Origin of the sequence: Allostigmatella hybrida (assembly GCF_020103775.1) — a bacterium.
Lineage (GTDB): Bacteria > Myxococcota > Myxococcia > Myxococcales > Myxococcaceae > Hyalangium > Hyalangium aurantiaca.
The window spans coordinates 459,925-516,529 of the sequence record NZ_JAHXBH010000001.1; the positions used below are offsets into that span (position 1 = coordinate 459,925).

Consider the following 56,605-nt stretch of genomic DNA (forward strand, 5'->3'; position numbering starts at 1 on the left):
GAGGCCCGTGCCGGGCACAGCGGGTGGGCGCACAGGCGCCCAAGCGTAGGTCTCAGGCGCCTCTTGAGTCTCAGGCCCCTCTGGAGAGGTGGCGCACCCAGCTACGACTCCGGCAACGGCAACGGCTTGGCGGAGTGCGCTGTAAGTTCGGAGGTTCATTCCGCGTCCTTTTCCAGCGCTCCGCCTCGGCCTCATGGACCCAGCGGCTCACCGGCACGTGGCCTCGCGGCACAGCGCCCGTTGCCGCTCCAGAACCGCGCGGGTAGACGGCCCGCCCGAGCTCCTTTGCGGCAACGGGACGCGGGGACTACTGCACCGGGTTGACCCGGAGGAGCGACTTGGCGGGCACGGAGGCGGTGCCCGTGGTGCCCGAGGCGTTCTTGAACGTCACCGTGAGCGGGGCATCGGTGGGGTTCCACACGAGCGCCGAGTACACGGTGCCCTTCTTGTAGACGGTGGCCGCCGCCTTGCCCGTGGCCCAGAGGTCCGAGGTGCGCTGGCCGAGGCTGGCCATGTTGTGGATGAACCAGTACGTGTTGAAGACCTCGTTCTGCTGCAGGGCGGAGGCGTTCCACTTGCCGATGGCCCCGGCGGCGTTGCTCAGCGACTGGATGGGCCACACGACGTGTTGCCACTCCTTCTCGGGCCCGCCGTTGTCCGTCACGAAGCCGTTGTAGAGCGCGGCGGCTTTGGTGGGGTTGAAGCCGTAGCTGGTCAGGTACTCGGCGGTGGGCAGCCAGTGGATGCCGTAGATGTGGACCGGCGCGCCGCTGAAGAAGGTGCCGTAGAAGTTGGACGAGCCGTACACCTGGCCCACGGTCTTGTGCGTCCACTGGGGCACCCAGTTGTCCCCGTCATAGTTGAACCAGTACTGCTCCACGGCCTTCAGCTCCGTGGTGAAGCCGTAGATGCCCGCGTCGCGGTAGGCGGTGTTCCCGGTGAGCACGCCCCACAGGTACTGGCCCACCCAGCCGAACAGCGACTCGCCGGCCGCCTCCTGGTTGTTGCCGTTGTTGTTGTCCGCGTAGCCACCGGCCCAGGAGTGGCCCTCGTACGGATCGAAGCTGCGGAAGAACGGGTACAGCGTGTCGGTGCGCGAGGGGTTCGCGTAGTCGCGGATCAGGTGCTCCACCATGGCGCCGTACTGGGTGCGGAAGCTCGGGTCATACGTGGCGAGCACCGCCGAGGCGAAGACGTAGTAGCCGTAGGTGAAGTGGTGGTCGGTGATGCCGGTGTTGGCGCCGAACTCGCTGACCCGGTAGTACGTCGTGCCCCAGTCCGGGTTGTAATAGAAGAAGTAGTCCGGCTCGCCGTCCGTGTACGTGTACCAGTTGGTGAGGATGGTGCGGATGCGCGAGAGGAACAGGTCCCGGTAGGCGGTGTTGCCGGTCTTGTCCGCGGCGAGCACGCCCATGGCGAGCGGGTGCAGCTGCTTGCCCTGCCAGTACGCATCGGCGGCCATCGGGGTGCTGGCGGTCTGCCGCTCCAGGATTTGCAGGTACTGGCTCATCAGCGTCCGCGAGTACTCGGGGTTGGTGGGCTCCGGGAACTGGGGGACGATGCCGTGGAACCGGTTCACCGTGGTGAAGGCGTTGCCCTCGCGGAGCTTCAGCGTGCCGCGCACGGACGGGTAGGTGAGCGCGGTGAGCGCCGCCGTGGTGCTCTTCCACTGGTGGGGCAGCAGCGCCGTCAGCGTGACATTGGAGAACCCGGTGCGCTTGAGCTGCGTCGTCAGATTGAAGGTGGTGGTGAGCTGCGCGGAGGCCTCGTCGTAGGCGTAGCTGACCTGGGTGCCCGTCACGAAGGCGTACGCGTGCTGGTAGAAGTAGTTCAGGTCGGTGGGGGACGGCAGGGCCGCCACCGCGAGGAAGTTCTGGCCGCTGCCCAGGCGGATCTTCAGCTTGGAGCCCACCTTCTGGAACACGGTGCCTGCCGGGGCGAAGACGCCGTAGTAGCGCGTCTGGGCCGTGCCTCCGCCGTCGGTGTTGGAGATCCGCACGCCGATCCGGTCGGTGGTCACCGAGGTGCCATCCGCGGTGAGGATCGCCGTGTTGCTGTCATTGAAGATCTGGGAGATGACGGAGGAGTAGATCTCCACCGAGTTGGGATCGCTGAACTGGGTATAGAGGTAGGGCGAGCCCTTGACGAACGTCACCTTGAACTTGTCGGTGGCGTCATCGCTGAGTACGGCGTCCACGGACCAGTCGCCGTAGCCCGTCACCCGGTTGGCCATCTTGGATGTGTCGATGCTGGTGGAGCGCAGGTAGAAGTCCGGGTTGCCATCGGCGTTCACGGCCGAGCGGTCGCCGTTGATCCACCCCGCGCCGGGATTCAGGACGCCGAGCCCTTGGCTGAAGAACTTGGACTTCAGGGGCAGGGTGACGAGGTAATCGCCCTGCGGCTTGATGAACAGGGACTGCCACCAGTCATTGGACGGCAGGGGCGTCGTCACGTTGCTGGTGCGGTAGCCCGGGTAGCGGGGCTGCGGCATCTTGTAGTCGTTCGTCAGGTAGCTGCCCTGGCCCACGGCCACCTTGGACGGAACGGGCAGCGGCGCAATCGTGTGGGTGGGCTGGGGCTGGCCCGCCACATAGTCGTAGACCTCGAACTCGTAGAGGGAGTAGCCGAAGCTCGTGGCCCGGGCGTAGCCCTGCATCCGGACATAGCGGCCGGTGGTGTACAGGGGGATGGTCTGCGTGCCGCCCGCGCCCCGGAGCTCGCGGTAGACGGTGGTCCACTGCGTGCCGTTGGGGGAGACCTGCAAGTCGAACACGCGCCCCGCAGCCGTCTCCCACTTGAGCACCACGCGGCCAATCGTCCGGGAGCTGCCCAGGTCCACGGTGAGCCACTCGCTGTCCGTGGCGTTGGAGCCCCAGCGCGTCGCCGGATTGCCGTCCACGGCGTTCGCGGGCACCGCGGTGCCCGCAGGCGGGTTGGGCTCATAGGAGGAAGCGGTGGTGGTCCGGTTCAGCGCCACGTTGGGGCCGTACTGCACCGGGGGCGTGTTCACCCCGCCCGTGCCGTACACCTCGAACTCCAGGATGGAATAGCCATACGCGGCGAGCGCCCGCTGCGTGCCGTACATGCGCACGTACCGGCCGCTGCCGGAGACGGTCAAGTCATCGATGCCGCCGTCGCCGGCCGCCGTGGAATAGAGGTCCGTCCAGGTCAGCTCATCGCTCGAAATCTGGACCTTGTAGGCCTTGGCGTAGGCGCCCTCCCACTGAATCTTGACGCGGCTGACCTGTGCGGCGGCACCCAGGTCCACGTAGAGCCACTGCGGATCCACGCCCCACGCGCTGGACCACCGGGAGCCGGTGCTGCCGTCCACGGCCTGCTCCGCCGTGTTGCCGCCCTCCATCGAGGAGGCATAGACGCTGCGGTTCAGCGCGAGCTGGAGCGTGGGGCCCGTGCCCCCGCCGCCCACGGTGCCGTACACCTCGAGCTCCAGGATGGAGTAGCCGTAGTTCGTCAGCGCGCGCTGCGTCCCATGCACACGCACGTACCGGCCGCTGCCGGAGACGGTCAGGTCATCGACGCCGCCGTCACCGGCCGCCGTGGAATAGAGGTCCGTCCAGGTGTTGCCGTCCGCGGAGACCTGGACCTTGTAGGCCTTGGCATAAGCCGCCTCCCACTGAATCTTGACCCGGTCGATGGCGGCCGTGGCACCCAGGTCCACGGAGAGCCACTGCGGGTCCACGCCCCAGACGCTGGCCCACCGGGGCCCGGTATTGCCGTCCACGGCGAGGTCCGCCGTGTTGCCCCCCTCCACGGAGGACGCGGTGGCGGGACGTTTCAGGGACAGCAGGCTGGAGGCCGCATGGGCCTCCCAACCGGCGAACAAGGGCAGGAGCGCCAGCAGCAAGCCGGCGGACGCGAGTCTCATGGGAACCCTCTGGAGCGCAATCGGGGGAAAGCACTCTAAAGGGCTTAAACAGAAAACATCAAACAGGGCTGTTTAGTATGGAATTCTCGAAACGTTTCAATTGCGAACGGGCTCGTTGCTCACCACCGAGTCCTCCAGGGAGACGTGGGCTTCGGCGTCCTTCGCCTTCGCGAGCCGCTCATCCAGCTCGGTGCTCAGGTGCTCGTAGGCCTCCTTGCCGATGGCGCCCTTCTGGTAGGCCTTGAGCAGCGAGTCCTTCTCGATGATGAGCACGCGCCGCACGGCCTCCTGGTGCTCCTCCTCGTGGAAGCGGTTCGTCTGCTGCTTGAGGTTGGCCAGCTCCTCCTGGGCCGCGCGGGCCTTCTGCTCGTAGTCCTTCTCCAACTGGTCCAGCACATCGGCGGGGATGTCACGGGAGCGGCGCATGGACTCCAGCGCGCCCATGGCGGCGTGGACGGAGCTGAGGCGGCCCCGGGCCAGCTCGTACTTCTCCTGGTACACGTCCCGCTGGCCGGTAACGCCCAGGCGCCGCAGCAGCGGCGGCATGGTGAGCCCCTGGACGATGATGGAGAGCACCACCACGCCGAAGGTCATGTTCACCAGCAGCTCCCGGTGGGCGAAGCCCTCGGGCAGGCTCAGCACCAGCACCATGGAGATGGCCCCCCGCAGGCCGCTCCAGGTGAGCACCGTGCTCCAGCTCCACGGCACGCGCTCGGAGGAGAAGCGCAACAGGCCGGACACGCCGTACACCACGAGCGCGCGGCCGAGCAGCACGGCCAGATACGCGAGGAGGATGGGCACCCACGAGTCCAGCAGCGACTGGAGCTGCACCTCCATGCCGATGAGCAGGAACACAACGGAGTTGAGCGCGAAGGCCAGGTACTCCCAGAAGCTCTCCACCGCGACACGCGTGGTGGCGCTCATGCCGGTGTTGGCGGCCCAGTTGCCACACAGCATGCCGGCCACCACGGTGGCGATGACGCCCGAGAAGTGGAAGTTCTCGGCCACCACGAACGAGCCATAGGCGGCGATGACGGTGAGGGTGATCTCCACCATCGCGTCCTCGATGCGCTGGATGACCTGGGACACGGCGAACCCGATGAGCCCGCCGATGAGCCCGCCCACGCCGGCCACCTTGATGAAGTCCAGCACGGCGCCGCTCGTGGTGAACTCGCCCCCGAGCGCCACGGCGACGATGAGGTTGAAGAGCACGACGGCCGTGCCGTCATTGAGCAGGCTCTCGCCCTCCACGAGGACGGCCAGGCGCTTGGGGACACCCAGCATCTTGAAGAGGCTCACCACGGCGATGGGGTCCGTGGAGACGATGACCGAGGCGAACACCAGGGCGTGGATGAAGGCGAAGCCCTGGACGAGCTGGAGCCCGCCCACGGCGGGTGACAGCAGGAGCGCGGTGACGGCCACGGCCGCGACGACGCCGGGGATGGCCAGGGCGTGGATGGCAAGCTTGTTCTTCCAGAACTTCCGGAAGTCCACGTGGAAGGCCGCCTCGAAGATGAGGCCCGGGAGGATGACGGCGAAGAGCAGCCCCTTGGTCAGGTGGGGTGGCTCGAAGGCATGCGCGGTGCCCAGCACGAGCCCGGCCACCACCAGGGCCACCGTGTAGGGGAACTTGAAATAGCGCGCCACGATGGCCACGGCCGTCGCCACGGCGAAGAGCAGTACGAACGCCAACTCGAATTGCATCGGCTTCCCAGACGATTGGGGAACAAAAGGTCAGTCTCTATGCCATCCCGGAGGGGCCTCGGGCAACCCGTCAAATGGAGAAGGGCTCAGCGGAGCGCCAACTCATGAAACTCGATGCCATCGAGCCCGAGGTGCTGGACGGCTTCCCTGAAGCGCTCGGAGCCCACCAGCACGGTGGCGAAGTTGAGCAGGCGAAAGAGATCCTCGTGAGGGGGGAGAGAAGAGGCGTCGAGCAGGAGGCTCTTGGGGAGTTCGAAGCCATCCCGGCCGCAGCGTGCGCACGGCGGCGGGCGCTGGGGAAGACAGTCCTCGTGCAGCTTGGCCAGGGGGGACAGCTGAAGTTCGAGCAACTCGGGCGGGTTCTTTTTTTGGGCGAACCGCAGCTCGGGCGGGCAGCCTTTCAGGCTGCGGACACCATGCGCCAGCAGTTGCTCCGCCGCTTCCCGCCGGGCCAGGAGCGTCCAGGGGTTCTGAAAGAAGAACGCCCCGAAGTTGCCTCGGGCCGTGCCCACCAGCGGCCCGAAGCGGGTGCCTGGCGGAATGGGAACTCCCGGCGGCAGCCATGGCCGGACAGCCTCACGCAACCGCTCGAACTCTTCGAGGGGCTCCGCGCGGGGTTTTTCGAGGGCGGCTCGAAGGGGATGATCCGAGAGATCCACGCAAGGATAGGCGGTTCCGGCACTGGCCCAGATGGCGCCACACACAGGGCATTCGGAGCCAGGTAATCCCCAGCGGGACGAGGCGGCGAGGTCACCCGTGGAGAGGGCTGCCTTGTCCGCTTTGAGTCGATAGAAGCGCATCTGTCCTTCTGCTGGGCTCATCAGCGATAGGGAACCATCTGGGAGCCTGTCAGATCGTACTGAACGATGAGCTTGATGGCATGACGCCAGATCTCCTCGTGGGTCGCGGTATCACGCTCTTCCATCCATCGTCTCCACTCCTCGTTCCACCGTCCCCCGCGCGGACCTCCACCATGGATCTTGCGATGGACATCACGGGGGATGAGCAGCGTGTAATCATGAATTTTGATTCGGTGCCGTGAGAACCAGGCAGCCAGATCTGGAGCTTGGGGAAAGATGTGGTGTCGCTCCACGCTCTCCGGAGGGTGTGAGCGTTGCCGGGGGAGGAGCGGGGCGGGGTGGTTGTTCCAGCGGATGACGAAGACGGGGGCCGCATCGGCGCGCGGGTATCTCCACCCTCTGCGAGGCCACCCTGATCCTCTGAAGAGCCGGTTCCAGCGAGCGGGCTCCACTTCAAGAGAAGTGGCTTCGCCGGCAACAACGAGATCCTGGCAGCGAAAAAGCGCGCAAGCCTCTGGGGCGCAGAACAGCTCCAGGGTGGTAGTGCCCTGACACACCTCGTCGGATGAGGCCGCTGAGTCCTTGGCCGGCTCGCACCGTGAAGGGGCAGTGGATGCACAGGACGCCAGGAGTACGCTCAGGCTGGCCGTTCGAATCCATGCAATGAGGCTCATAGGGGGCCTCCTCTATGGAGAGTCGACTACATCGGCCCGTTCCCGGCGATGGACTGACGGGAACGGAAGGGGGCCCGCCCGGAGGAAACGGCTCCTGGCAGGCCCCGGCGCAACGGCGGCTTCAGCGCAAGCCGCCCCAGTTGTAGTTCGCGTTGCCGCCACCGGTGAGCACGTTCCCGTGGCTGTACGTGTCCTTGATGGCCTTGTAGTTGCTCGACACGTTCCAGTCGTTCGGGTTCGTGGTGCCCAGGTTGTAGAGCAGCGAGTCGCCCCACACGGACCAGATGACCCACGGGCGGGCGTCGATCTCCGAGACGGTGCCGTAGCGGCTGTCGCCCCAGCGCACCGGCAGCTTGTCGTTCTCCCCGAGCATGCGCGGCTTGTTGTAGCCCTTCAGGTCGTCATAGAACTTCGCGGGGAAGTACGGGTTGCCGTGGTAGATGTCCACGGCCACCACGTCCACGCGGTCATTGCCGGGGTAGTAGTTCCACGGATCGCCGCCGTAGGTGCCGTCCCACTCGTACGGGCACCAGACGAAGATCAGGTTCTTCAGCCCGCGCGTCTTCACCAGGTAGTCATGCGCGATGTTCCAGAGCTGCTTGTACTGGGCGGGATCCTGGTTGGCCCACCAGAACGGTGACGCGGAGCCCTTCTTGTTCATCTCGTGGAACGGGCGGAAGAGCACCGGGACGCCCTGCTGCTGCAGGTAGGCGAGCTTGTCGGCCGCGAAGGACAAGTCCCGCAGCAGCGCCTGGTACTCGGAGGTGTTCGCCTGCCAGTTGATGACCCGGCCCATCCAGTTGTAGTCCATCCAGCCCTGGCGGAAGGTGTTCTCCCAGCTCTTCGTGCCCGCGCCCGGGTAGGACTGGTGGAAGCTGAAGCCGACGATGCCCTCGCCGTAGATGAACCGGTCGCGCGCGAAGCCGACGGCGTAGTCCACGTAGGGCGCGCTGTAGGTCGAGCCGTAGTTGCCAGGGCCGAAATCGAGCTCCACGAAGCCCGGCCGCTTCCCGGTGATGTCACCGACCTTGACCCAGTACTCCCCCGCGTAGCTCTCCTTCTGAGCCTCGCAGTGCTGGCCCATGATGGTCTGCTTCTTGATGCCATTGCGGCTGTTGTTCTCCAGGTCGGCCAGCAGGTTGTAGACCTTCTGGGACTGGGCCGTGGGCGCCGCGGTGCTCAGCGTCTTGGAGACCTGCGCCAGGGCAGGACTGGCCCCGAGGGAGAAGGCCATCGCCGTGGTGAAGGTGGCGATGCGCAGCAATGAGCGGCGGGACCACGCCGTTCGCGGCGCGGGAGCGGAACTGGTGGAGGGAAAGGGCATACCGTGTCTCCTGAAACAGAGAGCGGCGAACCCTAGTGTGCGGTGAATTCAATAAAAAGCTGTAAATGCTGATTTTAGATAATTTGGCTGAATCGCTGCCTTGTCGAAATCTTGTGAAAACGCGTGTGGACCCATACCATCCGTGCTGGTCCTGCTCGCTCACCTCACCCAGGAGTCTCATCCCATGCGCATCACCTCTTTCGTGGCCGTCCTCGTCGCGGGTCTCACGTTCGCCGGAACGGGTTGCGGCAGCACCCAGCCTGCGCCCACCGAGGAGCAGGCCGCAGCGGAGCAGGTCAGCACCGATGGGACCCACTCCGAGCAGGCCATCTGCAAGCTGATGTGGACGTGTGATTGGAGCGGGTACTACAGCACCCAGGCGCAGTGTACGGCCGCTTGCGGTGGCAACACGTGCTACCGCGACTACGCGTGCAACGGCACCTGCGTTTGCCCGTGATGCCCGCGGAAGGCTAGACGGGGTCCGTGAGGACCTGCGGCAGGTGGACGAGGCGTCCCGTTTCCAAGAGGATGTCCTCGTCCTGGCCGCGCCTTCCCGGACTGAGCCTTGTTTGAACTGACCGGAGTTTCCAAGCGCTTCGGCGCCATGCAGGCCTTGCACCCGGTGGACCTGACGCTGGCTTCAGGGCGCACCACCGTGCTGATTGGCCCCAGCGGGTGCGGCAAGTCCACCCTGCTCCGGTTGATGAACGGCTTGCTCCGTCCCGACACGGGACAGGTCCTCTTCGAGGGCCAGCCGCTGCCCCACGCCGAGGACGCGCTGTTGGCGGTGCGCCGGCGCCTGGGGTACGCGCTCCAGGGCGGCGGGCTCTTTCCCCACCTCACCGCAGAGCGCAACGTCACCCTCGTGGCCCAGCACCTGCGGTGGCCCGCGCGGCGGGTGCGGGAGCGGCTGGAGCTGCTCGTGGAGCTGACGCGCTTTCCGGCGGAGGCGCTGGGGCGCTACCCCTTGCAGCTCTCGGGCGGACAGCGCCAGCGCGTCGGCCTCATGCGGGCCCTGATGCTGGAGCCCGAGGGGCTCCTGCTGGATGAGCCGCTGGGCGCGTTGGATCCAATGGTCCGCGCCGAGCTGCAAGCGGACCTGAAGGCCATCTTCGAAAGGCTGGGAAAGACGGTGGTGCTCGTCACGCATGACCTGGGAGAGGCGGCGTTCCTGGGGCACCACATCGTGCTGCTCCGGGAGGGCCGCGTGGTTCAGCAGGGGCTCCTGGAGACGCTGGAGGCCCACCCCGCGGAGCCGTTCGTCACCCGCTTCATCCGGGCGCAGCGGTGAGGGGACTGTGCCTGCTGCTCCTGGGCCTCGGGCTGGGCGCCTGTGCTCCCGCGCCGTCGCCGGCTGGCGCCGAGGTGCGCGTGGGCTCCAAGAAGTTCACCGAGTCCGTCATCATCGGGGAGATGGTGGCGCGGCTGGCCCGGGACACGGGCGCGCACGCGGTCCACCGGCGCGAGCTGGGCGGCACCACCGTGCTCTGGGAGGCCCTGCGCCGGGGCGAGCTGGACGTCTATTCCGAGTACACGGGCACCTTGCGCCAGGAGCTCTTCGCGGGCCGGGCGCTGAAGGATGACGCCGCCCTGCGGGAGGCCCTGGCCGCGCAAGGGCTCGGCATGAGCGCGCCGCTGGGCTTCAACAACACCTATGCGCTGGGGATGAAGGAGGCCGAGGCGGAGCGCCTGGGGCTGCGGCGCATCTCGGACCTCAGACGCCATCCGGAGCTGCGGCTGGGCCTGAGCAACGAGTTCATGGACCGCGCGGATGGCTGGCCCGCCCTGCGCGAGCGCTACCAGCTTCCCCAGCGCGAGGTGCGGGGGCTGGATCATGATCTCGCCTACCGGGGCCTGGAGAGCGGCGCCCTTCAAGTCACGGACCTGTACTCCACCGACGCGGAGATCGCCGCGTATGGCCTGCGCGTGCTGGAGGACGACCTGAAGCACTTCCCCTCCTATGACGCCGTCCTGCTCTACCGGGAGGACTGGGCGGCCCGGGCGCCCGAGGTGCTCGCGTCCTTGCGGCGCCTGGAGGGGCGGATCTCCGAGGCCGGGATGGTGGCGCTCAACGCCCAGGCGCGGCTCGAACATGTGGCGGAGGGGCGCGTGGCCGCCGGGTTCCTGTCACGGGAGCTGCGGGTGGAGAGCGAGGTCCGGGCGGAGGGGCTGGCCTGGCGGCTCTGGCGCCGGACACGGGAGCACCTGTTCCTCGTGGCCGTGTCGCTGCTCGCGTCGGCCGGGGTGGCGGTGCCGCTGGGCGTGCTCGCGGCGAAGCGGGCCCGGCTGGGCCGGCTCGTGCTGGGGCTGGCGAGCATCATCCAGACGGTTCCCTCGCTGGCGCTCCTGGTGTTCATGATTCCGCTGCTCGGCATCGGCACGCGGCCTGCCATCGTGGCGCTGTTCCTCTATGGCCTGCTGCCCATCGTCCGGAACACGGCGGCGGGGCTCGCGGGGATTGCCGCGGACTTGCGCGAGTCCGCGGAGGCCCTGGGCCTGCCGCCCCGGGCGCGGCTGTGGCGCATCGAGCTGCCCCTGGCCGCGCCGTCCCTCCTGGCGGGCCTCCAGACGGCCGCCGTCATCAACGTGGGCACGGCGACGCTCGGGGCGCTCATCGGCGCGGGAGGCTATGGGCAGCCCATCCTCACCGGCATCCGGCTGGATGATACCGGGCTCATCCTGGAGGGCGCCGTGCCCGCGGCGCTGATGGCCCTGGCCGTCAGCGCGCTGTTCGGAGGGGTGGAGCGGCTCGTGGTGCCGGCCGGGCTCAGGCCGTCAGGAAGCGGACCGGCATCGTCTCGGGGCCGCTGGTGATGAGGCTCCGGTTCCACACCACGCGCTCGGAGAGGACCTGGAAGCCGCTGAACCGGTCGAGCAGGGCCTCCAGCCCCGCCTGGGCCTCCAGCTTCGCCAGGAAGGCGCCGATGCAGTAGTGGCTGCCGTAGCCGAAGGAGATGCCCGTGCGCTCGCGCTGAAGGTCGAAGCGGTCCGGCTCGGGGAACTCGGTCTCGTCGCGGTTCGCGGAGGCGACGAGCAGCAGGACGCAGGCGCCCTTCTCGATGCGCACCCCGGACAATTCGATGTCTTGCATGACGATGCGGGGCAGGCCCCTCACGGGCCCGTCGTAGCGAAGGACTTCGTCGATGAACTTGGGCAGCAGCGAGCGGTCGGCGCGCAGCTGCGCGTACACATCCGGGCGCTCGGCCAGGAGCCGCACGGCGTTCGAGAAGAAGAAGCTCGTCGTCTCGAGGCCTCCGGTGAGCAGGTTGAAGCACAGGGCCATCATCTGCGAGTTGCTGAGCGTGTCCCCGTCGCCCTTGCCCCGGACGATGAGCCCCAGCAGGTCATCCTTGGGCTGGTGGCGCCGCTCGTCGATGGCCTGCTGCATGTAACGCTTCATCTCCTGGATGGTGTCCCGGGTGTACTGGGCGTGCTCCTCGCTCAAGGGCACCGGCGTGACGCCGACCACCGCCTCGGTCCAGCGCTTGTAGTGGCGCTCGAGCGAAGGGTCCAAGCCGAGGATGGCGCTCATGGCCCGGGAGGGAAGCGGGGTGGCGAAGCCATCCATGAAGTCCGCTTCGCCCTTCTCCCGCAGCGCCTCGGCGAGCTGCGCGGCGTTCTCCCGCACCTGGGCCGCCAGGCGGTTGATGGCCACGGGGGTGAAGGCGCGGCTGACGGCGGTCCGCAGGCGCATGTGGTCCGCGCCATCCTGGGCGACCATGCCGTGCGCGAGCGGATTGTCCTTCACCCACTCCGGCTCCCAGGCCACGCGGAACCCATGCGAGGAGAAGGTCTCGGGGTGCTTGAGGACATATTCCACGTCCTTGTAACGGCTGACGGCGACGAGCCCTCCCGGCTCGACGTGGCACACGGGCCGCTCGCGCCGCATCTCCACGTACAGGGGATAGGGATTGCGGCAGTTCTCGGGACTGGTCAGGTTGTCGGTGGATCGCATCGGGCGGCTCCTGGGCGGATCCCGAGGATGTCAGCAGTCGCCGAGCCCCTGCAATGGGACCCAGGTGTAGAGATCAGAAGGCGTAGCGCACCCGGCAGTAGGGCATGCGCCGTGCCAGCAATTGCTTGAACTCCTCGACGCGCTGGCCCTTCATCCCGGTGCGGTAGCGCACATTGACACCGCCGCCCTGGGACACCTTGGCCTCCTGAAGTGAGGGTTGCCACAAGAGCTCCTCGGCCTTCGGGTGCCAGCGCAGGTTCACCTCATGCAGGCGCTCGTTGTGGGTGAGGAAGATGATCTCCGCGGCGAGCTGCGCCTTGGTCCGCTCGCTCAGGCAGTCATCCAGGTGCTCGAAGAGCTCGCTGTACTCGGCCTGCCAGCCCTCGGTGAGGACGACGGGGGAGAAGTTGAGGTGGACCTCGTACCCGGCGGTCACGAAGTCATCGATGGCAGCGATGCGCGCGGCGATGGGGCTGGTGCGCACATCGAGCAGCTTCGCCTTCGCGTGCGGCATGAGGCTGAAGCGGATGCGCGTCTTTCCCCGGGGCGCGTACGTGAGCAGCTCGCGGTTGACCAGCTTGGTGGCGAACGAGCTCATGGCGTTGGGCAGCGCCGTGAACAGGCGGACCAGGTCCCTCACGTTGTCACTGAGGGCCGCATCGGCCGAGCAGTCGCTGTTGCAGCCGATGTCATAGACCCAGTAGCGCGGATCCACCGTGTTGGGCTCGTGCTTGGGGCCGAGCTTGCCCGCGTGGCGGCGGATGGCCGCGGTGATGTCCTCGATGTTGACGAAGAGCGTGACGGGGTTGGCGTAGCCCTTGTGGCGCGGCACGTAGCAGTAGGCGCAGCTCATGACGCAGCCATTGGCCGTGGAGGGTGGCAGGTAGTCGGCGCTGCGCCCGTTGGTCTCGAAGCGCATTGTCTTCTTCACCCCGAGCACCAGCGTGGTGCCCTTGATGCGGTTCCACGCCTCGGCGTTGCCCTCGTTGCCGAAGAGGCCCGGGATGTTCCAGTGCGAGCGCACCTCCACCCGCTCGGCATCCGGGAAGCGCGCGAGGATGTCCCGGCCCCGCGTGTACTCGGACACCTCCGGCTCCAGGTAGATGCGGGAGACCTTCAACAACCCATCGAGGGGGCCCGGGGGCGCGGGGGTGGGGGGGAAGAGTTCGAGGTTCATCGTGAGCCGTTGAGATGCGCGGGAGCGCCCTTCCGGTGCGGACCGTAGGGTCCGGCCGGCGGGGGGGCAAGCAAGCCCGCCGCCCCGGGGCACGTGAGAACTCAACAGGGAGGATGCTTTCGGGGTAACCCATGGGGTAGGGTGGCTGCGGACGGAAGCGGTTCCGTCCGGAACCACGAGGTCCCCATGGAGACAATTTCCCCGGTGGATCCCGCCGCGCTGCCGCCGGGCACGGAGGTGGGCAGTTGGCAGATCCGCGCTTGGAAGGGCCGGGGCAGCTATGGCGCCGTGTACCGGGCGGCCCGTATCGGGCACTCCCAGGCGGCGCCCGTGGCCCTGAAGCTGGCCCTGCATGCCTGGGACGAGCGCTTCTCGCGCGAGGTGCGCCTGCTGGCGCGCATCCGCCACCCCAACGTGCCCCGGCTCCTGGGCCACGGGCTCTGGAAGCACCCCACGCGGCCGGTGGCCTTCCCGTACCTGGTGATGGAGTGGATGGACGGGGTGCCCCTGTACGAGTGGGCGTATGCGCGCAACCCCACCTCGCGCGAGGTGATGCGGCTGCTCGCCCAGGTGGCCCGGGGGTTGGAGGCCACGGCCGCGGTCCAGGGCGTGCACCGGGACGTGAAGGGCGACAACGTGCTCGTCCAGCCGGCGCCGTTCCGCGCGGTGCTGGTGGACTTCGGCGCGGCGTACCACCGGGGGGCCTCGCCGCTCACCTGGAACCTGCCCCCGGGCACCCCGCGTTACCGCAGCCCGGAGGCCTGGGCGTTCACCCAGGACACCTCCTGGCCTCCCTCGGCCCGCTATGCCTTTCAGCCCGCGGACGACGTGTTCGCGCTGGGCGTGAGCGCCTACCGGCTGGTGACCGATGAGTACCCGCCCCCCACGGATCCGGCGCATCCCCTGTCCGGGTGCTGGGCGGCGGAGGGGCTGGGGCCCCGGGCGCCGCGGGAGCTCAACGCGAGGGTGGCCCCGGTGCTCGATGTGCTGATCCAGCGCATGGTGTCGGTGAAGCCCGCTCAGCGCGGCACCGCGGGGGCGCTGGCGGAGGCCCTGGAGCGGGCGGCGGACGGGGCGGGGCCTGAGGCGGATGTGCCCCTCTTCCAAGAGGAAGTCCTGGCGCTGCAGGACTGGTCCGCGGAGGACGTGGCAGCGGCGGCATACCTGGGGCACCGGCCGCGCTACCGGGATGGGGCGCTGCTGAAGGCCACCGCGCAGCGGGATGCCGCGGATCAGGCGGAGTTCGTCCGGCGGGAGGCCGAGGCGAAGGCCCGGGCCGAGGCGCCGACGGAGCAGGCGATGCCCCATGCGTTTCCCCGGGAGTTCCTCCAATGCCTGTCGGTGGCGGTGCTGGGGGTGACCTTGATGCTCTGGGCCGGGTCGGAGGTCCGGCCGTGGGTCTCCCAGGAGCTCCTGCCGGGGCAGGCGGGGACCCAGGACGCGGGGCTGGAGGATGGCGGCACCGTGGGGGTGGGCGATGCCTCGCTGACGGTGACGGCCCCGCTCGGGACGCCCGTGCCCCCGGCCATCCGCTTGGACATGCCGCCGGGGCCGCTGCAGGGCCAGCGCCGCCCGCCCTGCGGCAAGGGCGAGGTGGAGATTCGCAAGGGCTGCTGGGTGAAGATCGCCGCTCCTCCCGAGGACTGTGAGGACTATGCGTACGAGTGGAAGGGGGCTTGCTACATCCCCATGGCCCCTTCCCAGCGTCCCGCGACCTCGGATTCTCCCTAGCAGTGCCTCCCCCGAGAGGTTAAGCGTCAGGCGCCTCCCCCGGGCAGCAGGCGGGGGAGGCTGCGTTGTCCGTGGCGCGTCACCACCCTTCTCCGCGGGAGCCTGACATGACCGTTGCGAAACCCTCTTCCCGTGCCCCTTCCGAGTCCTGGCATGCCCTCGCGCCCGAGGCCGTGCTGGAGCGCATCCGCAGCACCCCCGAGGGGCTGTCCGAGCAGGAAGCCCAGCAGCGGCTCGCGCAGCACGGTCCGAACATCCTGAAGCGCGAGAGCCAGAACAGCCCCTGGAAGGTGCTCTTCCGGCAGATCAACAACCCGCTCATCTGGGTGCTCCTGGGCTCCGCGGCGCTCGCCATCGGCCTGGGGAAGGTGACAGACGGCCTGGTGGTGCTTGCCGTGGTGGTGCTCAACACCCTCATCGGCTTCATCCAGGAGTTCCGCGCGGGCCAGGCCATCGAGGCCCTGGCCCGGATGGTGCCGGAGACCGTCACGGCGCTCCGGGGCGGGACGAAGATCTCGCTGTCCGCCGAGAAGCTCGTGCCCGGGGATGTGGTGGAGCTGGCCTCCGGGGACAAGGTGCCCGCGGACATGCGGCTCATCTCCGCGCGCAACCTCCAGGTGGAGGAGGCCGCGCTCACGGGCGAGTCCGTGCCCGTGCGCAAGCAGCTTCCGGCCGTGGCGGAGAACGCCTCCCTGGGCGACCGCACCAACCTGACCTTCGGTGGGACGCTGGTGACGTCCGGGGCGGCCCGGGCCGTGGTGGTGGCCACCGGGGACACCACGGAGCTGGGGCGCATCTCGCGGATGCTGGGCGAGGCCACGGACATGCAGACGCCGATGACCAAGGCCCTGGCCACCATCGGCCGCTACCTCACGGGGGCCATCCTGGCGATGTCCGTGGTGCTGCTCGGCGTCGGGCTGGTGCGGGGCTACGCGCTCAGCGAGGCGCTGCTGGTGGCCATCACCCTGGCGGTCGCCGCCATCCCCGAGGGGCTGCCCGCCATCGTCACCATCGCGCTGGCCATCGGCGTGCAGCGCATGGCGGCGCGCCAGGCGGTCATCCGCAAGCTGCCCGCCGTGGAGACGCTGGGCAGCACGACGGTCATCTGCTCGGACAAGACGGGCACGCTCACCCGCAACGAGATGACGGTGCAGGCGCTGTGGACGCCCGAGGGCGCCTGGTCCGTCTCCGGAGTGGGCTATGCCATCGAGGGCGAGTTCCAGGCCGAGGGCAAGCCCGCCGGGGAGCTGCCCCCCACGGCGGTGGATCTGCTCCGGGCCGGGGTGCTCTGCAACGATGCGGCGCTCCAGATGGAGGGAAAAGGCTCCATCACCGGAGACCCCACGGAGGGCGCCCTCCTGGTGGCTGCGGAGAAGGCGGGGGTGCGCGTGAAGGAGATCCGCGGGCGCTGCGGCCGGGTGGACGCGATTCCCTTCGAGTCCGAGCACCAGTTCATGGCCACCCTCAACGAGGACGGTGAGGGCCAGCGTGCCATCTTCCTCAAGGGGGCGCCGGAGGTGGTGCTCAAGCGCTGCCAGCAGGATGGGGCCTCGCACGACGTGGTGTTCCAGGAGATGGACCGCCTGGCGAGCCAGGGCATGCGCGTGCTGGCCGTGGCGCGCAAGGCCGTGCCTGCCTCCCACGCGGGCTTGAAGCCCGAGGACGTGGAGGGTGGCTTCGCCCTGCTGGGCCTGCAAGGGATGATTGATCCGCCCCGCCAGGAGGTCATCGCCGCGGTGCGCGCGTGCCACGAGGCGGGCATCGTCGTGAAGATGATCACCGGGGACCACCAGAAGACGGCGGAGAGCATCGGCCGGAAGCTGGGGCTGCCGGAGGGTGAGGTGGTGACGGGGCAGCGGCTCGCGGAGCTGGAGGATACCCAGTTGCAGGAGGTGGCGGCCTCCACGCACGTGTTCGCCCGCGTGGCCCCCGAGCACAAGCTGCGGCTGGTGCGGGCGCTCCAGGCCCGGAACCAGGTGGTGGCCATGACGGGCGATGGCGTCAACGATGCGCCCGCCCTCAAGCAGGCCAACATCGGCGTGGCCATGGGCATCACCGGCACGGCGGTGTCCAAGGAGTCCGCCGACATCGTCCTCACGGATGACAACTTCACCACCATCGTCTCCGCGGTGGAGGAGGGCCGCCGCGTCTACGACAACCTCGTCAAGTCGCTGGCCTTCGTGCTGCCCACCAACCTGGGGTTGGCGCTCATCCTGGCCTTCAGCGTGGCCTTCTTCCCCATTCAGGAGGTGGCCGGAGGCGTGCTGGCGCCGTTGATGCCCATGCTCCCCGTGCAGTTCCTGTGGATCAACCTGGTGGCCACCGTGGCGCTGGCGCTGCCTCTGGCCTTCGAGGCCAAGGAGCCCCACCTGATGCGCCGGGCGCCCCGGGCTCCCACCGAGCCGGTGCTCAGCCGCTTCGTGATGATCCGCACCGCCGTTGCCGCGGTGGTGATGGCCGCCGGCGCCATCGGCCTCTTCTCCTGGGAGTTGCAGGCGGAGGCGGACCGGCCCGGCTCCGAGGGGTCGCTGCGGCAGGCCCAGACCATGGCCGTGACGACGGTCATCCTGTTCCAGATCTTCTACCTGCTGATGTGCCGCAGCCTGCATGGCTCGCTGTTCAAGCTGGGCCTGTTCAGCAACCCCATGGTCTTCCTGGGCATCGGCGCGCTGGTGTTGCTGCAGCTGGGCTTCATCTACCTGCCGTTCATGCAGAAGATCTTCGGGACCGCCGCGCTGGGGTGGAAGGACCTGGGGCTCTCGGCGCTGGCCGCAGCCGTCATCCTGCCGGTCATCAGCGCGGAGAAGGCCTGGCGCCATCGCCGGACGGGGGGCAGCACCCCCGCGCATGCGTCCGCGGGCTGACAGAGGCGTCCTCGGGGCGGGCTGCCCTCCGGGCCTGGGATGATTATTTCTCGGGACGCAGCGATGCGGGGAGGGGTGGGGTGCGCGGAATGCGTTGGCTGAGGGGTGTCCTGGGGTGGGGGTTCTGTCTGACGGTGGTGGGTTGCTCGGTTGCCTGCTCGGGCCCTGCATCCCCGGAGAGCCCTGAGCCACCGGCCGTGCCCGGCGTCACGCCTCCGGCAGGGCCGCCTCCGGAGACTCCTGGCAGCGGCACGCCGGAGCCGGAGACCCCTCCAGCGGAGCAGGAACCTGGGCAGCCGCCTGCGTCCTCCGTCTGTGCGCCCACCGCGGGCGCGGCCCGCTGGGTGCTCGAAGGCGAGGCCCTGTCCGCGCAGATCACCTGCGGCACGGGCCACGCCGCGCAAGGCCTGCGCTTCGCCGTGGAGAACCTGCCGCCGGGAGCCCGCTTCGACGCGGCGAGCGCCACGTTGAGCTGGACGCCGGGCAAGGACCAGGCGGCCGTGTGGAACCTCGTGCTCAAGGAGGAGAGCACCGGCGAGAAGGGCACCCTGAAGGTGGGCGTGGCGGACAACCGCGCGGCACCCGGCAACGTGCCCATCGTGAACGCGGCTGCCTACACGGAGGAATACGGCCTTCCGGTGTTGCACCTCACCCACGACGAGCGGGGCCTCACCGCGGGCGAGTACCGCCCCGTGCAGATCGTCTACCGGGGCAAGCCCTACACCATCGAGGCGAAGTACCGGGGCGCCACCTCCAGCGTCTTCCCAAAGCGCAGCCTCACGCTCAAGTTCCCGGACGAGGACCTGTTCAACGAGCCGGTGTTCGGCGGGGGCTTCACGGACCGCAAGCGCGTGGTGCTCATCACCACCTTCAATGACAACTCGTACCTGCGCTCGCGGCTGGCCTTCGATTTGTGGAACCGGATGGATCCGGCCCACGTGCAGATCCGCACCTTCAGCGCGGTGCTCTATGTGAACAACCGCTACCGGGGGATGTACACGGTGGCGGACCACATCAACAAGCGCCTGCTGGCGGCCCATGGCCTGTCCAAGGACTCGGACCTCTTCAAGGCCGTGGACAAGGACGCCAACTTCTCGCGGCTTCGCAAGGACGGCACCCCGAAGGCGGGGCTGCACGAGGGGCTGGAGAAGGAGGAGGGCATCCCCGAGGAGGGCAAGCCTCACGCCTTCGACACGATGTCCGGCCTGATTGGCTTCGTCTCGGACTCGGACGCCACCACCTTCCGCGAGGGCTTCGGCACGCGGCTGGCGGGCAATGACTACCAGGACTGGTGGATCTTCAACACGCTCATCCTCGGCACGGACTCGCAGGGCAAGAACGCCTACCACGCGTTCGACCCGTCCACGGGCGGCCCCTGGCGCTTCATCCCCTGGGATCTGGACGCGAGCTTTGGCCAGAACTTCGACACCACCCGCTCCAGCCCCACGGCGCGCCCCACCTTCGCCGAGGACAACCTGCTGTTCTCGCGGATGCTGGCCGAGCCCGCCCTCGCAGACCCCATGCGCGAGCGCTACCAGAACCTGCTGCGCAACGAGCTGAAGCTGGAGACGGTGCTCTCCCTCATCGACGGCTATGTCCAGGAGACGGGCCCCGCCGCCCGCCGGGACTGGGCCGAGTGGTCCACCGCCTACCAGGCCTTCGGCGCGCCGGGCACCATCGGCCAGCCCAACTTCCCCCGCTGGAACTCGCGCCAGGACTTCACCACCTACGAGCAGGAGGTGGAGTACGTGCGCGAGTGGGTGAAGGCGCGCTGGCCTTCCCTCCAGGGCCGCCTGCCGTGACCGCCGCTCGCGCGCCGTCCCCATCTACCAGGTCCAGAGCAGAATGCCCGCGAGGCTGCTTCCCAGGACCAGCCACGCGGAGTTGAGGCGGAAGCGCAGCAGCAGCACGGCGCTCAGCAGCGCCAAGCCCACCGTCCAGGCATCCACAAGGGCCGCACGCCCCAACTGCCACGTCACCGTGGCCATCAGGGCGAGCGAGGCCACGTTGATGCCATCCAGAACGGCCCCGGCCAGCCCGGAACGGCGCAGGCGCGGCACCAGCGGCCCACTCACCGCGACGAAGAAGAACGCGGGCAGGAAGATGCCCACCGTGGCCACCCCCGCTCCGAGGGGCCCCGCGAGCAGGTAGCCAATGAACGTGGCCGTGGTGAAGACGGGGCCCGGCGTCACCTGGCCCACCGCCACGGCATCCAGGAGTTGCGCCTCCGTGAGCCAGCCCCACCGCTCCACCAGGTCCGCGCGAAGGAAGGCCAGCAGCACGTAGCCGCTGCCGAAGAGCACCGAGCCCACCTTCATGAAGAAGAGAAACAGGCCTCCCAGGCTGAAGGGCACGGCCCCCGCCGCTCCCATCGCCACGCCGTTCAGGAGCAAGGGCGCTCCTGCCAGCATTCCCGCCGGTGCCTGGCCATCCCCATCTCGCCCCATGGTGCGCCTGCCCCCGTACCCGAGCGCCATGAAGGCGCCGCTGCACAGCAGGATGAGCAGCTCATGGAAGCCCAGCCCGTGGGCTGTGGCGGCGGCCAGGCCCACGAGGGCCAGCAGGCGCGTCTTCACCGCCGCCCGCCCCAGCCCCCAGAGGGCCTGGAGGACCACCGCGATGATGACGGGCTTCACGCCATACAGAAGGCCTCCGGCCGAGGGCAGGCTGCCGAAGCGCACATAGGCCCAGGCGGCGGCGGAGACGATGAGCGCCGCGGGGAGGATGAAGCAGGTGCCGGCCACCAGCAGTCCTGCCCATCCTGCCCGCCGATGGCCGAGGTGGATGGCCAGCTCCGTGGAGTTGGGCCCGGGAATGAGGTTGGCCGCGCCCAGCAGATCCAGGAACTCGCCGCGGCTGAGCCAGCGGCGGCGGCGCACCACCTCGTCCTCCATCAGGGCCATGTGGGCCGCGGGGCCGCCGAAGGAGGTGAAGCCCAGCCGGAGGAAGAGCAGCGCGACTTCTCTCAACCTTCGTGCTTCAGGACGCCCTGGGGCCAGCCCGCGCGTGTCTCCCGGGTCGTTCATGCTCCAGGTTCTCCTCCTCCGGGGAGCTGAACCCACCGGGGGGCTCGGTGTACACGCGTTTCATCGGAATCCGGGCAGGGCGGCCGGGGCTCACGGCAGGGACATCGTGACGCCCTTGCGTGCCAGCCACTCGGAGACGGTGGCGTTGGCCACGGTGTCTCCGAAGTTGAAGGCGTCCGCCTTGAGCCGCAGCATCTGCACCTTCCCGCTCGCGTCGAACAGGACGATGAAGGTGGCGCTCTCCTTCACCGGGCGCATGAAGTAGTTCGGCCCGCTGCCGGTGGCCCCCTCGAACGAATAGATGGTGCTGGTGGCGTGCATGGGGTGCCCGCCGTGGAGCACCTCCGCCACGTCGAGCTCGCCGCAGCCGCCCGGCGAGCCCATGCCCCGGCAGTTGCAGCCGTACTGCGCGGTGCGCACCACGCGCGCGTTGAGCATCCAGATGGCCGGCACGTCGTCGTAGTACTCGGTGATGGGCCCGGTGTAGCGCGGCATGCGGGCGCGGATGGCGAAGAGCTTCGCGCCCGCCCAGCCGTGGCGGGTGACGCCCCGGTAGAAGCCGCACTCGCTGGCATCCCCGGTGCCCACGCAGGCCTGGTCCGACAGGATGTTCATCTCCACCCGGTTGCCCAGCGTGCCCGTGAAGCGCGTGGGCGCCGCCACGGCCGTCTTCGCGTCCGCCGAGGCATAGCTCTGGCTGTTGCCGCCGCACAGCGTCCACTCGCCGCTGCCCGTGCCGCCCAGGTTGTTGAAGAAGGTGAGGTTGGTGGAGCCGCAGCGGTTCCAGGACGACGTGCGCTTCCAGGCCGAGGCGTCGGGCCTGTAGACCGCGATGTCATACAGCTCCATCGGGCCCCGGAAGTTCACCGTCATCTCCTCGTTGAAGGGCGCCAGCGCGCCGCTCACGTTCGTGGTGGCCTTCTGGCAGGCATTGGAGGGACAGGACTGGCCCCACACCCCGGGCAGCATGTTCGTCACGCGCTGGTACGCGCCTGTGCCCCCCACGTTCAGGATGCTCATGGTGGACACGGAGGTGCCCGTGCCGTCCGGCAGGTCGTCGCCGAGATCCTGGAGCGCCGCGCTGTTGCCCGGAGCGCAGTCCGCCGCCACGGCGAAGGGCTCCACCTCACCTGGGGCTTCCTCGCCCGGCAGCGCCCCGGCGTGAGGCTCGGTGTTCTCACAGGCGCTGCCGAGAAGTCCGGACAGCACCACGGCGGCGGGGAACCAGAACAACTTATTGAAGATTTTCATTTTTGCAGCCTAAGCAGGTAAAACCTGACTGCGACAAGGCCTTCGCGGGCCCTCTGTTTCGTTGAGGTCCCAATCGATGGAGCGCCGTACCCCCCGGGCCCGGCGTTGTGTAGAGTCCGCCGCCCTCAATGAATACGCACATTTTTCGCGAGTACGACATTCGTGGTTTGGTCGATAAGGATCTGACGGAAGAGGTGGTGGAGCTGCTGGGCAAGGGCCTGGGGACCGCCATCCGCCGCCAGGACGGACGCTCCATCGCGGTGGGGCGCGACTGCCGCGAATCGTCCACCCGCTTCCGGGACGCCCTGTGCCGCGGGCTCACATCCACGGGACTCCACGTGATGGATGTGGGCGTGGTGCCCACGCCGCTGACGTACTTCGCCGCCAACACCTTGCCGGTGGATGGCCTGGCCATGATTACCGGCAGCCACAACCCCCCGGAGTACAACGGCTTCAAGATTGGCGTGGGGAAGACCACCTTCCACGGGCCTGAAATCCAGGCGCTGCGCCAGTGCATCGAGCGCCGGGACTTCGTGGTGGGCGACAAGCCGGGCTCCGTGACGCCCTACGACATCGTCACCCCCTACAACCACTTCATCCAGCAGACGGTGAAGGTGGGCCGCAAGGGGATGCGCATCGTCATCGACGCGGGCAACGGCACCGGCGGCGCCGTGGCGGTGCCTCTATTCCGGGCCATGGGCTTCGATGTGGTGCCCCTGTTCTGCGAGATGGACGCCACGTTCCCCAACCACCACCCGGACCCCACGGTGGTGGAGAACCTCGAGGACCTCATCGCCGCGGTGAAGCGCGAGAAGGCCGAGGTGGGCATCGCCTATGATGGGGACAGCGACCGCATCGGCGTCATCGACGACCAGGGCAACATCCTCTGGGGCGACCAGCTCATGGTGCTCTTCAGCCGCTACGTGCTCAAGGAGAGCCCGGGCGCGGCCATCGTCGGCGAGGTGAAGTGCAGCTACACGCTCTACGACGACATCGCCAAGCACGGCGGCAAGCCGGTGATGTGGAAGGCGGGCCACTCGCTCATCAAGGCGAAGATGAAGGAGACGCACGCGGAGCTGGCCGGGGAGATGAGCGGCCACATCTTCTTCAAGAACCGCTACTTCGGCTTCGACGACGCCGTGTACTCGTCGGCCCGGCTGCTGGAGATCCTCACCCACGAGCCGCGCAAGCTCTCGGAGCTGCTCGCGGACGTGCCCAAGACGTACGCCTCGCCCGAGCTGCGCGTGGACACCCGCGAGGAGAAGAAGTTCGAGCTGGTGAAGCGCGCCACGGACACCCTGCGCGCCGCGGGCCACGACATCGTGGACGTGGACGGGGTGCGCGTGACGTTCCCGGACGGGTGGGGCCTCATCCGCGCCTCCAACACCCAGCCCATCCTCGTGCTGCGCTTCGAGGCGAGCACGCCCGAGCGGCTCCAGGAGATCCAGCGGCTCATCGAGGGCACCGTGGAGCGCGTGAAACGCGAGGCGGGCGCCTGAGGCAGGGCCTGCGTTAGGCTGACGCACATTCGAAGAGGACAAGGAACGCACTGATGCCGACGCTGGGAATCGATCTGGGAGGAACCAACGCCCGCGCTGCCGTGGTGGATGCGCGAGGGACCATTCTCGCCTCCGCCAAGATGGCGCTCACCGAGCGCAGCCCCGAGGCGGTGGTGGAATCCATCACCCAGGCGGCCTCCGAGGCCGTGTCCCTGGCGGGCGTCCCGGTCACCGGGTGTGGCGTCGGGGCCGCGGGCCAGATTCCGGGCAACTCGGGCGTGCTGGCGGTGGCCCCCAACCTGGGCTGGCGCAACGTGCCGCTGGGCGCGCTGCTGAGCGCGCGGCTGGGGATGCCGGTGCGGCTGGTGAATGACCTGGCCGCGGCGGCCTGGGGCGAGTTCAACGCGGGGGCGGGCCGGGGCGCCCAGGACGTGTACGTCGCGTTCGTGGGCTCCGGGGTGGGCAGCTGCATCATCGCCAACGGCCAGCTCGTGCGCGGCTCGGGCGGCGTGGCGGGCGAGCTGGGGCACACCAAGGTGATTCCGGGCGGCCGGCGCTGTGGCTGCGGGGAGCTGGGGTGCCTGGAGGCCTATTGCGGCGGGCACAACCTCATCGGCCTGACGCGGGAGCTGCTGGCCTCGGGCCGCTCCCCGGTGCTGAACGAGCTGACCGCGGGGGTGGCCGAGCGCATCACCCCGCTGACGCTGGAGCGGGCGGCGGAGGCGGGCGACCCGGCCGCGGTGGAGATTCACTCCCGGGCGGGGAAGATGCTGGGCATGGCCATTTCCAACATGATTACCGTGTTGAACCCGGCCCGTCTCATCCTGGGGGGCGGGGTGCTGATGAACTGCCCCGGCCTGCGCCGCGCCGTGGTGGAGGGCATCCAGGCGCTGACGTCGAACACCGCGCGCGAGGGGCTGCTCATCGCCGAGGCGGAGCTGGGCGACGACAGCGGCCTCATCGGCGCGGCGTTGCTCGGCTGACGTACGGAGGCCAGGAGGGGAGGCACGGGTCAGGTCCGTCCGTTACACTGGACGGGCCACCGTCGCTCTTACCCTCCGAGGTCCCCCGTGTCTTTCGAGTGGAAGCTGGCCAAGCTGGATGAGCTGAAGGTCCTCGTCTCGGACGCGCAGCTCAAGGACTCGCAGATCCGCCTCAACCTCGCCTCGGGCCGGGTGGAGCAGCCCATCAGCCTGGGCTTCGAGGGGCTGTCCTTCGTGCTGGACGCGGGCACGGAGGTGGCCGTCGAGGCCTTCAATGCCCCCAGCGACGTGGACGTGGACGGCGTCATCGGGCCCGCCGCGAAGGAGGGCGAGGCGCCCTCCCGGTTGAGCCCCCCGCTGGTGATGGGGGCGGACGAAGTGTGGCTGAAGTACGGCGCGCGCACCCGCGTCAAGGCGCAGGCCACCTCGGCCCCGATGCCCTTTCTGTCCCTGGGCGTGGGCGGCGATGTGTCCGTGCTCGTGGCCGACTACCGCCTGCACCCGCCGGAGCGGAAGGCCCGGGAGGCGTTCCAGGCGGATGCGGTGGCCCTGCGGCTGCCGTTCATCGCCGACCACGTGATGAAGCTCCGTCCCCGGGAGGCCCTGACGTTCCAGGCCCGGCTCCGGATGGAGACGTCCATGTCGTTGCAGTGGTCCGATGTCTTCACCAGCCAGCTCAGCGCCCTGAGCCGCCTCTTGCCCTCCGGGACGCTCCTGGGCCTCAAGACGTCCGTGGGGGCCTCGGTGACGGGCGCCGTCACCGTCACGGATGACTTCCTGCTCACCTTCTCGCGCGAGAAGGAGGGCGCCCTGGTCGTCTCCGTGCAGAAGGGCGCCGCGCGCGAGGCCCGGCTGGCCCCGGAGATCGGCGTCACGGTGGAGGCGGCGAACCCCGAGGTGTTCGGCGCGGTGGTGGACGCGCTCGTGGGCGCCCCGGGCGTGGCCCAGTTCGAGAAGCTGGTGGACAAGCTGGCCGCCCGGCAGCTCAGCGACACGGAGAAGGACGTGCTGCGCTGGGTGCTCGACCGGCTGGGCATGGAGGAGTACGAGGCCGACGCCTCCGCCATCAAGCGGGCGTGGGAGGACCGCAAGGCCCAGGCCCGGGACGTGGTGGCCCAGATGGCCTCGGAGAAGCTCTCCGTGGGGTTCCAGTACGAGTACTCGCGCCTGTCCGAGCAGCAGACCCTGGTGCGCATGGAGCTGCCCGATGCCCAGGTGCGCCAGCTCCACGGCCTGCTGCTCCTGGGCAAGCTGACGGAGGTGCTGAAGCAGGTGGAGCCCTCCGCCCTGCGCAGCTACTTCCGTCAGGACTCGGACACGCGGCGCGAGGCGTGGGGCTTCACCCTGGGCTTCTCCAAGTGGCAGCTCCAGTCCCGGGACCAGAAGAAGTTCCAGCGCGTGGTGCAGTATGGCTCGCCCGACACCCTCCACGGCCCGCAGCGCATCGCCTTCCTGGGCGTGCGCGGCTACGAGGGCACCCTCTTCAACAGCCAGGGCCGCTGGTCCATCGACTTCAAGTGCGACATGGAGGCGTTCCGCATCCAGCCCTCCGCCCAGGACTTCCAGTACGGGCTGTACTTCCAGATCGCCCGCGCCGGCCGGCTCTCCGGGAACGACCTGCGGCTGGCGCTCGACGAGGCCATTGCCTGGCGCGTCTTCGACGATGCGGACGAGGAGTCCGTCTTCAAGGAGCTCCAGGAGTCCACGCGGGGCCAGGACGTGGAGCTGCGGCTGGAGCTGAAGTTCACGGATGCGCTGATGCGCGAGCTGATTCCCCTGGTAGCCGCCGGGGACGTGGACCCCTTCGCGCGGGCCCTGGGCCGGGCCATGCCCTGGGACACGACCCGGGCGCGCGTGGACCCCGAGTTCCGCCAGGCGCTCTACGCACCCCTGTGGAAGGCCTACCTGGTGGACAAGGCCAAGGGGTGGACGCCCCCGCTGGCCGCCGCGCGCGCCGCCCAGTGGCTCAAGCGCAACCCCATCGCCAAGGGCAAGGACGGCGAGGTGGCGCACTGGGAGGGCCGGGGCATCGCCTCGCCCAACACCTTCGCCGACGTGCTCGACAAGAACGCGCGGCACGCGGACGTCGGCTCGTCGTACGGCGGCACCTACGTGCGGTGGCAGCGCATGGTGGCGGGCATGGTGCTGCTGCGCGATGCCATCGCGCAGGGGCGGGAGCCGGGCATCATCGAGCGCGCGTTCGATGAGCTGGAGGAGCTCTGGCGCCTGTCCTTCCACCTGAAGGCGTTCGGGGCGCTGCTGCTGGATCTGTCCTCGAAGACGGCCGAGGGGCTGCAGGCCGTGGAGCGCACCTTCTCGGTGGTGCCCCGCTCCGGGGACGCGAAGGTGCAGCGCATCTTCAGCGCCTCGCGGACGGAGTAGTCCCCCGGCGGGAAGCGAAGGGGAGGGCCGTTACCCGGCCCCCTGCGTGCTGGGGACGGGGGCCTCGGGAGGGGCGCCCTGGGGCTCGGGGGGCGCCTCCGCGAGCCCCCGGGCGAGCCGCCGCCGCACGACGTCGATGTGCTCGCGGAAGAAGTAGAGGTTCTCGGCGTACGCCAGGGGCACGGGAATCTGGTTCACCGCGCGCTCGGCCTCCTCCAGCCGCCGCAGCATGTCCTCCAGCTTGTCCCGGCCGGGCTTCTCGTCGAGCTGAATCTCGATCTCCTTCAGCCGGGCGTACCAGCGGAAGATGCGCGAGCGGACGCGCCACAGGAAGATGGCCGGCACGGCGCGGCCCAGGGGGATGACGACGGCCAGGATGGGCACGAGCATCACCCAGAGCCGGTCCACCAGGTTCGCGGCCCAGAAGGGCAGGTAGCGCTGGAGCAGCGGCACCCCGGCCTCGTAGTAGCGCTCCGCCTCGCTGCTCAGGGGAAAGCCCGTCTCGAGCGGGGCGGGAAACTCGCCCGTGCGGTCGAGCAGCCCCGCGCTGCCGTGGACCTCACTCGCGGCGCGCAGCAGCAGGTAGGCCAGCGCCGGGTGCAGCGTGTCGCGCGCCACGAGGTTCGCCGTGGGGGCCACCAGCACCACGTCCCGCTCCGGCAGGTCCGCCGCCAAATCGAACACGCCCCGGGGCAGCACGAGCTTCGACAGATAGGTGTACTTGCGGGCGTACGCATCCGCGCGCGCGAAGCTCAGGAGCCGCACGCCGGGGGCCGCGGTGAGCTTCTGAATCGCCGGGGCCTCCGCCGGCGAGACGAGGAACACCGCGTCCACGCCGCCCTGCTTGAGCTGCTCCACGGCCTCGTCGCGTCCCAGCGGGAGGAGTTCCGTGGGGGCCTGATCCGCGCCGTTGGCCTTGAGCAGGGTGAGGGCGAGCGCCCGCGTGCCGCTCTCGGCATCCCCCACGGCGATGCGCCGGCCCTTGAGCCCGCGCACGTCCTCCAGCGGCTCCCCGCGGTAGAAGACCCACAGGGGCACATAGGACAGGCTGCCGAGCGAGACGATGCGCGCCTCCTTCACCTCGTTCACGGCGCCGCTCTGCACGAAGGCGACGTCCACCCCGGAGTTGGGGTCGGCGAGCAGCCCCAGGCTGGTGACGGAGCCCTTGGTGGCGCGCAGCTCCAGGGTGACGCCGTGCTGGGCGAGGAACTGCTGGTAGCGCCGCGCGAAATACCGGAAGCCGCCCTCGTCCTGGGCCACGGCGAGCACCAGCGTCTTCGGGGGCGCGGGCTTCACGAAGTCGAGCGTGATGGTGAACGCGATGCCGATGATGAGCAGCGTGGGCACCAGGGTGAGCCACAAGTCCCGCCGCAGCGTGCGCCGCAGTTGCTGCCTGAGGTTGTCCGTCTTCATGCGAGGCGCGGAGTATAGGCTCGCGGTGAAAATCGCATGTGTTCACCATGCGATAGAGGCACCCGCTCGTCCGCAAACGTTGCCGGGGGCAAACGCGGTGGGTGCTGATCCGCGGACCGCCCATTCTCACAGCGGGTGACGCAATGCATTAGCCCTGCGGGGAGGGGGAAAGTCTTGCGGCGGTTGCCTCCTGACGACAGTATGCGCGCCGGTTTGGGCACACATTCCCAGGCTCTAATTTCTTGAGGGAGGCACGAGTGGAAACTCGCTCTTCGATGTCCCGCGTGGGCGCCACGGCGGTGTTGGCGGCAATGGTGGTTTTGGTATCGGCGTGCAAGCGCGAGAACAAAGAGGCGGCGGGAGGCGAGGCGGCGGCTCCGGCGGCCGAGAAGCGCTCGGGCGGGAAGATTGCCCTGCTGCTGCCCGAGTCGAAGACCTCCCGGTACGAGTCCCACGACCGGCCGCACTTCGAGCGCAAGGTGAAGGAGCTGTGCCCGGACTGTGAAGTCATCTACAGCAACGCCGACCAGGATGCCTCCAAGCAGCAGAGCCAGACCGAGGCGGCGCTGACCAACGGCGCCCAGGTGCTGGTGCTGGACCCGGTGGACTCCGCGTCTGCGGCGGCCATGGTGGCGCGCGCCCGCCAGTCCAAGGTGCCCGTCATCAGCTACGACCGGCTCATCACCAACTCGGACGTGGACTACTACATCTCGTTCGACAACGAGAAGGTGGGCAAGCTCCAGGGCCAGGCGCTGCTCGACAAGCTCAAGGCGGACGGCAAGGACAAGGGCACCATCGTCATGATCAATGGCGCGCCCACGGACAACAACGCCAAGCTCTTCAAGGCCGGCGCGCACAGCGTGCTGGATGGCAGCGGGCTGGTGGTGGGTGCCGAGTACGACACTCCGGACTGGAGCCCGGACAAGGCCCAGCAGCAGATGGAGCAGGCCGTCACCTCGCTCGGCAAGGACAAGATCGCCGGCGTGTACGCGGCCAATGACGGCACCGCCGGTGGCGCCATCGCGGCGATGAAGGCCGCGGGCGTGAACCCCCTGCCGCCCGTCACGGGCCAGGACGCGGAGCTGGCCGGCATCCAGCGCATCATCGCCGGTGAGCAGTTCATGACCGTGTACAAGGCCATCAAGCCGGAGGCCGAGGTGGCCGCCGAGCTGGCCGTGGCGCTGCTGCGCGGCCAGGTGCCGGAAGGCAAGGTCAACGCCAAGGTGAACAACGGCCAGAAGGACGTCCCGTCCATCCTGCTGCCGCCCGTCGCGGTGACCAAGGAGAACGTGAAGTCCACCATCGTGGCAGACGGCTTCTGGAAGGCCGAGGAGATCTGCTCGGGCTCGTACAAGGACGCTTGCGCGTCCGCGCAGATCCAGTAGCGCAGGGAAAGGGAAGCGATGTCCGCGAATGCGTTGTTTGCGTTGAAGGGAGTCTCCAAGCGCTTCGGAGCCGTCCAGGCGCTGACCAAGGTGGACTTCGAGGTAAAGGCCGGTGAAGTCGTTGCCCTGTGTGGCGACAACGGCGCCGGCAAGTCGACCTTGATCAAGATCATCTCTGGGATCATCCCCATTGATGAGGGTGACACCCTCTTCGAGGGCAGGAAGGTCTCCCTGTCGGGGCCGAAGGTGGCCTCGGCGCTGGGAATCGCCACCGTGTATCAGGACCTCGCGCTGTGCGATAACCTGGACGTGGTGGGCAACCTGTTCCTCGGGCGTGAGCAGCGCTCGGCGGGAGCCGGAAAGGCCGTGGGCTGGCTGGATGAGACGGCGATGGAGCAGCAGGCGACGGCCCTGCTCCAGCGCCTGTCGGTGAGCATCCCCAGCGTGCGCACCCAGGTGGCGGCGCTGTCCGGTGGCCAGCGCCAGTCCATCGCGGTGGCCCGGGCCATGATGGGCGAGCCGAAGATGGTGCTGCTGGACGAGCCCACCGCGGCGCTCGGCGTGGCCCAGACGCGGCAGGTGTTGGACCTCATCCGCCGCCTGCGCGAGCAGGGGCTGGCGGTGGTGGTCATCAGCCACAACCTGATGGATGTGTTCTCCGTGGCCGACCGCATCATCGTGATGCGGCTGGGCAAGCGGGTGGCCACGTTCGACGTCAAGGAGGCCAAGGAGGTGGAAGTCGTTTCCGCCATCACCGGGGCCAAAAAAGCCGAGGTGACCGAGACTTTGAAGATGGAGGGAGCATGAGCGCGCCCGGTACGCAGCCCGCAGTCGCGGTAGATCCCCGGTTGATCCAGGACGCCCCTGGAATCAAGGGCGCCTGGCATGGATTCCTTCGCCGCCTGTCCCAGGGAGAGCTGGGCAGCCTGCCCGTCATCATTGGCCTGTGCGCCATCTGGCTCACCTTCTACATCGCCAATGACCGGTTCCTGTCGGCGGTGAACCTCACCAACCTCATGCTGCAGATCACCGCCATGGGGACCATCTCCGCCGGCATCGTGCTGGTGCTGCTCCTGGGCGACATCGACCTGTCGGTGGGCGCGGTGAGCGGCCTGTCCGCCGCGGTGATGGCGCTCTTGAACGTGAAGATGGGCTGGGGCCCGGTGCCGGCGCTGCTGGCGGGCCTGGCCACGGGCGCGGCGATTGGCGCCTTCCACGGCACGTGGATGACGCGCTTCCGGGTGCCGCCCTTCGTGGTGACCCTGGCGGGTCTGCTCGGCTGGCAGGGCGCGCAGCTCTACGTGCTGGGCAACACGGGCACGGTGAACCTGAATGATCCGGTCATCATCGGGCTTGCGGGCACGTTCTTTGGCCCGGCCATTGCCTGGATGGTGGTGGCGCTCATCGTCGTGGTGCACGTGGCGACGGTGTTCGTCGAGCGCCGCCGGCGCGAGGTGGCGGGGCTGCCGCTGGTGCCGCTGCGCTCCACCGTCGTCCGCATGGTGTTCACGCACGGCGCGCTGATTGCCGCCGTGGCCATCTTCGTCCAGGACCGCGGCCTGCCGCTGGCGGCCCTGATTTTCGGCGGCGTGGTGCTGCTGCTGGAGCTGCTCATCCGCTGCACGCGCTTTGGCCGTCACACCTTCGCGGTGGGCGGCAACGCCGAGGCGGCGCGCCGCGCGGGCATCCGGGTGGACCGCATCCGGGTGGCCATCTTCACGCTGGCCTCCACCATGGCCGCCGCGGGCGGCATCCTCGCTGCCTCGCGCCTGCTGGCGGTGAACCAGTCCTCCGGCAGCGGCGACGTGCTGCTCAACGCCATCGCGGCGGCCGTCATCGGCGGCACCAGCCTCTTCGGCGGCCGGGGCTCCGCCTGGTCCGCCCTCCTGGGCGCCCTGGTCATCGGCTCCATCTCCAACGGAATGGATTTGTTGGCCCTGTCCTCGTCCGTGAAGTTCATGGTAACGGGGGCCGTTCTGCTCGTGGCCGCATCCATCGATGCACTGTCACGCCGAGGGAGGCAGGCCGCGGGTAGGGCCTGAGCGGAGAAGCCCCTACACGGGGTCGGGAGACATCATGACGGCAAAGCGCATTCGGGTCGGCATCATCGGCACGGGCTTTGCTCGCTCCACCCAGGTGCCCGCCTTCCAGGCGTGCGCCGGGGTGGAGGTGGTGTCCATCGCCAGTTCCCGGGCCGAGCGTGCCGAAGCGGTGGCGCGCGGCCTGGGCATCCCCCACAGCGCGGGGGATTGGCGCGAGGTGGTGGACAACCCCCAGGTGGACCTGGTCAGCATCGTGGCGCCGCCGCACCTGCACCACGCCATGGCCTTGGCGGCGCTGCAGGCGGGCAAGGCGGTGCTGTGCGAGAAGCCCACCGCGCTGGATGCCGCGGAAGCGGAAATCATGTGGCTGGCGGCGGAGCAGCGCGGGACGCTGGCGCTGCTGGACCATGAGCTGCGCTTCCTGCCGTCGCGCCAGCGCATGCGGGAGCTCGTCCTGGGCGGGGAGCTGGGCACGCTGTACCACGCGCGGGTGTACTACCGGAGCGACCACCGGGCGGGCCCCGAGCAGCCCTGGGACTGGTGGTCGGACATGGCGCGGGGCGGCGGGTTGCTGGGCGCCATCGGCTCGCACGCGGTGGACTCGCTGCGCTTCGTGCTGGGGCGCGAGCCCGTGGAGGTGATGGGGATGATGTCCACCCACGTCACCACCCGGTTGGATGGCCACACGCACGAGTCTCGGCTCGTCACCTCCGATGATGAAATCCAGGCCCTGCTGGGCTTTGGCGGGGAGCTGACCGCGGCGGTGAGCCTCTCGGCGGTGGAGCCCGGCGCGCCCCTGCACGGCATGGAGGTGTACGGCTCCAAGGGCGGGCTGCGCGTGGAGGGCGAGCAGCTGTGGCACTCCGCAGTGGGCAGCCGGCGCTGGGAGCCGGTGGCGTTGCCCGCGCCGGAGGCGCTGCCCGAGGGCATGCCGGACAACGAGTGGGCGCGGGGGTTCCTGCGCTACGCGCGCGCGCTCACGGAGACGCTGGGCCAGGGGGCCCGGGTGCTGCCCGGCGCGGCCACCTTCGAGGATGGGTGGCGCACCATGCGCGTGCTGGATGCCGTGCGGCGCTCGCACTCGGAGCGCCGCTGGGTGTCCATCTCCAACCGTTGAGGTGCCGTTACCGGGGCGTGGGCACGGCGGCGTCCGGCAGCCCCGCGTCCTCGGGAACGTAGGCCACCTGGCAGCGGTCCAGGGCGGGCCCGCACACCCGGTCCAGGTCGCCCCGGGTGTCGCAGCCGTAGCGCTCGGTACAGGTGTCCGGCAGGAAGGCCCAGACGAACTGGAGCACGTTGCTGCGGCGGCCCTCGGGCAGGGCGGCGAGAAAGTCCTCCTGGTGGGTCTCGAAGACCTGGGCCAGGTGGACGGTGGTGCCCTCCATCCGCACGTGGCGCTTGTCGCCCATGAAGCGGCGGACCGCGTCATTGAGCTGCGCGTCCAGGAAGCTGGGCTCGAAGGGCACGCCCTCTAGCGCCGGGCCGCCCCGCGTGCCCCGGAAGAGGGCCAGGTGGATGCGTGGGTCTGCGAACTCCCGCTGGAGGATGCGGTGCTCCAGCGCCCACAGCGTCAGCCGCTGGCCACCCACTGGCCAGGCGCGGCTCCAGAAGAAGTGCCTCTCCAGGGACGGGTAGCCGTCCACCATCGCCTGGAGCAGGAGCGCCGTGTGGGCGTTGAGCCAGTAGGCCAGCACCTCCTCGGGCTGGGCGAAGCGCTCGGGGTGGGAGCGGGGGGAGAAGGTGGCGAGCGAGCGCACGAAGGCATCCAGCTCCGCGCGCTGCTGGCCCAGGGCGGCGAAGTCCACGTCCCCATCGGACTTCACGTGCCGTAAGGCACGCGCGTAACCGGCGTAGCTGAAGGGGGCCTCCGCGGGGGGCACACGCGCGGGCAGCAGTCCGTAGAGGTGCAGCACCGCGAGGGCCACGAGCCCGGGCGGCACGAGCCACAGCACGGCGAGGAGCAGCCGCCAGCGGGGGCGGTGGGGGACGGGGGCGGCCACGGGGCCGGCAGTGTAGGGCCCGGCCGGGAGGCCGGCCTAGCAGGAGCGGCGCCGCAATGCTTGAGGTTGTCAATTGTCCATATGCACCGAGTGAATTAGCATGAAGGCATGAGCGGCACGGGTGGTGAGCAGAAGAAGGCTTCAACTCAGGCCGAGGAGCGGCTGGGGCGTGAGGCATGGGCTCCCCTGTTCGCCCTCGTCCAGGACCAGATGCGCCGGTTCCCGGTGCTGGCGGCCGAGTTCGAGCTGTCGCCCGTGCAGGCGCACGTGCTGAGCATGCTGGGGTACGGGCCGCAGCCCATGAGCGCGCTGGCCGACTACCTGTCGTGCGATGCGTCCAACGTGACGGGGCTGGTGGACCGGTTGGAGGGGCGCGGGCTCATGGAGCGCCGCAACGCCGAGCATGACCGGCGGGTGAAGATGCTGTGTCTCACGGAGGCCGGCCAGGAGTTGCGGCAGCGGCTCCAGGAGCGGCTGCTGGAGCCCCCCGAGGTCATCGCGGCGCTGTCTCCCCAGGAGAAGCGCCTGCTGCGGGACATCCTCTCGCAGGCGCTGGAGCGGCTGGCGGACCGGAAGGCCCAGGGCCAGAGCGCCGCCGCGCCGGACGCGCGCCAGGGCTAATCCAGCAGGAAGGTATAGGCGTACTTCATCTCGGTGGAGACGGCCTCGCCGCCCTTGATGGCGGGCTTGAAGCGGAAGCGCCGGATGGCATCCCTCGCCGCCTCGTTGAGCCCGTAGCCCGGGCCGGAGATGACCTTCACGGCCATCACCTTGCCCTCCAGGTCCACGGTGATGGAGAGCGTCACCGTGCCCTCGATGCCGGCCCGCCGGGCCTCGTCCGGATAGGGAATCTTCACCTCGGAGAGCACCCGGGGCTCGGAGTCCACCTGGTAGATGGGCGTGTACTTGGGCGCCGAGTACGCCTTCACCTCCTGAGGGGCCGTGGCCTTGTTGCCCGTCTTTCCATAGACGGTGTTGCCCACGGGGGCGGCGAAGCCTCCGGCGCTGGTGGTGGAGGACATGGAGATGCCCACCACGAGCGGGGCCGGCTTCGCGGGCTGCTCGGGGGGCGGCTCGTTGGGCGGCGGCGGCGCCTGCTCCGGCGGCGGCGGCGGGGGCTTCTCGGCCTCGGCCACCTTCACCGGGGGCGGCTTGGGCGGGGCCTTCACCTTGGGCGGCGGCGGGGGCGGCGGGGGCTCTTCCTTCGGAGGCTCCGGGGGAGGCGGGGGCGGCTTCTCCACCTCCACCATGACCAGCTCCACCGGCTTCGTCAGGGCGGGCGGGGGGCGCTCTTTCAGGCGGCTGAGCAGCAGCAGCCCCACGCCGTGCAGCCCCAGGGACAGGAGCACGAACGCCATCGCCCAGCCCGAGGAACGCCGGGGAGGAAGCGGATTGTCGAGGGCGGCCTGGCTCATGGGGCGTTCCGGCTCAGGGCGCGGCGGCAGGCGCGGGCGTGGGCGCCACGTCCTTCTGGATGTTGAGGGCGAACTTGGCGATGCCCTGGCCCTTCACCACGTCGATGAGCCGCATCACCCGCCCGTACGGAATGGACTGGTCGGCGCTGATGATGGCCCGCGTCTCCTTGTCCTTGGCCACCGCCTCCGTCACCCGGCGCGACAGCTCCGCCTCGGACAGCTCCGTGCCGTCGAAGAACAGCTTGCCGTCCTTGTCGAGCACCACGTTGACCAGGCCCTGCACCGTCTCTCCGCCGTTGGCGGCCCGGGGCAGGTCCACCTCCACCGTCTCGCGGACGATGAAGTTCGCCGTCACCATGAAGATGATGAGCAGCACCAGCACCACGTCCACCAGCGGGGTGACGTTGATGCCCGTGATTTCCTCGTCGTTGTCCTGCGAGCCACCCGCCATGGCCTAGCGCCCCTCGCCCGAGGGGGCCGGGGGCCGCTGCGCGCGCAGGCTGCCCACCAGCGCGTGGCCCAGCGATGTGGTGCGGCTGGTGAGCGTCTTGAGCTGCCGGTTGAAGACGTTGAAGGCCACCACCGCCGGAATCGCGACGGCCAGGCCCACCGCCGTGGCCACGAGCGCCTCGGAGATGCCCGCCATCACCGTCTCCTGGATGGCGGCGCCCTTCACGCTGGCGGTGCCCAGGTCATGGAAGGCCTTGATGATGCCGAGCACCGTGCCGAACAGCCCGATGAACGGCGCGTTGTTGCCCAGCGTGCCCAGGAACGACAGGTAGCGCTCGTACTGGGGCCGCTCGCGCGCCACGGTGGAGGCAATCACCTGCTCCACGGTGTCGGCGCCCTGGGCGCTGGAGGCCAGGGCCTCGCGGATGACGGCCGCCTCCATGCCCTTCTTGCCCTGGATGGCCGAGCGCACCGTTTCGAACTCACCCCGGGCCAGCTTCACCGCCAGGGCCTCCGAGTCCGCCAGCCGGTGCGTGCTGAAGTACACCGCGCGCTCGAGCATGAGGGCAATCGAGAGCACCGAGAGGACGACCAGCAGCCACAGCACCCACTCGGCGCTGGTCAGCGTCACGCCCAGCAGCTTCCGGCTGAGCCACCCCACCTGTTCCGACTGGGCGAGCTGGGCGAAGAGGAACGTGGACGGCATGGAGCTCCAGAGAGGGAAAAAGGCGCACTGCATCCATTCGTTTCCAGGGGGAAAAGTCAAATGAATCGCCACCTTGGCGGCTGGTTCCCCGGAGGGTAGGCTCCCGTCTCGCGATTGGAAGTGGAGTCATCCCGGGGGGGACGATCGTGACAACTCAAAGGCTGAATTTCATGGATTCTGGGTTCAGGGCCAATCCCTATCCCAGCTATGCCGGGCTGCGGCGCAATCAGCCCGTGGTGCAGGTGGATCCGGGCGGCTTCTGGGCCGTGTCCCGCTATGACGACGTGGTCCACGTGCTGCGCCATCCGCGGCTCTTCACCTCCCATGGCTTCCAGGTGGCGTGGGAGCCGGCGTGGCTGGGCTACAGCCCCATGGCCCACTCGATGCTGGCGCTGGATGGGGAGGCCCACCGGCGGCTGCGGACCCTGGCCACCCGGGTCTTCAATGGCACCGCCGTCCGGCGGCTGGAGTCGCGGATCCGCGCGCTCGCGGCCCAGCTGGCCGATGGGCTCGCGGCCCAGGGGGAGGCGGACTTCATCTCCGCGTTCGCCATGCCCCTGCCCACCACCGTCATTGGCGGGTTGATGGGGCTCGAGGCCTCGCTGCACGGCCGCTTCAAGGGCTGGGCGGATGACCTGGCCAGCATCACCCCCGAGCCGCTGAACGCCGCCCATGCCACGCGGGTGCGGACCACCGTGGAGGAGATGACGCGCTACCTCACGGAGGTCCTCAACGCGCGCCGCCGGGAGCCCGCGGAGGATCTCGTCACGGACCTGGTGCGCGCCGAGGTTCAGGGGCAGCCGCTCACGGACCGGGAGATCATCGGCTTCCTCGTGCTGGTGATGGTGGCCGGGCTGGAGACGACGGTCCACCTGCTGGGCAACGCGCTGCTGTTTCTCGCGGAGCACCCGGACGCGCTGGCGCGGCTGCGCGCCGAGCCCATGCTGATTCCCCGGTTCATCGAGGAGCTGCTCCGCTACGAGTCGCCCGTGCAGTGTGTGCTCCGGTTCACCACCGCCGAGACGAAGCTCGCCGGGGTGACGATTCCCCGGGACGCGGTGGTGATGGCGGTGATTGGCGCGGCCAACCGGGACGAGCGCCGGTACTTCGAGCCGGAGCGGTTCGAGCTCCATCGCGAGCTGCCGTCGCTCGCCTTTGGCCATGGGGCCCACCACTGCATCGGGGCGATGCTGGCGCGGATGGAGGCCCAGCGGGGCCTGGAGGCCTTGCTGTCGCGCTTCCAGGGCTTCACCCGGCTGTCGCGCGAGGTGCCCTGGAACCTGTCCTTCGCGGTCCGGGGGCCGGCGAGCCTGCCCCTGCGGTTCATTCCGGCCGGGTAACCGGGAGGCTTGTGGTGGGTGGCCGGGTAGCCGACACTCCCGGGTGCCCATGGCCTCCCGCGCGGAACGTCGCTTTCAGGCTCTCGTGCTTGCCCCCGTGCGGCGCGTGCAGCGGCGTCTCACCGCGATGGCCTGGGCCGAGGCGGGCATCGTCCCCCTGTGGGCCGCCGTCACCGTCTGTGTCGCCGCCCGGTTGCTGGTGCGCGGCGCCATGCCGTGGGCCCTGCCGGTGTGCCTGGCCGCGGGCGGTGTGGGGTGGTGGCTCCGGGCGCGGGGCCGGCAGGTCTCCTTCCAGCACGCGGCGGTGCTCGCGGACCGCTCGGCCGAGGCCGGCGGGCTGCTGCTCACCTCGCTGGAGCGCCCCGCCGGGGAGTGGGAGCTGGCCGTCAACCAGTTCGCCCAGGCGGTGAAGCCCCCCCGGGTGCCCTGGCAGCGCCCCGCGGCGGCGCTCGCCGGGGCCGTGCTCTTCCTGGTGGCGGGGCTGCTCCTGCCGCTGCCGCCGCTCACCGTGCGGCCCCCCAACGCGGCGGCCACGTCCCTGGTGACCGCCGTCCAGGCCAAGGCCGAGGCGCTCGCGCAGGAGGAGCCCCTGGGCGCGCCCCTGGAGGACGAGCTGCGCCGGCTGGCCGAGGAGGCCGCCGGGGGCCGCTTCGACGCCGCCGACTGGGAGGCCGTGGATGGGGTGGCGCAGCGGCTGGCCGAGCGGGCCGCCGAGGCCGGCGCGGAGCTTGCGGGCGCGGCCGAGGCCGCCCGGGAGCTGGAAGAGGCGCTCGGGGCCGCGGGCGGCGCGGAGCGCGCGGCGCAGGAGCGGGAGCAACTGGAGCGGGCCCTGATGGCGCTCGGGCAGGGCAGCCCGTCGCAAGGGGCGGAGGGCGGGGAGGAACAGGGCGAGAATGCCCAGGCGCGCGCCTCGGCCCAGGCGGCGGCGGGGGGAAACCTCGATCAGGTGTCGGATCTCCGCCGGACGTTGGAGCGGCGCCAGGAACAGCTGGCGCAACAGTTCGGGCAGGGCGCCCCGGGACAGGGCTCCGGGCAGCGCGCGGGCGCTTCCCAAAAGGGGACCTCGCCCGGCGAAGGGGAAGGCGAGGGCGAGGGGGAGGGCGAGGGGCAGGAGGGACAGGCGGGGCATGCGAGCCGGGCTGTCCAGAAGGGCCCGGGCAAAGGGGTGGGGCGGGGCGGGGAGAGCCAGCCGCTCGTCTTCGGGGACGAGGCCCAGATGGATCCGGACCGGCTGAAGTTCCAGCCCCTTCCGCCCGGGCAGGGCGGCGAGGCCGGCGAGCTGTGGGGACTTCGGGCCGCGGAGCCCCGGAAGGACGGCGTCACCGTGACGCCCTCGGCCGTTCGCGGCACGGGCGCACAGGGCGATGCGGCGCCGGGGCATTCCACCGCCCCACTGCTGCCGCGCAACCGCGACCTCGTGAAGCGATACTTTGGTGGCGAATGAGAAACGAGAGGTGCCTGCGTGTCTGAGCTCTTGAGCCCCGCCGAGGTGCAGGGTGCGGCGGAGGTGGCGGCCCAGGTGAAGAAGGGGCTCGCCCAGGTGTTGCTCGATCAGGAGACGGTCGTCGAGCAGGTGGTGGTGGCGGTGCTCGCGCGCGGGCACGTGCTCCTGGAAGGCTTGCCCGGCCTGGGGAAGACCGAGCTGTGCAAGGCGCTGGCGCGGCTCTTGGGCCTGCCCTTCCGCCGCATCCAGTTCACCCCGGACCTGCTGCCGGGCGACATCACCGGCACCTACGTGCTGGAGGGCGAGGGCCGCCGCGAGTTCACCTTCCGCGAGGGGCCTCTGTTCGCCAACGTCGTCCTCGCCGATGAAATCAACCGCTCCAGCCCCAAGACGCAGTCGGCCCTGCTGGAGGCGATGCAGGAGCGCAGCGTGACGGTGCTGGGCCAGACGCGCCCCCTGCCCGAGCCCTTCTTCGTGCTCGCCACGCAGAACCCCATCGAGCTGGAGGGCACCTACCCCCTGCCCGAGGCCCAGCTCGACCGCTTCCTCTTCCGGGTGCAGGTGCCCCCCGTGGGCGCGCGCACCCTCACCACCCTGCTCACCACGCGCGTGCGCGGGGCGCCGCCCGTGCTGCCGCCGCTGCTCGACGCGGAGCGCCTGGCGGCGCTGTTCGCCGCCGTGGACCGCGTGCACCTGCCCGTGCCCGTGGCGGACTTCATCGGCCGGCTCGTGGAGGCCTCGGATCCGCGCCAGCCCCACGCCCCGGAGGCCGTGCGCCGCCTGGTGCGCTATGGCGCCTCGCCCCGCGCCGCGCTCGCGCTCGCCGCCGCGGGCCGGGCCCTGTCGCTGATGCGCGGCAAGCCCAACGTGGGCTTCGACGAGGTGGTGGCCACGGCGCCCGCCATCCTCAACCACCGGCTCGTGCTCGCCTACGAGGCCTCGCTGGAGAAGGTGGCCACCACCGACGTCATCCAGGCCCTGCTCCAGGCCGTGCCCGAGGTGCCGCGTGGGTAGTCTCGGCGTCCTCCTGGCCGCGCTGCTCCTGACGGCGCCCGGGGCGGCGGAACCTCCTGCCGTGTCCGAGGCGGTGGACACGGCCCTTCCGGAGGCCTCGGCGGAGGCGCCTCCGGCGGCGGAGGCGGCGTCGGCGTCCCCGGTGATGGCGGCCGTGGCCGAGGCGGAGGCGCCGGTCCCGGCCCCGGTGGCCTACACGGATTTGGCGGGCACCCTGGAGAGCTTCGACGAGCTGGGCTGGCTGCGCGTGTCGGTGCGCAGCAGCTCGCTCCGGGCCCGGAGCGGCTACTCCCCCCTGGAGGTCATCCTCCACAGCACCGATGCCAGGCCGCACCCGGTGACGGTGGCGTTCCAAGGCCACAGCGCCGCCACGACGAGGGTCTCCCGGACGGTGGAGCTGGGGGCCCGGCAGCGGCTGGCCCTGTACCTGCTGGTGCCCGCCTCGATGGCCGCAGGCTCCGTCAGCGTGACGGTGCCCGGCCATCCGCCGGTCAACGCCCACAGCGTGTACCTGTACCGGCCTGGCGGGCTCACGGCCCTGGTGATTGGGGACCGGAAGGGGTTCGAGGCGGGCACGTCCCTGCCCCTGTCCGAGGAGGAGCAGCCCTCCCACCTGAGCGCCCTCTTCGTGCCGGCGCAGCAGGCTCCGCGCGAGCTGGCCGCCTACGTGGGCTTTGACGTGGTGATGGTGACGGAGGAGGTGGCGAGCCTGCCCCCGGACCTCTGGGCCACGCTGGAGCACCAGGCGGCGGCCGGGGGGGCCCTCCTGCTCATGCAGCCGCCGCGGGATCTCCTCCCGCGCTTGCCCCTGCTGTCCGCCGGAGACACCCTCGAGCCGTGGAGGGCCTATGGCCTGGGCCAGGTGGCACTGTGCAGCCCGTCCCCCACGGACTGCAAAGCCTCGCTCAACGCGCTCCCGGGGAGGCGCGGCTTGCCCATCGCGCCCCGGGGTTTTGGCCGCGGGGACCTGGCCGACCGCTTCGCGTACCTCGGGCACAGTGAGACGCCGCTGTTGCCCAATGCCCTGGCGCCCCTGGGGCGCTTTCTGGTGCTCATCTTCCTGTTCACGCTGCTGGTGGGGCCCGGGGGGCTCTACCTGGCGCGGCGCCGGGGGCCGGTGGCGCTGCTGGTGGGCGTGCCGGCGGTGGCGCTGCTCACCTGTCTGCTCATCATCGCCGACTCCGTGCTGCGCGAGGGCTTCGTCACCCACGTGGCACGCTACAGCTACAGCGTGCTGGACCGGCCCCGGGACCGGCTCATCACCGCCGCCGTGGCGGGCTACTACGCCAACCTTTCCCCCCGGGCCCTTCAGGTGCCCGCGCAGGGGGTCCTCCTGGAAAGCGAGGAGGGGCCGGAGCCGGAGCTCGAGCTGGACTGGAGCGCGGGGGGCATGCGCACGGAGGGCTTCCTGCCGTCGCGCACCTATGTGGAGTGGGGCGAGCTGGATGTGCTGCCCACGCGGGCCCGGCTCGTGGTCCGGACCGAGGGGAACGCGCTGAAGGTGCAGAACGCGCTCGGCGCGCCGCTCCAGGCGGGCGTCGTGCGGCTGGGCGGCGTGGACTACCCGCTGGGCGAGGTGGACGAAGGGGGCCAGGCCCTGGCCTCGCCCGCGCGGGAGGTGAAGCCTCTCTCGACGCACCTGCCGGTGGTCTCGCCGCTCCAGGGCCGCTCGAATCCTTCCGGTTCCTTCTGGCGCCCGCTGGAGGATGGGGAGTTCGTGGTCCGCCTGGGCGGCGCGGGGTTTGGCTTCATGACGGCCCTGCCCGCGGAGCTCCACGAGGGGGTGCACTACATGCGCGGCACGGTGGACGGACCATGAGCTTGCTGGAGGTGAAGGGGCTGCGGCGGGACTACGGCCCCCTGCGCGCCGTGGATGACGTGTCCTTCGCGCTGGAGGCGGGCACCATCCTGGGCTTCATCGGGCCCAACGGTGCCGGCAAGAGCACCACGATGCGCATTCTCGCCACGCTGGATGCGCCCACCCGGGGCGAGGTGCTGCTGGATGGGCACTCGCTGGTGGATGCGCCGGACCGGGTCCGGCCGCTCATCGGCTACATGCCGGACCGCTACGGCACCTATGACGATGTCACCGTCTGGGAGTTCCTCGACTTCTTCGCGCGGGCCTACGGCCTGAAGGGCGCGGTGCGCCGGCAGCGCGTGGCGTCCGTGATGGAGTTCACGGGGCTGCACCCGCTGAAGGACAAGCTGACGAGCGCGCTCTCCAAGGGCATGAAGCAGCGGGTGGCGCTCGGGCGCACGCTCCTGCACGATCCGAAGCTGCTCATCCTCGACGAGCCGGCGGATGGCCTGGACCCCCGCGCGCGCATCGAGCTGCGCGAGCTGCTGCGGGCGCTGGCGGACCAGGGCAAGGCGGTCCTCATCTCCAGCCACATCCTCACGGAGCTGGCGGAGATCTGCGACACCTGCGCCATCATCGAGCAGGGGCGGCTCCTGGCCACGGGCAAGGTGGCGGAGCTGCTCGCGCGCAGCACGGGCACGGGCGCGGAGCTGGAGGTGCGGCTGGCGGCGGGGGCGGAGGGCGAGGCGGCGTATGCGCACGCGGAGCGGCTGCTGCTGGAGCAGCCAGGCCTGAGCCAGGTGACGCACGAGGCGGGCAGCCTGCACGTGCGGCTGGCGCTGGAGCCCGGCACCACGCCGGCGCAGGTGGATGAGGCGGCGGCGCGGCTGTTGGCGGTGCTGGTGAGCGCCGGGGTGCCGGTCTGTGCGTTCAGCCACCGCCAGTTGAACCTCGAGGATGCGTTCATGTCGGTGACGAAGGGGAGGGTGGCGTGAGTGAGGACGTGGTGCCGCTGCCCTCCCGGTGGGCCCGGCTGGCGGAGCGGCTGGGCGAGCGGCTCAACCCGCTGGTGGTGAAGGAGGTGCGCCAGGGGCTGCGCACCCGGCTGTTCTGGGTGTGCTTCGGGCTGATGTTGCTCGCGTGCCTGCTGGTGGCGCTGCTGGCGTATGGGGACATGCGCGGGGGCAGCTACCGGCCCAAGGGACAGACGTACTTCTTCACCTTCTTCGTCTTCCTGGGGCTGGTGCACTTCTTCATCATCCCCTACAGCGCCTACCGCTCGCTGGCGCGCGAGCGCGAGGACGAGACGTGGGTGCTGCTGACGCTCACCGGCCTGGGCCCCCGGCGCATCCTGCGCGGCAAGGTGGCCAGCTTCCTCATCCAGGCGGGGCTGTATGCCTCCGCGGCGGGGCCGTTCCTGCTGTTCAGCTACTACCTCAATGGCATCGAGCTGCCGAGCATCCTCGTGGTGCTGGGGCTGGGGGCGCTCTGGCTCGTCTTCCTGACGGTGCTGGGGGTGTGCGCGGCCACGCTGGCCGAGGGCCGGCTGGGGCGCGCCTTCATGCACTTCGTGGTGCTGGGCGTGCTGGCGGGCGGCGTGGCCCAGGGGCTGGGGGGAGCGTTCGCGCTGAGCTCGGGCGGTGCCCGGATGATGCGGGACAACGGCTTCTTCGCCGTGGTGGGCGTGGCGATGTGGCTGATGGTGAGCTACGGCGTGCTGCTCTTCGAGACGGCCGTTTCCCGGCTGAGCCTGAGCACCGAGGACTACACGCGCGGCCCCCGGCGGGCGCTCCTCCTTCAGATGGCGCTGAGCGCGCTGGTGGTGATGGGCCTCTGGTGGCAGGAGTCCCAGGAGCAGGAGCTGGCCTTCGCGGGGGGCATCCTGGGCGGGCTTCACCTCGCCCTGGCGGGCCTCTTTGTGGCCACCGATGTGGATGGGCAGGCCCGGCCGCTCCGGGCGAAGACCCGGGCCTGGTCCCTGCTGCGTCCCGGCGCCCTGCGGGGCTTCCGGTTCATCGTGGTGTTGTTGCTCGCGTGGACGGTCTTCATCCTGTTGCTCCAGTGGGACTCGCCCGGCACCCGGACCCACCGCGAGACGCTGATGCTCGCCACCAGTGCCGGGACGGCCTACGTGCTGCTGTTCCTCTCGGCGGCGCTCTTGCTGGGACGGATGCCGCGCTCGGACCGCTGGGCCTCGCCCGTGTCGGTGCGCCTGCTGTTCGTGGCGCTGGTGGGCCTGGGCTGCGTGGTGCCTCCCCTCGTGGCCCTGCTGCTGGGCCTGGAGTCGAACCACGGCCTGCTCAACCTGTTCAACCCGGCCGTGGGGACCGTCAACTTCGCCGCCTACGATTACATGGTGGAGCGGCCCCGGATGCCCGCTGAGCTGCTCCTCGTCCTGTGCGGGGTGGCGGTGCTGGCGGTCTTCGCCACGGACCGGGTGCTCGCCCGGCGCGAGCGGCAGGCGCACGAGGCGTGAGCGGGATGGACGGCAAGGCGGTGGCCCGGCTGGCACCGGGGCTGACCCTGGCGCTGCCCCGCGTGCCCCACCGGGGCCGGGTGGGCGAGGTGCGCGCCAGCTCCGTGGGCGCCTCGATGGAGCTGCACGACTTCCGCGCCTACCAGCCCGGGGATGACCTGCGGCAGGTGGACTGGAACGCGGTGGCGCGCACCGGGGAGATGGTGCTGCGCGTCCGCCAGGACGAGGTGTCCCCGCGCCTGGAGGTGCTGGTGGATGGCTCGCGCTCCATGGCGCTCAGCCCCGGCAAGGAGGCCCGCGCGCGGGAGCTGGCGCTGCTGACGGTGGAGGTGGGGGCCCTGCAGGGGCTGGCGCCCACGGTGCTCACCTCGGGCACGCGGGCGGAGCGGACGCAGGGCCATGCGTGCGGCGCGGCCGTGCGCGCCTCGGTGTTCGACGCGAGGGATGAGCTGCCGCGGGCCCTGGGCCGGCTGCCGCCGCTGAGGCCGTGCGGCCTGCGGGTGGTGGTGAGCGACTTCCTCTTCGAGGCGGACCTGGACAGCCTGGTGGCCCGGCTGGCGCGGGGCGCCGCGGCCCTCTTCCTGGTGCAGGTGCTGGACGCGGAGGACCTGGAGCCCTCGGGCGGCGAGGGGGCGCGGCTGGTGGATGCCGAGAGCGGCGCGGCGCTGGAGGAACTGCTCACCGAGGAGGTGCTGGCCGCGTACGCGCGCCGCTTCGCGGAGCACCAGCGGATGCTGCGCGCCTCGGCGCTGCGGGCCCGGGCGGCCCTGTTGACGGCCCCCGCCCCGGAGCCGCTGGAGGCGCTGGTGCGAGGTCCCCTGCGCGCCCTCTTCCTGGCGGGAGGTGGCGCGTGAGCTTCGGCTTTCCCTGGGGCTTGCTGGCGCTCGCGGCGTGGGTGCCGCTGGCGGCGGCGTACTTCCTGCGGCGGCGGCAGAAGCCCGTCACCGTGAGCGCCCTGTTTCTCTGGCGGACGCCGAGGCCCCGGGCGGAGGCCGGGCCGCGCTTCGAGCGCTTCACCCGCGAGGCCTCGCTCCTCCTGGAGGCGCTGGCGGTGCTGGCCGCGGCCCTCTTCCTGGCGGACGTGCGCTGGGGGGACGAGGCCCGGGGCCGCCACGTGGTGCTGGTGGTGGACGGCGGCCTCTCGCTCTCCGCGCGGGGGCCGGACGGGGTGACGGTGCTGGAGCGCGTGCGCCGCGAGGCCGCCACGCGGCTGAACACGGAGGGCGCCACGCGGGTGACGGTGCTGGCGAGCGGCCTGTCGCCCCAGGTGCTCGCGGGGCCGGAGGCGGAGCCCTCGCGGGCCCTGGCGGCGCTGGAGTCCTTCCAGGCGCTGGGGGCAGGCCACGACGTGACGCCCACCTTATTATGGGCGCAGGAGCTGGCCGGGCCCGGCCAGCGGGTCCACTTCTTCACGGACGCGATGCCGGAGGAGGGCGTGGTGGTGCCGCCTTCCGTGCGGTGGACGGCGCTGGGCGCGCCCCGGGACAACGTGGCGCTGGTGTCCGCGCAGCGGCGGGACGAGGGCCCGCTCGCGACGGTGACGCTGCGGGTGGCGCGCTTCGGGGGCCCGGAGCAGGTGGCGCTGCGCGTGCTCGCGCGGCCCGGGGCGGGCGCGAAGGAGGGCTCCGAGCGGAGCGAGCCGGTGACGCTGCCCGCGGAGGGCGCGGCGACGGTGCGGCTGACGTTCGAGAACGCGGGCGATGTGGAGGTGTCCCTGCCGCCGGATGCGCTGCCGGAGGATGGGCAGGCGCGGCTGGTGCCCTCCGCGGTGCGCCCGGTGCGCTTGGCCCTGGCCGAGGCGCTGGAGGCCCCGGCGCGCCAGGCCCTGGAGCGCTTCCTGTCGGTGGCGCCGGGCGTGGAGGTGGGCGCGGCGGAGGGCGCGCTCCTGTGGGGCCCGCCGGGTACGGAGGCGCGGCTGACGGTGGGCGCCTCCGGCACGCTGCGCACCTTCGTAGGGCCCTTCTTCTCGGAGAAGGGCCACCCCCTGCTGGATGACGTGCAGCTCGGGGGCGTGCGCTGGACGGCGGGGAGCAACCCGCCCGGGCGCCCGCTGGTGACGGCGGAGGACACGGTGCTGCTGTCCGAGGAGGACGGGCGGGTGCACCTCAACCTGGCACTGGCGCGCTCCAACCTCCAGCGCACCCCGGCCTGGCCGGTGCTGCTGGGCAACGTGGTGCGCGAGGCGCGGCGGGCCCAGGAGGGCTTCCCGCGCCATCAGCTCAACGTGGGCGAGCCCCTGCCCGTGGTGACGGAGGCCGGGGCCCGCTACGCGCTGGAGGGGCCGCTGGGCCCGAAGCCCCTCTTCGGGGCGGGGGCGCTCACCCTGCCCGCGCCGCCCGTGCCCGGCCGCTACACGCTGCTGCGGGAGGGCGAGCCCGTGGACATGGCGGACGTGCTGCCCCTGGATGCGCGGGAGTCGGATCTGCGAGGCCGGGGCGCGGGTGAGCGGGAGGCCCAGGCCGAGGCGCGGGACGTGGACGGGGCGGCCCCGGCGGGCCGGGCGCGCTGGCCGCTGGTGGTGCTGCTGGGGGCGCTGCTCCTGGACTTCTACGTGACGCGGCGGCCGTGAGCGCTACGCGGCGCGATCGCCCAGGTCCGCCGTGATCAGCGTCTGGGTGCCGGACAGCTCCAGGGGGTTGTTGCGCACGAGCGTGGTCTCCAGGTCCGCGTCCTTCTGGGCCGCCCACCACTGCTCGGCCTCCAGCTCCGTCCAGGCGCGGGCGTGCACGCACTCCTCCAGCGCCGCGCGCAGCTCCCGGGCGCTGTTGAAGCGCGCCCCGGGCTGCTTCTCCAGGCAGCGCAGGATGATGTCACACAGGTCCGCGGGCAGCGCGTACCCCAGGCGGGCCTCCGGGTGCACGGGAGGCGTGTTCACGTGGTGCGCGCAGATCTCCGAGGCGCTCTGCCCCTCGAAGACGTGGTGGCCCGTGAGCAGGGCGTAGCCCACCGCGCCCAGCGAATAGAGATCCGATCGGGCGTCCACCTGGCCGGGCGTGGCGAGCGTCTCGGGGGACAGGTAGAGCGGCGTGCCGGCCACCACGGTGCCCTCGGAGGCGCCAGAGTCCTCGGGGCTCCCCACCTGCTTCACCAGCCCGAAGTCCAGCACCTTCACCAGATCCGGGATGCCCCGGCGCCGGCACAGGAAGAGGTTCGCGGGCTTGATGTCCCGGTGGAGCATGCCCTGGCCGTGCGCCTCCTCCAGCGCGCCGCACACCTGGCTGAGGATGTGGATGACGCGCTCGGGCGGCTGCGGCCCCGACACGGCGAGCAGCTCCGCCAGGTCCATGCCCTCCAGGTACTCCATGGCGTAGTAGAAGAGCCCGTCGGAGGTGTGGCCGTAGTCGTAGATGGCGATGGTGTTGGGGTGGGTGAGCTGGCTGGTGAGCTGCACCTCGCGCTCGAAGCGCTCCAGCTCCTGGCCGCCCGCGTCGGCGCGCAGGAGCTTGATGGCGGTGTGGCGGCGCAGCAGCGCGTGGCTCGCCAGGAACACCTCGCCCATGGAGCCTGCGCCCAGCCGCTCCAGCAGCGTGTACTGGCCCAGCCTCCGCGCATCCCGCACCTCCTGGCGCAGCCCGTAGATGGTCTTGCAGATGAGGGTGGCCAGGGTGACGGTGATGGCGCTCCAGAGCACCGCGTCGAGCGTGGCCTGGAACACCTGGGGCGAGCCGCGCGCGGAGAGGCTCAGCGCCATGAGGGGCGCGTCCGGCAGGGCACACGCCAGGGAGAGCCAGAACGCCCGGCGCACGGAGGTGGGAATGAAGACCGAGCGCGAGATGATCGCGCACGTGGTGCTCAGCAGCAGCCCGTAGGTGTCGCCCCCGGAGTACGAGCTGACCTTCAGCAGGTACAGCAGCCCCACCAGGGCCAGGCCCTCCAGCCACTTCAGGGCCCGGATGGAGAGCGACGCATTGCGGCACGTCACCCAGCACGCCGCCGCGCCCAGGATGTTGAGCACGTGGGCCACCGCGCCCGTGCTCAGGAGGACGGCCTCCCACGGCCGGTGGTTCAGGAAGATGGACCCCCCGGCGGTGGCGACGAAGAAGCTGGCCGACAGCGCGAAGAGCGTCTTGTACAGAAACACCAGGCGCTGCCGCAGGAATGCGCGCTCCTCCTGAAAGGAGCGCGAGTCCGCGCCCTGCACCGAGGGCAGAAAGTGTCCGGCTCGGATGGGGACCATTCCAAAAGAAACTCTACACCAAACCCGTAGGGAAAGTTGACAGGGGGGGCCTGGGATTCGCGGGTGTCTTGAGGGCCCCTGGGGGGCGCGGGCGGCGCTAGAGTGGCCGCACTCCGTGAGCTTCTCCCTGCCACAGGCGCTGGTGCTGCTCGTCCCCCTGGGGCTGTTCCTCTGGAAGCGGGGGAGGCGGCCAGGTCTGCCCGGGGCGCTGCGGTGGGTGCTGCTGGGGCTCGCCGTGGGCGCGCTCGCGGGGCCCGAGCTGGTGCTGCGCCACGCGGGCAGCGACGTGGTGGTGGTGGTGGACCGCTCGCGCTCCATGCCGCTGGACGCGGACCGGGTGGCGCTGGAGGTGGTGACGCTGCTGGAGGGACAGCGGCGCACGGGGGACCGGCTGGGCGTCATCGCCTTCGGACGTGAGGCCCGGGTGGAGCAGCCCCTGCGAGCCGAGGGCACCTTCGGTGGCTTCTCCCGGCCGGTGGACGCGGACGCCTCGGACCTGGCGGGGGCGCTGGATGCGGCCGAGGCCCTCATCCCGCCGGAGCGGACCGGGCGGGTGCTGGTGGTGGCGGACGGACGGGCCACGGGGGCGGATGCGCGGGGGGCGGCCCGGCGGCTGGCGGCCCGGGGCATCGCCGTGGACTTCCGCCACGTGGCGCGCGAGGCGGTGCCGTTGGACCTGGCCGTCGTCTCGCTGGATGTGCCCTCCGTGGTGTCCGCGCGGGAGCCGTTCCAGTTCTCCGCCGTGGTGGTGGCCTCCCAGGCGGTGACGGGCACGGTGCTCCTGGAGCGGGATGGCCAGCCGCTGGTGAAGGGGCCCTTCGAGTTCCGTCCGGGCTCCAACGTGCTGCCCTTCCGGGACCTGGCCGAGAAGGAGGGGCTGGCCCGCTACCGCCTCAAGGTGGAGGCGCCCGGGGACGGCGTGGTGGAGAACGACGAGGGCCGCGCGGTGCTGCGCGTGGAGGGGCCGCCGCGCGTGCTGCTGCTCAGCCGCCAGCCGGCCGGCACGCTGGCCCAGGCGCTGGGGGCCGCGGGCCTGCGGTTGGAGGTGCGCGAGCCCTTCCCGCTCTCGCTGGACGCGCTGGACGGGGTGGGCGCGGTGGTGCTGGAGAACGTGGACGCCAATGCGCTGGGCGAGCCCGGGCTCCAGGCGCTGGCGGCCTACGTGGAGCAGGCCGGCGGCGGGCTGGTGATGACGGGGGGCCGCGACAGCTTCGGCCAGGGTGGCTACCGGCGCTCGGTGCTGGAGCCCGTGCTGCCCGTGTCCCTGGAGCTGCGCGAGGAGCAGCGCCGGACTTCGCTCGCGCTGAGCGTGCTGATGGACTGCAGCTGCTCGATGGGGGCCACGGTGCCCGATGGGCGCACGAAGATGGAGGTGGCCGCCGAGGGCGTGGTGGGCGCGCTCACCCTGCTCAACGAGCGGGACGATGCCTCCGTGCACATGGTGGACACCGAGCCGCATGAAATCTTCCCCTTGAGCCCGGTGGGGGAGGGGCTGCCCCTGAACAAGGTCGCGCGGGGCTTCAGCGGCGGCGGCGGCATCTTCGTGGGCGAGGCGCTGCGTGAGGGCAAGACGCAGATCCTCCGCAGCGAGAAGGCCACGCGGCACGTGCTGCTGTTCTCGGACGCGGCGGACTCGGAGGAGCCGGACGACTACCGCCAGACGCTGGCCGCGCTGCGGCGGCAGAACGTGACGGTGTCGGTCATTGGCCTGGGCACGCCGAAGGATCCGGACGCGGACCTGCTGCGCGAGGTGGCCCAGCTGGGCGGGGGCCGCATCTACTTCGCGGAGGACGCGATGAGCCTGCCGCGCATCTTCAGCCAGGAGACCCTCACGATCGCGCGCGCGGCCTTCGTGGACGTGCCCACCTCGGTGGAGGCGGCGCCCGACCTGCCGCTGCTGGGACGGCTGCCCTCGCTGGGGCTGCCCCAGGTGGGCGGCTACAACCTCACGTACCTGAAGCCCCAGGCGAACGTCGCGATGCGCACGCTGGACGAGAACGCCGCGCCGCTGCTGGCGCTGTGGCCCCGGGGCTCGGGCCGGGCGGTGGCCTTCATGGCGGAGGTGGATGGGCCCTTCACCGGTGCGGAGCTGCGGGAGTGGTCCGGGCTGCGCGCCACGCTGGAGGGCATGGTGCGCTGGTCCATGCAGGAGGGCCGTGCGGCGCAGGAGGCCGCGGTGGTGCGGGCCGAGCGCCGGGGCAACCTGCTGCGGGTGACGTTGGATCTGCCCCCGGGCGAGCCGATGCCCACGGTGCTGCCCTCGCTGGTGGTGCTGCCGGGCGAGGGCGGTGGGCCGCCCGTGGAAGTGCGGATGCGGTGGGAAGACGAGGACCGGCTGGTGGGGGAGTACACGCTGCCGGGGCGGGGCACGTGGCACCCGGTGGTGAAGCTGGGCGAGCGGGCCCTGCGGGCGCCGCCCGTGGCGTTTCCCTATGCGCCGGAGTTCGAGCCGGGCAACGCGGCCGAGGGGCTGGCGCTGCTGCGCTCGGTGGCCCAGGTGGGCGGTGGGGTGGACCGGCTGTCGTTGGCGGGCCTGTTCGCCGAGGCGCCCGTGTCCGAGGGCCGCGTGGCGCTGGCGCCCTGGCTGGTGGGCTTCGCGGTGCTGGTGCTGCTGGCCGAGGTGGTGGTGCGCCGCTTCTTCTCCGCCCCTCGCCTGCGCAAGCCGGTCTCCGGCGCCCCCCTGGCGGCGAGCCCCGCGCCGCGTGCCGCGCCTGCCCCGCAGGCACCCTCGGCGCCCGAAGCAGCGCCCGAAGCAGCGCCCGCGCCCAAGGCTCCCGAAGGGGGTGTGGACTCGGCGCTGGAGGCGGCCCGGGCCCGGGCCCGCAAGAGGCTGGGGCGCTGAGGCCGGAGAAGAGGACCCCGGATGGCATTGAAGAGGACACCCAAGACGCCCGCTGGGGAGCTGCCGGTCATGGCCTTCGCGCACCCGCGCGCCTGGACGGCCTGGCTCGACGCCCACCATGCCTCCTCGAAGGGGGTGTGGCTGAAGCTCGCCAAGAAGGGCTCGGGCGTCGCGTCGGTCACCTACGCGGAGGCGCTGGAGGTGGCGCTCGCCTGGGGGTGGATCGACGGACAGCGGCAGGCGCATGACGAGGCCGCCTTTCTCCAGAAGTTCACCCCCCGGGGACCTCGAAGCATCTGGTCGAAGATCAACCGGGAGAAGGTGCTGGCGCTCATCGAGGCCGGAGCGATGAAGCCCGCGGGTCTCGCGGCGGTGGAGCGGGCGAAGCAAGACGGGCGCTGGGAGGCCGCCTACGACTCGCCGAGCCGGGCGGTGGTCCCCGAGGACTTCCTGACGGCCCTGAAGGCCAACCCCCCGGCCGAGGCCTTCTTCAAGACGCTGAACGCGGCCAACCGCTACGCCATCCTCTTCCGGCTCCAGACGGCCAAGAAGGCCGAGACCCGGGCCCGGCGCATCGCCCTCTTCGTGGAGATGCTCGCCCGGCACGAAAAGCTCCACCCATGATTCAGGCAGGGCGGTGGGCCGCGCTCCTGGGGCTCGCGGGCGCGTGGCTCGGGTTGAGCGTGCAGGCCGCCCGGCTGGCGTTGCACAAGAGCTTCAGCATCGACGAGTTCCAGTACACCCACGCCGCGTGGCTCGTGGCGCGGGGCCAGGTGCCGTACCGCGACTTCTTCGAGGTCCACCTGCCCCTCGTCTACCAGGTGCTCGCGCCCGTGTTCTGGTTCTCCGGGGACTCGCCGCTGAGCATCCTGGCCCTGAGGGCCGCCATGCTCGTGCCGCTCGTGGGCACCTGCGTGGCCGCCGCGAGCCTCAACCGGAAGCAGGGGCCCGTGGCCATGCTCCTGGCGCCCGTGCTGTTGCTGGCCACGCCACCCTTCGTCACGCTCGCCACGGAGGTCCGCCCGGATCCGCTCGCCTTCGCGCTCTTCCTGGGCGCCCTGGCCCTGCTGGCCGGGAAGCCCTCGTCCCTGAAGGCCTTCGGCGCGGGGGCGTTGCTGGTGGCCGCCGTGTGGGGCTCGCAGAAAGTCCTCTTCTATGGAGGCCTCATCGGCCTGGTGCTGGCCGGGGACCTGGTGCTGCGGCGAGGCCGGAGCCCCGCGCTCCTTGTCTCTCCCCGGGCCTTCTTCACGGGGGCGGCGGCCGTGCTTGCCGTCCTCGCGGCCTACCTCACGGTGACGCGCTCCTGGGGGGCCTGGTGGCAGTGGTGCTTTGCCTGGGCCGCGGCTCACCAGCGCCGCTACCCGGGGTTCTCCTGGCGCGTGTACCTGGCGCCCGTCTGGACGGCGCACCCCTGGCTCTTCACCCTGGCGGCGCTCGGGCTGGCCTCCACGGTGCGGGAGGGATGGCGCCGGGCCCGGTGGCGGGAGCCGGATCTCCTGCTGGTGGTGGCGCTGCCCGCCACGTTCGGCGCCTACGCGCTCCAGCAGGCTCCGTTCCCCTACAGCCTGTTGCCGTTCCTGGGCATCCTCGCCGTCCTCGCGGCCCGGGGGGTGGGGGTGGGGCTGGGCGCGGTGACGTCCCCCGGGGGCAAGGCGGTGGGGGCCGCGGCGCTCATCGCGCTGCTGGCGGTGGAGCTGCGCCGGCTGGAGCAGCGCCTCGGCCGGGACTCCAACGCGCGCCAGCGCGAGGTGCTCGCCCAGGTCGGCACGCTCACCGCGCCGGACGACGTGGCCTACGACAACTCGGGGGGCTACGTGAGCCGCCCGCACGCGTACTTCTACTTCTACACGGATGCCTACCTGCGCGGCGCCATCGCCGGGACGCTCGCACGCGAGGTGCCCGAGGCGCTGCTCGCCCAGGGGTGCGTGTTGCACCTGGAGGACTTGCGCAAGGACGGGCTCCCCGCCTCCCTGAAGCGCTTCCTGTCCGAGCACTACCAGCCCTTCGATGGGGACATCTCCCTGTGGGGCCAGCGCTACGAGGTGCCCCCCACGGGCCTCGCCGAGGCCCGCTTCCTCGCCGTCCGGGCGGACACCTACTTCATCGAGCCCGCGAGCGCGCTGGCGCAGGGCACCCTGTTCCTCGACGGCGCCCCCGTGACGTCCCCGGTGTTCACCCTGGAGAAAGGGGCGCACACCGTGAGGTACGAGGGGCAGGCAAGCGCGTTCCATGTGCTCTGGCTGCCCGAGAATGGCCAGCGGTGGACCCCCCGGCGCGGGCTCCCGCCCACCTATTCGCGGCTGTTCTGAGGGCGCGTCCGGTGGAATAGACTGGGCCTCTTTTCCGTCCGTGAGGCCATGATGAACCGCTTCCTTGGATTTTCTTCTCTGGGCCTGGCCGCCCTGGCGCTCGTGGTGGCCCTGGCGAACTCGTCGCCGGTCATCGTGCCGCCCCCTCCGATGGCAGAGGCCCCGGGGGCCGCCGGCCCGGAGGTCCAGGCGCTGGAGAAGCGCGTCCAGGCGCTGGAGGGCACCGTGCAACTGCTCTCCCAGCGGCTGCGGGAGGCCGAGCGGCGTCCCGGCACCGCCGCGGCGCCGGGCGAGGGCGCTCCCCCGGCGCTCGCCGCGGAAGTGGATCAGCTCAAGGATGAAATCCGCGGCCTGATGGCGGGCGAGGCGCTCAACTCCGAGGGCGGGCGCGAGTACCTCAAGGAGATGATGACCTCGGTTCAGGACGAGATGCGCGACGCCCGGCGCAAGGAGCAGGAGCAGCGCTGGATGCAGGCGATGTCCCAGGTGCAGCTTGACCGCTCCGGGAACTGGAGGAAGTTCGTCTCCGAGGCAGGGCTGAACTCCAGCCAGGAGCAGCAGCTCATGCGCCGGCTGGAGGACGAGGATGCGCGCCGCAAGACGCTCATCGAGGAGGTGCGCGCGGGCACCAAGCAGCCCCGGGAGATGCAGCGCGAGCTGCGCGAGGCGCGCAAGCAGACGGACGAGGAGATGCAGAAGCTGCTCGGCGCGGACCAGCAGAAGAAGTACGTGGAGGCGCGGCGCGACGAGTGGCGGCAGGCGCGCGGCGTGGGCGGCCCGGGAGGCCCTGGTGGGCAGGGCGGCCGGCGGGAGGCCAACGGCGGCGGACGCCCGTAACGAAAAAGGGGCGCCTCCCCGGAGGAGACGCCCCTGTCCGGCGCACGGCGGCAGGCGCTACTTGAACTGGGCCGCGCCGTCGAGCTGAACCCCGTCACTGCTGAAGTTGAAGTTCAGGGTGTCCTCCAGCACTTCGTCCGTGGTGCCCTTGATGCGCACCTTGAGCGGGGGTGGGCCCAGGGCGTTGCCGACGAAGTAGTTGTAGTTCTCGCGCGTGAGGGTCTCCCAGCCCGTGGCCCGCATCACCTCCAGGCTCTTGATGGGCACCTTGTGGTTGCGCACCTGGATCGCGAAGTAGGAGTAGGGGCCGCTGCCTTCCTTGATGTGATAGCGCACGGGGCCACTCACACCGCAGGCCACCAGCTTCCAGTTCATCGACACCTCGCCGCCGGAGGCGACCTTCGAGTAAGCCTCCTGGCTGAGCAACATCAGGTCGGGCGCGCACGCCGGGCAGACATCGACGACGCGGGCGATCACCTTGCCATTGGGACCATCCACCTCGGCGCAGGCGCCACAGACCGCCGAGCCCGAGAACTCGGTGGTGTTCAGCGCCGCGACGAACTTCTCGCCCACGGGCACGCCGAAGCTGCAGCTGCCATCACCCTCGGTCTCGTAGCTGTTGACCTTGCCGGGCTTGGGGTCCTTGCCCAGGCCCACGTCACCGCCCCCGCCACCCCCGCCGCCCCCGCCGCCGCCATCACCGCCTTCGTCACTGTCAGAGCAAGCCGCCAAAGACAGCACTCCCGCCACGAGCAGCGCGCGCGCTGAAAAAGCCTTTCCAAATCGCATGAAACAAACCTCCTAGAGGGGACGCAAAGCATACCGTGCGCATTGGCGAATCATGTGGCCGGCCGCAGGTGGCTCTTTGCGCACCCTGATCAATACACCGTGAAGAAAACAATCCGCCAAAGTCGAAAGAAAAGGATTGTTTGAAACATGCGAATCCCTCTAAGACGCGAACTTTCCACTGCGGGCATCCGCCGCCCGCGCTTCCCCAGGAGAGATCGTGATGACGCTTCGTGCTTGCGTGCTCGTGATGCCCGTGCTGCTCGCAGTGGGCTGTGGCCCCACGGAAGAGCCGGTGGTGGATGAGCTGACCGGCCAGGTGTTGATGGAGGCCACGACGAAGTACGACATGCACCGGCTGCTCGAGGACACGGACATCTCCGGCGGGCAGTGGATCACCCCCGCGCAGGTGCAGCAGTTCCTCCAGCAGAAGGGCAGCTACCTGGCGGGCTACACGGATCCCGCCTGGGGCAAGACGGGCGCCACGCTCATCGTCGAGCGCTCGCGCGCCTACGGCATCAGCCCGCTGTACATGCTGGCGCGCATCCAGACCGAGTCGAGCCTCATCACCAGCGGCACCTCCACCAACCTGGCCAAGGCCACGGGCTGCGGCTGTCCGGACACCGCCGGCTGTGACGTGTCCTACGCGGGCTTCGGCAACCAGGTGGAGTGCTCGGCGAAGAAGATCCGCGGCTACTTCAACGACCTGGACGCGGGCCGCACCACCGTCTCCGGCTGGAAGGTGGGGCTCACCAAGCAGACCTCGGATCCGTGCTCGGTGAAGCCCGTGAACAAGGCCACCGCCGCGCTCTACACGTATACCCCGTGGGTGGGCGCCTACGCGATTCAGTGTGGGAAGACGACCGTGGGCGGCTCGTCGCTGGTGGCCAGCGTCTTCAACCGCTTCAAGGGCGA

44 protein-coding genes (2 of these 44 running past the window's edge) are annotated in these 56,605 nt (G+C 70.5%); 27 read left to right on the plus strand and 17 right to left on the minus strand.

What is annotated here, in order from left to right:
- From KY661_RS01770 to KY661_RS01795, 6 genes are all read right to left on the minus strand, one after another.
- On the minus strand, positions 1-195 hold the 5' end (the start) of the coding sequence (locus KY661_RS01770) for a DUF6310 domain-containing protein (RefSeq protein WP_398577126.1). Its footprint begins 573 nt before the window's first position; the window shows 195 of its 768 coding nt (coding positions 1-195); it begins with the start codon at positions 193-195; the stop codon falls past the left edge of the window.
- A 112-nt stretch (positions 196-307) separates the two neighbouring features.
- Positions 308-3,886, minus strand: coding sequence for a discoidin domain-containing protein (locus tag KY661_RS01775; protein WP_225408528.1), 3,579 nt, complete (start codon positions 3,884-3,886; stop codon positions 308-310).
- 96 nt (positions 3,887-3,982) lie between these two features.
- Positions 3,983-5,590 (minus strand): Na+/H+ antiporter, encoded by a 1,608-nt coding sequence (locus tag KY661_RS01780; RefSeq protein ID WP_225408529.1) that lies wholly within the window; start codon positions 5,588-5,590, stop codon positions 3,983-3,985.
- A gap of 86 nt (positions 5,591-5,676) precedes the next feature.
- Positions 5,677-6,390 (minus strand): SitI6 family double-CXXCG motif immunity protein, encoded by a 714-nt coding sequence (gene sitI6, locus KY661_RS01785; RefSeq protein WP_225408530.1) that lies wholly within the window; start codon positions 6,388-6,390, stop codon positions 5,677-5,679.
- Positions 6,391-6,410: 20 nt separating this feature from the next.
- Positions 6,411-7,064 carry a SitA6 family polymorphic toxin lipoprotein gene (gene sitA6 / locus KY661_RS01790; RefSeq protein WP_225408531.1) on the minus strand — a complete coding sequence of 218 codons (654 nt, stop codon included), beginning with the start codon at positions 7,062-7,064 and terminating at the stop codon, positions 6,411-6,413.
- A 121-nt stretch (positions 7,065-7,185) separates the two neighbouring features.
- Positions 7,186-8,388, minus strand: coding sequence for a glycoside hydrolase family 26 protein (locus KY661_RS01795; protein ID WP_225408532.1), 1,203 nt, complete (start codon positions 8,386-8,388; stop codon positions 7,186-7,188).
- A gap of 184 nt (positions 8,389-8,572) precedes the next feature.
- Here KY661_RS01795 and KY661_RS01800 point away from each other — a divergent pair, with 184 nt between their 5' ends.
- The 3 genes from KY661_RS01800 (at position 8,573) to KY661_RS01810 (ending at position 11,202) form a co-directional block, all read left to right on the plus strand.
- Positions 8,573-8,845 carry a hypothetical protein gene (locus KY661_RS01800; RefSeq protein WP_225408533.1) on the plus strand — a complete coding sequence of 91 codons (273 nt, stop codon included), beginning with the start codon at positions 8,573-8,575 and terminating at the stop codon, positions 8,843-8,845.
- A 108-nt stretch (positions 8,846-8,953) separates the two neighbouring features.
- Positions 8,954-9,679, plus strand: a complete 726-nt coding sequence (locus tag KY661_RS01805; RefSeq protein WP_225408534.1) for an ATP-binding cassette domain-containing protein — start codon at positions 8,954-8,956, stop codon at positions 9,677-9,679.
- A complete protein-coding gene (locus tag KY661_RS01810; protein WP_225408535.1) occupies positions 9,676-11,202 on the plus strand; it encodes an ABC transporter permease/substrate-binding protein in 1,527 nt (508 codons plus the stop codon). Before KY661_RS01805 ends, KY661_RS01810 begins: the two co-directional genes overlap by 4 nt.
- Here the strand turns inward: KY661_RS01810 and KY661_RS01815 are convergent.
- Complete coding sequence (locus KY661_RS01815) at positions 11,156-12,343, minus strand: cytochrome P450 (protein WP_225408536.1); 1,188 nt, start codon at positions 12,341-12,343, stop codon at positions 11,156-11,158. The two genes, KY661_RS01810 and KY661_RS01815, sit on opposite strands and share 47 nt — an antisense overlap.
- A 73-nt stretch (positions 12,344-12,416) precedes the next feature.
- Positions 12,417-13,520, minus strand: coding sequence for a spore photoproduct lyase family protein (locus KY661_RS01820; RefSeq protein WP_225408537.1), 1,104 nt, complete (start codon positions 13,518-13,520; stop codon positions 12,417-12,419).
- A 186-nt stretch (positions 13,521-13,706) separates the two neighbouring features.
- On the opposite strand from KY661_RS01820, the gene KY661_RS01825 reads away from it, so the two are divergent.
- The 3 genes from KY661_RS01825 (at position 13,707) to KY661_RS01835 (ending at position 19,917) form a co-directional block, all read left to right on the plus strand.
- The gene (locus tag KY661_RS01825) at positions 13,707-15,251 is read left to right on the plus strand and encodes a serine/threonine-protein kinase (RefSeq protein WP_225408538.1); all 1,545 of its coding nucleotides are present in this window, start codon (positions 13,707-13,709) and stop codon (positions 15,249-15,251) included.
- Positions 15,252-15,358: 107 nt separating this feature from the next.
- Positions 15,359-18,115: a cation-translocating P-type ATPase gene (locus KY661_RS01830; protein WP_225408539.1), complete on the plus strand. Its 2,757-nt coding sequence runs from the start codon at positions 15,359-15,361 to the stop codon at positions 18,113-18,115.
- A gap of 89 nt (positions 18,116-18,204) precedes the next feature.
- The gene (locus tag KY661_RS01835) at positions 18,205-19,917 is read left to right on the plus strand and encodes a CotH kinase family protein (RefSeq protein ID WP_225409166.1); all 1,713 of its coding nucleotides are present in this window, start codon (positions 18,205-18,207) and stop codon (positions 19,915-19,917) included.
- Positions 19,918-19,941: 24 nt separating this feature from the next.
- On the opposite strand, the gene chrA is transcribed toward KY661_RS01835, so the two are convergent.
- Positions 19,942-21,141: a chromate efflux transporter gene (gene chrA / locus KY661_RS01840; protein ID WP_225408540.1), complete on the minus strand. Its 1,200-nt coding sequence runs from the start codon at positions 21,139-21,141 to the stop codon at positions 19,942-19,944.
- Positions 21,142-21,231: 90 nt separating this feature from the next.
- On the minus strand, positions 21,232-22,392 hold the full coding sequence (locus KY661_RS01845) for a DUF2403 domain-containing lipoprotein (RefSeq protein ID WP_317987201.1): 1,161 nt from the start codon (positions 22,390-22,392) through the stop codon (positions 21,232-21,234).
- A 128-nt stretch (positions 22,393-22,520) separates the two neighbouring features.
- On the opposite strand from KY661_RS01845, the gene KY661_RS01850 reads away from it, so the two are divergent.
- The 3 genes from KY661_RS01850 (at position 22,521) to KY661_RS01860 (ending at position 27,256) form a co-directional block, all read left to right on the plus strand.
- On the plus strand, positions 22,521-23,891 hold the full coding sequence (locus KY661_RS01850; protein WP_225408541.1) for a phosphomannomutase/phosphoglucomutase: 1,371 nt from the start codon (positions 22,521-22,523) through the stop codon (positions 23,889-23,891).
- Between the two features lie 53 nt (positions 23,892-23,944).
- Positions 23,945-24,874, plus strand: a complete 930-nt coding sequence (locus KY661_RS01855) for an ROK family protein (RefSeq protein WP_225408542.1) — start codon at positions 23,945-23,947, stop codon at positions 24,872-24,874.
- Positions 24,875-24,961: 87 nt separating this feature from the next.
- On the plus strand, positions 24,962-27,256 hold the full coding sequence (locus KY661_RS01860; protein WP_225408543.1) for a hypothetical protein: 2,295 nt from the start codon (positions 24,962-24,964) through the stop codon (positions 27,254-27,256).
- 30 nt (positions 27,257-27,286) lie between these two features.
- On the opposite strand, the gene KY661_RS01865 is transcribed toward KY661_RS01860, so the two are convergent.
- Positions 27,287-28,669: a TAXI family TRAP transporter solute-binding subunit gene (locus tag KY661_RS01865; RefSeq protein ID WP_225408544.1), complete on the minus strand. Its 1,383-nt coding sequence runs from the start codon at positions 28,667-28,669 to the stop codon at positions 27,287-27,289.
- 275 nt (positions 28,670-28,944) lie between these two features.
- On the opposite strand from KY661_RS01865, the gene KY661_RS01870 reads away from it, so the two are divergent.
- Genes KY661_RS01870 through KY661_RS01885 form a run of 4 tightly spaced genes read left to right on the plus strand, consistent with a single transcriptional unit; the run spans position 28,945 to position 33,213 of the window.
- Entirely contained in the window at positions 28,945-30,054 is a 1,110-nt protein-coding gene (locus KY661_RS01870; RefSeq protein ID WP_225409167.1) for an ABC transporter substrate-binding protein, read from the plus strand.
- A gap of 18 nt (positions 30,055-30,072) precedes the next feature.
- Positions 30,073-30,861, plus strand: a complete 789-nt coding sequence (locus KY661_RS01875) for an ATP-binding cassette domain-containing protein (protein WP_075008959.1) — start codon at positions 30,073-30,075, stop codon at positions 30,859-30,861.
- The gene (locus KY661_RS01880; protein ID WP_225408545.1) at positions 30,858-32,096 is read left to right on the plus strand and encodes a sugar ABC transporter permease; all 1,239 of its coding nucleotides are present in this window, start codon (positions 30,858-30,860) and stop codon (positions 32,094-32,096) included. The genes KY661_RS01875 and KY661_RS01880 overlap by 4 nt, the downstream gene beginning before the upstream one ends.
- 34 nt (positions 32,097-32,130) lie before the next feature.
- Positions 32,131-33,213, plus strand: a complete 1,083-nt coding sequence (locus tag KY661_RS01885) for a Gfo/Idh/MocA family protein (RefSeq protein ID WP_225408546.1) — start codon at positions 32,131-32,133, stop codon at positions 33,211-33,213.
- 7 nt (positions 33,214-33,220) lie between these two features.
- Here KY661_RS01885 and KY661_RS01890 read toward each other — a convergent pair whose 3' ends face one another.
- Positions 33,221-34,096, minus strand: coding sequence for a DUF547 domain-containing protein (locus tag KY661_RS01890; protein ID WP_225408547.1), 876 nt, complete (start codon positions 34,094-34,096; stop codon positions 33,221-33,223).
- 108 nt (positions 34,097-34,204) lie between these two features.
- On the opposite strand from KY661_RS01890, the gene KY661_RS01895 reads away from it, so the two are divergent.
- A complete protein-coding gene (locus tag KY661_RS01895; protein WP_075008956.1) occupies positions 34,205-34,717 on the plus strand; it encodes a MarR family winged helix-turn-helix transcriptional regulator in 513 nt (170 codons plus the stop codon).
- Here KY661_RS01895 and KY661_RS01900 read toward each other — a convergent pair.
- From KY661_RS01900 to KY661_RS01910, 3 genes are read right to left on the minus strand one after another with little or no spacing between them, the layout of a single operon-like run.
- Positions 34,714-35,511 (minus strand): energy transducer TonB, encoded by a 798-nt coding sequence (locus KY661_RS01900; protein WP_225408548.1) that lies wholly within the window; start codon positions 35,509-35,511, stop codon positions 34,714-34,716. The genes KY661_RS01895 and KY661_RS01900 overlap by 4 nt on opposite strands.
- 13 nt (positions 35,512-35,524) lie before the next feature.
- On the minus strand, positions 35,525-35,962 hold the full coding sequence (locus KY661_RS01905) for an ExbD/TolR family protein (RefSeq protein WP_225408549.1): 438 nt from the start codon (positions 35,960-35,962) through the stop codon (positions 35,525-35,527).
- Between the two features lie 3 nt (positions 35,963-35,965).
- Positions 35,966-36,667: a MotA/TolQ/ExbB proton channel family protein gene (locus KY661_RS01910; RefSeq protein WP_225408550.1), complete on the minus strand. Its 702-nt coding sequence runs from the start codon at positions 36,665-36,667 to the stop codon at positions 35,966-35,968.
- A gap of 170 nt (positions 36,668-36,837) precedes the next feature.
- Here KY661_RS01910 and KY661_RS01915 point away from each other — a divergent pair, with 170 nt between their 5' ends.
- From KY661_RS01915 to KY661_RS01950, 8 genes are all read left to right on the plus strand, one after another.
- A complete protein-coding gene (locus KY661_RS01915; protein WP_225408551.1) occupies positions 36,838-38,007 on the plus strand; it encodes a cytochrome P450 in 1,170 nt (389 codons plus the stop codon).
- An 85-nt stretch (positions 38,008-38,092) separates the two neighbouring features.
- Complete coding sequence (locus KY661_RS01920) at positions 38,093-39,451, plus strand: hypothetical protein (RefSeq protein WP_225408552.1); 1,359 nt, start codon at positions 38,093-38,095, stop codon at positions 39,449-39,451.
- 18 nt (positions 39,452-39,469) lie between these two features.
- On the plus strand, positions 39,470-40,465 hold the full coding sequence (locus KY661_RS01925; protein ID WP_225408553.1) for an AAA family ATPase: 996 nt from the start codon (positions 39,470-39,472) through the stop codon (positions 40,463-40,465).
- Positions 40,458-42,284 (plus strand): hypothetical protein, encoded by a 1,827-nt coding sequence (locus KY661_RS01930; protein ID WP_225408554.1) that lies wholly within the window; start codon positions 40,458-40,460, stop codon positions 42,282-42,284. The genes KY661_RS01925 and KY661_RS01930 overlap by 8 nt, the downstream gene beginning before the upstream one ends.
- Positions 42,281-43,258 carry an ABC transporter ATP-binding protein gene (locus KY661_RS01935; protein WP_225408555.1) on the plus strand — a complete coding sequence of 326 codons (978 nt, stop codon included), beginning with the start codon at positions 42,281-42,283 and terminating at the stop codon, positions 43,256-43,258. The genes KY661_RS01930 and KY661_RS01935 overlap by 4 nt, the downstream gene beginning before the upstream one ends.
- Positions 43,255-44,739: an ABC transporter permease gene (locus KY661_RS01940; RefSeq protein ID WP_225408556.1), complete on the plus strand. Its 1,485-nt coding sequence runs from the start codon at positions 43,255-43,257 to the stop codon at positions 44,737-44,739. Before KY661_RS01935 ends, KY661_RS01940 begins: the two co-directional genes overlap by 4 nt.
- Before the next feature lie 5 nt (positions 44,740-44,744).
- The gene (locus tag KY661_RS01945; protein ID WP_225409168.1) at positions 44,745-45,593 is read left to right on the plus strand and encodes a DUF58 domain-containing protein; all 849 of its coding nucleotides are present in this window, start codon (positions 44,745-44,747) and stop codon (positions 45,591-45,593) included.
- On the plus strand, positions 45,590-47,308 hold the full coding sequence (locus tag KY661_RS01950) for a BatA domain-containing protein (RefSeq protein WP_225408557.1): 1,719 nt from the start codon (positions 45,590-45,592) through the stop codon (positions 47,306-47,308). The genes KY661_RS01945 and KY661_RS01950 overlap by 4 nt, the downstream gene beginning before the upstream one ends.
- Positions 47,309-47,311: 3 nt before the next feature.
- Here KY661_RS01950 and KY661_RS01955 read toward each other — a convergent pair whose 3' ends face one another.
- Positions 47,312-48,916 (minus strand): serine/threonine-protein kinase, encoded by a 1,605-nt coding sequence (locus tag KY661_RS01955; protein WP_225408558.1) that lies wholly within the window; start codon positions 48,914-48,916, stop codon positions 47,312-47,314.
- A gap of 115 nt (positions 48,917-49,031) precedes the next feature.
- Here KY661_RS01955 and KY661_RS01960 point away from each other — a divergent pair, with 115 nt between their 5' ends.
- The 4 genes from KY661_RS01960 to KY661_RS01975 are packed head-to-tail and all read left to right on the plus strand — an operon-like array spanning position 49,032 to position 54,904.
- A complete protein-coding gene (locus KY661_RS01960) occupies positions 49,032-51,758 on the plus strand; it encodes a VWA domain-containing protein (RefSeq protein WP_225408559.1) in 2,727 nt (908 codons plus the stop codon).
- A gap of 21 nt (positions 51,759-51,779) precedes the next feature.
- Positions 51,780-52,382 (plus strand): YdeI/OmpD-associated family protein, encoded by a 603-nt coding sequence (locus tag KY661_RS01965; RefSeq protein ID WP_225408560.1) that lies wholly within the window; start codon positions 51,780-51,782, stop codon positions 52,380-52,382.
- Positions 52,379-54,067 (plus strand): hypothetical protein, encoded by a 1,689-nt coding sequence (locus tag KY661_RS01970; protein ID WP_225408561.1) that lies wholly within the window; start codon positions 52,379-52,381, stop codon positions 54,065-54,067. Before KY661_RS01965 ends, KY661_RS01970 begins: the two co-directional genes overlap by 4 nt.
- A 51-nt stretch (positions 54,068-54,118) precedes the next feature.
- On the plus strand, positions 54,119-54,904 hold the full coding sequence (locus tag KY661_RS01975) for a coiled-coil domain-containing protein (RefSeq protein ID WP_225408562.1): 786 nt from the start codon (positions 54,119-54,121) through the stop codon (positions 54,902-54,904).
- A gap of 57 nt (positions 54,905-54,961) precedes the next feature.
- Here the strand turns inward: KY661_RS01975 and KY661_RS01980 are convergent, their stop codons facing one another.
- On the minus strand, positions 54,962-55,693 hold the full coding sequence (locus tag KY661_RS01980) for an expansin EXLX1 family cellulose-binding protein (protein WP_075008942.1): 732 nt from the start codon (positions 55,691-55,693) through the stop codon (positions 54,962-54,964).
- A gap of 220 nt (positions 55,694-55,913) precedes the next feature.
- Here KY661_RS01980 and KY661_RS01985 point away from each other — a divergent pair, with 220 nt between their 5' ends.
- A protein-coding gene (locus KY661_RS01985; RefSeq protein WP_225408563.1) for a hypothetical protein crosses the window boundary here: on the plus strand, positions 55,914-56,605 show its 5' portion. The gene runs 349 nt beyond the window's last position; 692 of the gene's 1,041 nt are visible here — the first part of the coding sequence; it begins with the start codon at positions 55,914-55,916; its stop codon lies beyond the right edge, outside the window.

Excerpts from the sequence above, each read along its gene's own strand:
- KY661_RS01775 (WP_225408528.1), bottom strand. The coding sequence starts at position 3,886 with ATGAGACTCGCGTCCGCCGGCTTGCTGCTGGCGCTCCTGCCCTTGTTC.
- KY661_RS01780 (WP_225408529.1), bottom strand. The coding sequence starts at position 5,590 with ATGCAATTCGAGTTGGCGTTCGTACTGCTCTTCGCCGTGGCGACGGCC.
- sitI6 (WP_225408530.1), bottom strand. The coding sequence starts at position 6,390 with ATGCGCTTCTATCGACTCAAAGCGGACAAGGCAGCCCTCTCCACGGGT.
- sitA6 (WP_225408531.1), bottom strand. The coding sequence starts at position 7,064 with ATGAGCCTCATTGCATGGATTCGAACGGCCAGCCTGAGCGTACTCCTG.
- KY661_RS01795 (WP_225408532.1), bottom strand. The coding sequence starts at position 8,388 with ATGCCCTTTCCCTCCACCAGTTCCGCTCCCGCGCCGCGAACGGCGTGG.
- KY661_RS01800 (WP_225408533.1), top strand. The coding sequence starts at position 8,573 with ATGCGCATCACCTCTTTCGTGGCCGTCCTCGTCGCGGGTCTCACGTTC.
- KY661_RS01815 (WP_225408536.1), bottom strand. The coding sequence starts at position 12,343 with ATGCGATCCACCGACAACCTGACCAGTCCCGAGAACTGCCGCAATCCC.
- KY661_RS01820 (WP_225408537.1), bottom strand. The coding sequence starts at position 13,520 with ATGAACCTCGAACTCTTCCCCCCCACCCCCGCGCCCCCGGGCCCCCTC.
- KY661_RS01825 (WP_225408538.1), top strand. The coding sequence starts at position 13,707 with ATGGAGACAATTTCCCCGGTGGATCCCGCCGCGCTGCCGCCGGGCACG.
- KY661_RS01830 (WP_225408539.1), top strand. The coding sequence starts at position 15,359 with ATGACCGTTGCGAAACCCTCTTCCCGTGCCCCTTCCGAGTCCTGGCAT.
- KY661_RS01835 (WP_225409166.1), top strand. The coding sequence starts at position 18,205 with ATGCGTTGGCTGAGGGGTGTCCTGGGGTGGGGGTTCTGTCTGACGGTG.
- chrA (WP_225408540.1), bottom strand. The coding sequence starts at position 21,141 with ATGAACGACCCGGGAGACACGCGCGGGCTGGCCCCAGGGCGTCCTGAA.
- KY661_RS01845 (WP_317987201.1), bottom strand. The coding sequence starts at position 22,392 with ATGAAAATCTTCAATAAGTTGTTCTGGTTCCCCGCCGCCGTGGTGCTG.
- KY661_RS01850 (WP_225408541.1), top strand. The coding sequence starts at position 22,521 with ATGAATACGCACATTTTTCGCGAGTACGACATTCGTGGTTTGGTCGAT.
- KY661_RS01855 (WP_225408542.1), top strand. The coding sequence starts at position 23,945 with ATGCCGACGCTGGGAATCGATCTGGGAGGAACCAACGCCCGCGCTGCC.
- KY661_RS01865 (WP_225408544.1), bottom strand. The coding sequence starts at position 28,669 with ATGAAGACGGACAACCTCAGGCAGCAACTGCGGCGCACGCTGCGGCGG.
- KY661_RS01870 (WP_225409167.1), top strand. The coding sequence starts at position 28,945 with ATGTCCCGCGTGGGCGCCACGGCGGTGTTGGCGGCAATGGTGGTTTTG.
- KY661_RS01875 (WP_075008959.1), top strand. The coding sequence starts at position 30,073 with ATGTCCGCGAATGCGTTGTTTGCGTTGAAGGGAGTCTCCAAGCGCTTC.
- KY661_RS01880 (WP_225408545.1), top strand. The coding sequence starts at position 30,858 with ATGAGCGCGCCCGGTACGCAGCCCGCAGTCGCGGTAGATCCCCGGTTG.
- KY661_RS01885 (WP_225408546.1), top strand. The coding sequence starts at position 32,131 with ATGACGGCAAAGCGCATTCGGGTCGGCATCATCGGCACGGGCTTTGCT.
- KY661_RS01895 (WP_075008956.1), top strand. The coding sequence starts at position 34,205 with ATGAGCGGCACGGGTGGTGAGCAGAAGAAGGCTTCAACTCAGGCCGAG.
- KY661_RS01900 (WP_225408548.1), bottom strand. The coding sequence starts at position 35,511 with ATGAGCCAGGCCGCCCTCGACAATCCGCTTCCTCCCCGGCGTTCCTCG.
- KY661_RS01905 (WP_225408549.1), bottom strand. The coding sequence starts at position 35,962 with ATGGCGGGTGGCTCGCAGGACAACGACGAGGAAATCACGGGCATCAAC.
- KY661_RS01910 (WP_225408550.1), bottom strand. The coding sequence starts at position 36,667 with ATGCCGTCCACGTTCCTCTTCGCCCAGCTCGCCCAGTCGGAACAGGTG.
- KY661_RS01915 (WP_225408551.1), top strand. The coding sequence starts at position 36,838 with ATGGATTCTGGGTTCAGGGCCAATCCCTATCCCAGCTATGCCGGGCTG.
- KY661_RS01935 (WP_225408555.1), top strand. The coding sequence starts at position 42,281 with ATGAGCTTGCTGGAGGTGAAGGGGCTGCGGCGGGACTACGGCCCCCTG.
- KY661_RS01945 (WP_225409168.1), top strand. The coding sequence starts at position 44,745 with ATGGACGGCAAGGCGGTGGCCCGGCTGGCACCGGGGCTGACCCTGGCG.
- KY661_RS01955 (WP_225408558.1), bottom strand. The coding sequence starts at position 48,916 with ATGGTCCCCATCCGAGCCGGACACTTTCTGCCCTCGGTGCAGGGCGCG.
- KY661_RS01965 (WP_225408560.1), top strand. The coding sequence starts at position 51,780 with ATGGCATTGAAGAGGACACCCAAGACGCCCGCTGGGGAGCTGCCGGTC.
- KY661_RS01970 (WP_225408561.1), top strand. The coding sequence starts at position 52,379 with ATGATTCAGGCAGGGCGGTGGGCCGCGCTCCTGGGGCTCGCGGGCGCG.
- KY661_RS01975 (WP_225408562.1), top strand. The coding sequence starts at position 54,119 with ATGAACCGCTTCCTTGGATTTTCTTCTCTGGGCCTGGCCGCCCTGGCG.
- KY661_RS01980 (WP_075008942.1), bottom strand. The coding sequence starts at position 55,693 with ATGCGATTTGGAAAGGCTTTTTCAGCGCGCGCGCTGCTCGTGGCGGGA.